The organism is Paenibacillus sp. FSL H7-0442, assembly GCF_038593105.1.
Taxonomy (GTDB): Bacteria; Bacillota; Bacilli; order Paenibacillales; family Paenibacillaceae; genus Paenibacillus; species Paenibacillus polymyxa_D.
Map to the genome: position 1 here is coordinate 5505459 of NZ_CP151963.1, position 57671 is coordinate 5563129.

Sequence of the window (57671 nt, forward strand, 5' to 3'; positions counted from 1 at the left end):
TTTTCCACCCACCCTTCAATTATTTAAAAAACAATGGAGACGTTATGAGAATGGTGGAGGAGAAAGCTTGGAACTTTGACCCTAGCAGCCTGGGGTATGAATGGGATGAGGAAACAAAGCAAGATTATCAGCGGCATTTCCCAGAAGGATACGGATACGCAGTGTTACGTCCAGTAAAAAAAGTGTAGAGAAAAAGAATCCGAAGAAGCCGCTACGATCAGGATGCTGTTCATCGTCTTGCTAAAGTCTGTTGAAAAATAATAACAGTTTATTACTGACGGGTTCCGTTTTGAGGTGCAATACACATCGAATTGACATTGTGGACACAATCCGATGTAAATACAGAATAAACCGATTCACTGAATCATACAGTTGTCGGTTTATTCTTGATCAGCATTTTTAGTTTGCAAGTAACTATCAACGACGTTAACCCATTGTTCCCTTACCACTTCCGTTGTTTCCTGCGAATACAAACATAGTAGCAAACGGCTCACTCATGATAAAATATCCTGTTCTTTAATTCGTTCGACTTGATCATTACTCTACTCTTTAATTAACTTGCCTAGGTTGCGGGTACGATTCATCCAACCATCAACATCCCATCCAAATCATATATCGGGAGTATATCGTAAATCGAAAAGTCTGAAAGAATCCAGCGTCACTCAAATTGTGGAGGTATAGAATATGAGCTCTGTCTCAAAAGTAGCTTGCATATCTATTTTAGGTCTTACTTTAGGTGCGGGAGCAGCACAAGCTTCTTCGACACATATTATCGTTAATAATTCAATTGTATCCTCTGATGAAACTTACCAATCTCATGGGATTACCATGGTCCCATTAAACGCTGTTCAAAGTTTACCTGGTGTATCCATCACATGGAATAATAGCACCAAGACAGTCACAATAGATCGTAACGGTGAAAAAACACTATTAAAAGTTGGGCAGAAAAGTGCAACGCTTGGTTCAAAAAGTATAACCTTGCCTGTTGTCACTACATTGAAAAACGGACGGATTATGGTCCCTCTCCGATTCATTGCTGATTCATCCAATGCGTATGTCTCCTGGAATCCAAAATCACAGACGGCCTATGTAGCGAAAGCAAACAATGAAATAAAAAACAAATATACTTCGGATAAGCTTAATGTATCCAGAGGAGCAGCAATCAAACTTCCCAAAGTTAGCAATTTAAAAGAATATACACCCAAAGGGTATGAAAATCTGAACACAGACTATTATTTTCCTGAAGGCAAATCAAATTCGTTTTTTATTCAGGAGATGGATGTTATTTCATACTATAAAATCAGCAACGATTGTAGTGTATTAATATGGACAGCACGTTTTGACTCAACCAAAAGGGAGAGCAGTGGTCTATCCTTTTTGCCTTATAAATTAGTGGAACAAGACGGCCAGAAACCTACAATTCAAGGGCGAATAACCCATTTTAATTTCATGGCCGCTGTTGGAGAAATCAGTTACAATCTCATTGACAATACTGGGAAAGAGATAAACCCAGGGCAAAAACCAGTTGATCCAACAAATTTCTTTTTTGATATCCCTGATGAACAAAAATGATCGAATTGACTTTGCATGCGTTCTTTTCCTCTTACATTAATAAAGACCAGAATCTAAGCTGGTACGTGGTAATAAATTGATACAATATTGGTTTGGAGGTATAGGCAATGAAATCTTTTCGTTTTTGGCTAGTCCTAATCTCGTGTCTAGTTATTACTGTAAATATTATGGGGAACGACGACTATAATATGCTATTGGCTATCGTTAGCCCGTTGGTTTGGATGTATGAATCATTTCGATTTGTGCGAGAAGCAGACATCCCCATAGCCATTGTTTACTTCACTACACTAGTTTTCTGGTATCTTATTGGATACGTTTTGGATCGTTTGATTAGAAAATTGAAAAACTAAAATCACTTGAAGTTATCTTCTAAATTGTCGTCTACTTTGTCAGGCTCAAACTCGACCGTTCTGTTTCAAAGCGATAATCATCAGACAGTGAAAGCATCTTATTGTAATCGCGACTCATAGAAGCGTTCATATATTCTGAAAATGTCGAGACAGCAGTCTCTTTGGGCTTATCGGGAAGTTTATAAGGCTCCTTATCCCCTCCAAAACCCGTAACAATTACGGTCAAACCCCCTCCTAAGACAACCAAGCAAGCCAACTTATTACGCGATACAATCCTCAATAAACAAAACCCTCTTTGTTGTAAATTTTACCACCTATTTTCAACGTATCTCAACTTAAAAAGATGCTATAAAACGCGGCATAACTTCTTGTAAAGTCCCATTCATTTAAATCCAAGGTCATGCCTTTAATATAATTTTATTTTAACGTAAATACTCACTGAACACCTTTGTTACCTTATGTAATGTCTTCTTCCCATCCTGTAAACTAAGTTCTATCAAGCGGTAACCGCTGGATCATAGAGAGGATGAGATATTTATGAGTTTGGATAATAGAGTTTTTGCGATACAAGCTGGTCTGGACGGACGTGTAAATGCAGTTATAGATCAAACCCTTGCCGAAAAGCGTCTGATCGGCACAGTCGTCATGATATATATGGATGGTTCACCCGTGTATGTCCGAGCGGCAGGGCTGGCTGATCGAGAAGAACAACGTCCTATGCAAGAGGATGCTTTATTTCGGCTTTCTTCTGTATCCAAACCGATTGTATCTACTGCGGCTTTGGTTTTGGCAGCCCAAGGATTGATTAAGCTCGATGAATCTATTGAACGCTGGTTGCCCGATTTTCGCCCCCGATTAATCAGCGGTGAGCAGCCCCCCATTACAGTACGCCAATTGCTGACACATACTGCCGGGTTGACCTATGGCTTTTTAGAGGAAGAAGGCGGGGGTCCCTATCATCGTGCAGGCGTATCAGATGGCATGGATTTTTCAAATCTTACGCTGGAGGAGAACTTGCAACGTTTGGCTTCTGTGCCTCTGTTATATACACCGGGTAAAGCATGGGGATATTCAATTGCCACTGATGTGCTCGGCGCTATCATTAGCCGTGTATGTGGCACAACCCTTGATGCAGCTGTTAAAAAGCTCGTTACCGAACCTCTCGGTATGCACGACACCAGTTTCGCGGTCGCGGATGCCGGACGGCTTGCGGCTCCTTATGTCAACGATATATCAGAACCCCGGCGAATGCGTGAGCTTGAGGTTGCGCAGGTTTTTGAAGGCACCGCAGGACTTCGTTTTCAGCCTGCACGAGCCTTTGATCCCACGGCTTTCCACTCTGGTGGCTCTGGTATGATTGGCAGCGCAAAAGATTTCATGCGACTGCTGGAAACACTGCGAAACGGCGGCAATCCGTTACTTTCAGAGGAATGGGTCCGCGAAATGGGCACCATCCAGACCGGGAGCCTTCCCTTGGCAGGCTGGCCGGGGCGGGGTTTTGGATTAGGATTCACCGTACTCCAAGATCCCGATGAAAGCGGAACAGCAGAATCACCCGGAACGTGGCGTCTCGGAGGAGCTTATGGTCATTCGTGGTTCGTTGATCCCGCACTAAGACTCAGTGTGGTCGCCTTTACCAATACAGCATTTGAAGGGATGTCAGGTCCGTTTACAACCGAGCTTTGCCAAGCCATTTACGGTAGCTCAAATAGGGTCTAATAAAGTAGGGGTTACATGTTTATGGTCTACAGGCGAGGACAGGACAATTAACGTGGTAGAGTGCCCATGCTTTCCACACTCATCCCCGAACTGCTCCAGCTTGAGCATAGACTCAACCATGACTTTCAGTAAGTAATTTTGCTCGCCGCTGATTCTATGGCACTCAATGACTTCAGGTGCAGATTGGCAAAACTCAACAAATGAATTGCATTGATTCGTGTGCACGAGCACGTGAGCCATGATCGGTTTTCCAACTTTCTCATGTGAAACTGTGGCACGATATCCGGTGATAATACCTTTATCCTCCATGCGCCGTACTCTTTCCGTTACGGCAGGCTGGGAAAGTCCAACCTCCTTACCCAGCTCGGTCATGGAGATACGCGCCTGGTTTTGTAGACACAACAAAATTTTATGATCCACTTGGTCCATCAAATCCATCTCCTTAAGTTCAAGGCAATATTGTAAAAATACAATTATTATTGTGTGTTATTTCGAGTATTGACTTATTATTTTATGATTTAATGAAATATTAGCATGCAAAATCAAGGACGTAAAGTAGGAGGACATGGAGAGGGAATGAAACTAATGAAATATAGTAAGCCTCTGCTTTTCATCGCACTTGGCCTATTTGGTGTATACACGATTGAGTTCGGTGTGGTTGGCATTTTGCCGGTCATCATTGAACGTTTTCATATTACGGCAGCTCAGGCCGGGTTTCTTGTCAGTTCATTTGCATTGATCATCGCGCTGTTCGGTCCCTTCATGGTGCTATTGATGTCCAGGTTTAACCGCAAGCGAATCATGACAATATCGTTGTTTGTTTTTGCCATAACAAGCTTGCTGTCAGCCTATACATCCAACTTTTATCTACTAGTGATTTTACGTATCATTCCGGCTCTGTTTCACCCGGTGTACTTCTCGCTTGCCTTTGTCGCCGCTACTGCGTTGTATCCCCCGGAAAAGGCAACGCAAGCTTCCGCCAAAGCCTTTCTCGGCACGAGCATGGGAATGGTACTCGGTATTCCAATTACGGCCTATATCGCCAATCAAATTTCATACGAGGCCTCCTTCTGGTTTACTGCGGTAGCGAATGGGATTGCAGGGATTGGTATTTTATTCATGCTGCCGGATACACCACAAGCCGAAATGTTCTCCTATCGGAAGCAGCTTGGCATTTTGCGTAAAATACCGCTGTGGCTCAATATCGGGGCAGCTACTTTTATTTTTGCAGCCATGTTCTCGGTGTATAGCTATTCTGCCGAATATTTGGGACAAAACACAGGGATGAGCAGCAATGTTATCAGTTTTCTGCTTATTATTTTCGGCATCGGCGGAATGCTCGGCAATCTATTGGCTGGCAAGCTCATGGGCTTGCATAAGGTACGCACCGCTCTTTTTCATCCAGTAGTCTTGGGGGGCACCTATTTGCTGCTGTACGGGATCAGTTCTTCATTCATCCCTACCCTCTTCATCATTATTGTGTGGGGGGCCGCTCATACCAGCGGACTGATTGTCGCCCAGATTTGGGTGATTGATGAGGCCAAAGAAGCTCCCGCGTTTGCCAACAGTCTTTACATCTCGTTTATTAACCTAGGGGTTTCGCTGGGCTCGCTGGCAGGGGGATGGTTTATTGCCAGAGCCGGTATCCAGGGGACGCTGTGGAGCGGTTTGCTGTTCGCCATGCTGGCGATGGTATGTATCGGGACTAAAGTAATTTATCCACGTATTTTTCGAAAATATAAAAGGTTAGATGTGCAAAACTAAAGAGTTGCAAGAGGGCCAAGCCTGTTATCATAAAAAAAACCGGTCAACACTTTGTATGGTGTTGAACCGGTTTTTGTTTAATGATTTATTCCTGCCTGTCGGATTGGATTAGAATGAAACATGCACTTCGTTGCGAATTAAATCAACGTATAACCACCATCCGGGAACAGCACGCTTCCGGTGGTAAGCTTGTTCGCCATCAGATACAACACAGTATGTGCAATTTCCTCATTATACCCCACCCCGGTGTAAACAGATGGTCGAATGCTCCGACTTTTTCAAAAAACGCCTAAACCTCTTCCTCTATTTGATTATTAAGCACGTTGATTATGTAAATTCGTATTATTCTCAGCTACCCTATAGGGATTATATAATAACTATTTTAAAGGAATACTTATTTTTATTCAGATGGGCTTCCCTGCACTGAGCTTTTGCGATAGGATGTCGGCGACTGGCCCGACCAGCGCTTGAACTGTCTGCTAAAATGCGCAATATCCCCATAGCCGAGCATATCGGCAATTTGTTGCACCGACCATTGCGGATCAGCCAACAGCAACTTGGCCTCATGCAGCACAAGCCCGGATAGATATACACGGGGGGAAACGCCGAAAACACTACGGAATACACGATTACAATGGGATACGCTAATACCTAACTCGGAGGAAATCCCCTCGATCCCATCCTGTTTTTCCACCGAGCCAGCCTGCCCATAGGGCTGATTCACTCTGCCCTGAAGACGACTGGCAATCTGATGGGCAAGCTCTGCCTGCACATATCCACGCCCTGGCAGATGAGCGGCTTCGCTGGATACAGCCTCCCACAACGTTGCGAACAGTTCAAACACAGCAGATTGAATCCGCATTCGCTTTGCCACCGAATCACTACCAATTCCTATGTCTTCCGGCGTTGAAAGATCGAGCAACTTGCCCAGCGCTGGTCCCATCTGCCCTGCCACTGTGCCTTCAGCTGGAAACAGCACCTGCTCCAGACGACTCAGCAGCGAGAGAAACAGCTTATCATCAATGTCGAAATGCATACAAAAATACGTAAATCCCTCTCCGTTACTATGACTGGAGTGAACAATCCCCGGACGCAGCAGCACCAGATCACCCTGTCGCTGGGTATAGCTACGACCATCCACAACCATGATCTGTTCTCCCGCAAGCACGATGTTAATTTCATATTGAGGATGCTCGTGTGGCGGATAGCTCCAGTCTCTTCCCACACTTCGTGTATGAATGGCAAACAGATTGACTGTGGTCCGCACATCGGGAAAAAAGAATTCCTCTCCGGCAGCTGTAAGGTCCGGATGATGGGGACGCTTCGGTAAACGTGGTGACGACATGTTTTCCCTCCTGGCTTACTTACATGGATATACCCCAGTATATCGCTTTCAGCGCGATTTGGATAAATAGTTGAGCGATTTGACAATGGTTCCCCACCACATGACATGCTAGGCTCTAAGTGAAGTTAATCAAAGTTGAACTTTATCATGAAAGGGGTTTCATTATATGTCGAAAAATATATTTTATAACACACAGCATGCACCTATCGGTTCTTTTTCCAGCTTTACACTTGGGTTTAAGGGTAATCGCGGCGGACTTGGTTTGGAGCTGGGCAAGCCTGCCGACGAAAATGTATATATCGGGCTGCAATCCAGAGATGGCGAATCATACGAGGCGCTTCCCTTCTTTGCATCCACACAGGATGAAAGTGCCCGCTACGACGTGGAGAAAAAGGGTAAACGAACGGAACCGCAGCTTATGGCCTTTGCTGATTCCGACATTACCCGTGAGCTAAAAGTAGGAACGGATACATGGCAGGCCGGCGATTTGACGTTCCGGCTGTACTCTCCTGTTCGCCCGGTACCCGAGCCGGGAACCGCAGGTATGGATGAGCTGCGAGCAGCGTTGGTTCCGGCGGTATTCGCCGAGCTAACCGTCGATAACACGCAGGGGACTGCAGCGCGAAGAGCTTTTTTCGGCTATCAGGGCAGTGATCCGTATAGCGGCATACGCATTATAGGAGAAGATCCGCGCAGGGACACTACGGATTCTACCCCATTGGAGGAAAGACTCACAGGCATCGGCCAAGGGCGCAGTACAGCCATTGTGACCAACAGCAGCGAAGCAGTACCTGCCAGCGGATTTGCAATGGAGAAGCTGCTTGGGGAGACCATGGCCGAGAATTTATCCTTTGGCCTGGGCACGACGGGTGCGCTCCTGATGGACGTTCCCGCAGGTGAGAAGCGCACATATGCCTTCGCCATATGCTTCTATCGCGGCGGCATTGTGACAACAGGCATCGAAGCGTCGTATTACTATACCCAGCTGTTCAAGGATATTGAGGACGTGGGAAACTATGCGTTGAAGCATTTTACAGACCTGACTGCAGCCTGTGTTCAGGCTAATCGCTGGATGGAGTCGGCAGACCTGAGCCCGGACCAGAAATTTATGCTCGCTCAGGCGATCCACAGCTACTACGGCAGTACTCAACTGCTGAGTCACCAAGCGGACGGAGAACCGATCTGGATTGTGAACGAAGGCGAGTATCGGATGATGAATACCCTCGATCTGACGGCGGATCAGCTTTATTATGAATTGATTTTGAATCCATGGACGGTACGCAACGAGCTGGAGTGGTTTGTCCAAAGGTACAGCTATCGGGATGAGGTACGCTTTCCGGGAGAGGAACAGACCTATCCCGGTGGTATCACGTTTACCCATGATATGGGCGTAGCCAACGTGTTCTCCCGGCAGGGATACTCCTGTTATGAGCTGGCAGGGATTGACGACTGCTTCTCTTACATGAGCCACGAGGAACTGGTGAACTGGCTTTGCTGCGTCACGGTATATATCGAGCAGACACAGGATCAGTCATTTACGACACGTATGCTACCTGTTTTGTGTGACTGCTTCGAAAGCATGCTACGACGGGATCACCCCGACCCGGCACAACGAAACGGCTTGATGGGCTTGGACAGCTCTAGAACCCGGGGAGGCGCGGAAATTACGACCTACGACAGTCTGGACGTATCTCTGGGTCAGTCCCGCAACAACATCTATCTGGGCAGCAAATGCTGGGCTGTATATGTTGCTCTGGAAAAGATATTTGCCTCAAAAGGGCTTAACTCCCTTTCACAGGAGGCTGGCTTACAGGCAGACAAATGCGCAGCAGCGATCACAGCACATATGACAGACAAGGGCTATATTCCAGCAGTTATTCAGGAAGGTAATGACTCGCAGATTATTCCTGCCATTGAGGGACTGATCTTCCCTTACTTTACAGGATGTGAGGCTGCGCTTAAGCCTGATGGACGGTTCGGTGGATATATCCAAGCACTGCGGCGCCATTTGGAAACTGTACTGGTACCGGGAGTTTGTCTGTTTGAAGACGGAGGCTGGAAGCTGTCCTCGACCAGTAACAACTCCTGGCTGAGCAAAATCTATCTGTCACAGTTTATTGCCCGCGAGCTGCTGGAACTGCCTTGGGAAGAAGCTGGGCAGGCCGCAGACGCTGCCCACGTCTCATGGCTTCTTCACCCTGAAGAATCCTATTGGTGCTGGAGCGATCAGATACTCTCCGGTATTGCCCATGGCAGTAAATATTATCCGCGCGGAGTTACCGCTATTTTGTGGCTGTATGAAGGCAACGGCAACCGTCTGACTCTCCCAGAGCATATGAGTCAGGATCAGAAACAGCATGTCTGAGGATCATCTTCACCTGCCCAAAAGGAGGCTCCAATATGAGCAAGCTTATGGATATGCCAAAAGAAAGCGGCTATGCGGCTTGGCTGCATTACAGCCGCAATAGTAAGGTACAAAAGCTGCCCGCTTGGTGCAGGGTCATCGTGGTCCATGAGACAGATGAAGTGCTTCAATCGGCTGCGAGTGAGCTTCAGCACGGATTGACCTCCATGTTTGGACAGCAGCCGAAAATCAGCACCGTTCCTGTAAATGCGCCATTCATTGCGCTGGGTACGTTCCCAACGCATCCTTTGGTCGCAGAACGATTCAGTGCGGCGGAACAGGCAGAAGTGGGCGCGGAAGGCTACCGAATTCGCGGGCTAGAGATGCCAGATCCGGCATATTCAGCTTTGCACAGTAACGATGAGTTCAAAGGACCGTACGTTATAGTCGCGGGGCAGACCTCCAAAGGCGTATTGTATGGAGTCTTTCATCTGCTGCGCTACCTTCAAGGAGGATTAGACGGCAAACTGAAACCCGCCGCCGAGGAATCATTGCATGCTCCCCTTCTAGACCTATTGTCTAATCCAGCTAATCCCATCCGTATGATCAACCACTGGGATAACATGGATGGTAGTATTGAACGCGGGTATGCGGGTGGGTCCATTTTCTACGACAATAATGCCTTTACTGCAAATATGGAGCGCCTGCGAGACTATGCCCGTCTACTCGCTTCTGTAGGCATTCAAGCGCTATCCATTAACAATGTGAATGTCCATCAGGTAGAAACCGAGCTGATTACAGATAAATTCCTACCGGATGTGGCCAAAGTAGCTGCGGTATTCCGCGCCTATGGCATACAGATCTACTTGAGCATTAACTATGCCAGTCCTATTCAGCTCGGCGGGTTAACTACAGCCGATCCCTTGGAACCAGCTGTAGCTGAATGGTGGCAGACCAAAGCCCAGGAAGTTTACGCCGCCGTTCCTGATCTGGGTGGTTTTGTGGTCAAAGCCGATTCCGAAAATCGGCCCGGACCGTTCAGCTACGGGCGCCATCACGCCGATGGAGCCAATATGCTGGCAGATGCGTTGCAGCCCTATGGCGGACGTGTGATTTGGCGCTGCTTTGTCTACAATTGCAAGCAGGACTGGCGCGATCGCAAGACGGATCGGGCCCGCGCAGCCTTTGACCATTTTAAACCACTGGATGGGCTGTTTCGGGAAAATGTCATTTTACAGATCAAAAATGGTCCCATGGATTTTCAGGTGCGGGAGCCTGTCTCCCCCCTGTTCGGTGGGCTGGAAGCCACTCAGGTGCTACTGGAATTTCAGATTGCGCAAGAGTACACCGGCCAACAGAAGCATCTATGTTACCTTGTTCCGCAATGGAAGGAAGTATTGGATTTTGATACTTACGCCCAAGGAAAAGGCTCCACCATCAAGCGTATTGTGAGTGGCGCCCTGCATTCTCCCAAACCTACCAACTATGGAATAGCCGCTGTATCCAATATTGGTGCAGACACCAATTGGACCGGACATTTGCTCGCCCAGTCCAATCTTTATGGCTATGGTCGACTGGCATGGGACCCGGAGCTGTCTGCGGAGGAAATCGCTGATGAGTGGGTTCGGCTGACGTTTGGCAGACAAGGGAATAGCGAAGGCGACACAGATTTAATTTCTACCATTAAGCAGATGCTGCTCGATTCATGGAATATCTACGAATCCTACACCGCCCCTCTGGGGGTCGGCTGGATGGTCAGTCCCGATCACCACTATGGGCCGGATGTAGACGGGTACGAATATTCCAAGTGGGGAACCTACCATTTTGCTGATTGCCGAGGGATTGGAGTAGATCGCACGACCGCAACCGGGACCAGCTATGCAGGACAATATTTTGCTCCCCATGCCGATATCTATGAATCTACGGACACCTGTCCGGATGAGCTGCTCTTATTCTTTCACCATGTTCCTTATACACACTTGCTCCATTCCGGCCAAACTATCATACAGCACATTTATGATACCCATTTTGAAGGTGCAGAACGTGCGGCCCATCTTCGAGACACATGGGTTAGTCTACGAGGGCAACTGAATGATACCATGTATGAACAGGTGCTGGAGCGGCTGGAGCATCAGGCAGAGCATGCCAAAGAATGGCGGGATCGGATCAATACGTATTTCTACCGTAAAAGCGGTATTGCCGACCAGAAGGATCGCCCTATTTATTAAGCAGGCTGTCTCGGCTTCCATGGAAATTAAAATTTTATAGAACAATGATAACTTAAAGATACTGATAACATCCCCACTCCTTGGCAGCATCCGATTTAGAAGTATCAGATAAAAAGTGATTAGCTGTTGGAAATAGGCCGTGTTTTACCTGAACTGAATCTCATATATGGGCGACTGGTTTTTTACCAAGACTCTTCAGATTTCAAAAAGATGGCTTTCATCAGGAGTCATCTTTTTTGTATCCATTGAGCATTATCATAGCAGTTACCCTTACGGGACATCGACTATTTGACTTTGAGTTTTATCAATGAGCACATGTGTTCTGGGGGTGAATGTAATGCATGCCTCAATGTCAGAGCTTCTGTTACACGTTCCTTGAATGACCGACTTTTAATTTTAAAACTTTAGTTGTATTTTTTAATATCACTGACACTTTCTTAATTAACAAAAGAGAATGGATGTGAGATAGAGTGAAAATACAATCGATAGGATTACCAAACTATAATATTAAAACTGCTACAAACAAAGAAAACAAGGGTTTAGAAATAATTCATGCTGAACAGTTTTGGAAGCGGAATATTTTTGGATCTAATGTTGTCATTGCTGTGTTGGATACCGGAATAGATATGAAGCACGAAGATCTACAAAACAACATCATTGGTGGGAGAAATTTCACTTCAAACTATGACAATGATCCGCATAACTATCAGGATGGCAATGGACATGGGACTCATGTTGCAGGAATTATTGCAGCTAACAATAAAAAAGTTAACATTGGAGTTGCCCCTCAAGCCAGCATTCTCATTTTAAAAACGTTAACCAATGACGGAGATGGAGATATTAATAATTTAATTGAGGCTATCTACTACGCAATATTATGGAGAGGGCCCAACGGAGAAAGAGTTAACATTATGACAATGTCTTTGGGTACCAAAAAAGACAATCCTCTTCTGCATGACGCTATTCGCTATGCAGTGGGACACGGTTTGTCTATAGTCGCTGCTTCCGGAAATGATGGGAATGGGGAGAGTGATCGGGAATATAGATATCCCGGTGCTTACAATGAAGTCATAGAAGTTGGGTCTATCGGAGCAACAAAATTAATTTCAAAATTTTCCAACAAAAACGAACAACTTGACATTGTCGCTCCGGGTGAAGACATATATTCCACATTCCTTAATAATAAATATGCTTCTTTTAGTGGTACATCTATGGCAGTCCCCTTCGTTGCTGGTGCATTAGCATTGATCATCGAAGAAGGCAGAATCCTATTCAAAAGGGATCTTACTGAACCAGAAATTTATGCTCAATTAGTTAAAAGCAGTTCGCTGCTCTTTGGAAATCCAGCTATAGAAGGAAACGGAATGCTGAATTTGTTAAAGAGCTTTGGATAAGTTGATCTATAATTAAAAACTTATCGCCTACTAAGAAAAAACGACTCATGACCTGATTAATGTGAAATATAACTATAATTACAATCATACAAGAGAATCAGTTCATGAGTTGCTCTCTCACCGCAAAACTTCTGTAGAATGGTCTTATGAAAGTATTTTTCTCACAACCACCCTATGTCTATAATTGCACGATTTTAGAAAGTCTCTAGGCATGTTTTAAGTTCAAGTTAAACACTTCGGACGTAAGACGTTAGAACACTAGTGGCTTCCAAGAAAAAGCGTCATTACTTATTAGGAACTCCCTCCCTCAAGCAGTAGAACTCCAAGTAAAACTTATATATTCCTCTCTAGTTTTGAAATGCTCCAAATACACGAGTTCCTCTTTCAAAATGCTGTGAAACGATTCAACGCAGACATTGTCATAACAATTCCTTTTTCGGCTCATGCTGCCTTTCATGCCGTATTCCACAAGCTTTTTCTGGTGTTCCTGAGCCGCATACTGACTGTCCGATCCGAATGGTGCAGAACTTCACTGGCAGGACGGTGAGCCTGGTAAGCACGCTCCAATGCTGAAAGGACCGGTTCCTTTGTCATCCAAGATCCCATTTGGAAGCCCACAACCTGTCGGGTATACAGGATCCATGACGCTGGGCAGGTAAAACCATCCTTCATCCATACTTCCCTTGGCGTTTGAGCAGAAAACTGCTGGTTCGGGTGTTTTTCATGGACGGGCATCTGATATTTGGAATTCGTTGTCGCTTGGTATTCTTCACGATCCTGGATTGAAGGAACAGCTGCCTAATTTTCTGCTCGACCTGACTTCTTCGCTTCTTTCGCTCACTGCTCTTTTGGCACCTCGAATGAATTTGGTTTTATTCTCGCTTCTCGTCTCTCGGTGTCCACTTTTTAGTCTAACATCAATATGGGCATTTCATGTATGCAGCTTTAATAAAAGGGGGAGGAAAACGATAAACTTATAAATATTGGGTTGTTATATCTAGTACATAACTCACTTTTATAGTTGTAACAAATTAAATCGAAAGGAGAAATTAAATTATGAATGAGAAGAAAACTACTCAGGCAAATGCTTCCCAGCAAGAGCAAGTGCAGATTCAAGCGGAAATTGGCTGTTACCAACTGCCTAAATGCTGTGGCTTCGGACCTGACTGCCCAGCAACATATCGCGGTGTATTTAAGAACAATCCGGTCTTTTATTCATGTGGCTGTTCACCTTAATGATTAGCTTTTGATAAGATTTGTGCGTTATCCGCCTTTATATTTCAATTTTAGAGGAGTGTATATAGTTATGATGAATATAATTAATGGTCGACCTATGACAATAATCGAAACAACCGATTTTTTAACTGAGCTTACAAATAGCCCTGATTATAAGAAAATTTCAAAATTAATTGATACAGAGTATTCGAAATTTTCTCTTGAAAACCTAAAAATCAAAGCTACTTTTGTGAGTGACTTATATACAACAAACAAAAAATTAAATGTAGGAAAAATGATTTATTTCATTAGTGAAGATAAGAAACTTGTATTTCATGCCTTTGGTTATAATGAAATTGACAGTACAGAAGTTACTTACTCCCTTGGTGTAGATATTTTAGAGGGGAACGAATTGAAACAATTAGATGTGAAAAAAGGAAGAACTCACGTCACTAATTCACCTTATGATGGAGTTGATCTAGACGTAGAGGTGGAAACTCCACCTTTTCATGACGAGACATACACCCCCGGAGAAACTAACAATAAAATTACTACTGCTTGGGATCCTACGGAGTTTTGTGCTCCTGGTGGTTATCAGCATTGTGGTAAAAACTGTGGATACAATATGGCTAGAGGTGGGGGCGCCCCCATTAACGAATTAGATGAATGTTGCGTAGCACACGATCGTTGCTGGGCAAATTTCGGCGAAGGTAACTGCGAGTGCGATGGGATTCTCGAGAACTGCGCTCGCAGATATAGAACTCAATATTATATTATAGCTAATGCCATTATCATTTATTTCGAAGGATGCTAATAGATAATACTTAAAATGTATAAATATCTCCACTTCTTAATATAGTACTATCCCTTTCAAGTAGACACTCAAAAAAACCTTATGTCACATGAGGAAAGAGTAAACTTGAAGGGGATATTTCCATATAGAAAGGGTAATTTCTTTTTCAGAAGAAGCAGAACAAGAAACTGTTCTATAGACCTCTACTATTTGAAAACGATAATATTAAGACGCCTTATGATAAATATGTTTGTACTGATTAGGAACATGTAGCCTTAAGCAGAATAAGAGCAGGTACCTTTCCTTACTATTTATTTTGAGCCTCAGCTGATCTTTGCAATTTTTTAAAAAGATTTCCTTACAGCTTGTCGCGAGACTCCCTGTTCTCTCGCTACTTGAACAATCCGTTTTTCTTTACCTTGAACAATTATCAGTCGGAGGACTTAAAAACTAATTTTTTTACTCATTGGACACACCTCAACTAAGTTTGATTGTGTTCTCCATTCCCCGTGTCTAAACGGAAACCACCGGCAGAGAAACGTGGGAAGTTTGCGGTAGGAAGTCAATTCAAGAGCGCGTCAAAGAAGTATCCTCTTGGGAGCCTTTCGTTCTGGAACTGGATTCGGTAAACCCAGTCGTGGGGAAAGCAAAAACTGTTTAGCTACCTTCATCAAACTGAAGATGCGTCTGTAAACCGCGATAAAAGTGCTGGAGCATGTTCTTCCTCATCAACCACCTCCCCGAAAATGTCTGGACTGGAAAATCACTCACGAACGATTTACAGAGGAGCTGTTGCACTGGCTCTACAATCCGTCATTTAATCATTGTTATCTTTCTTCACTCTTACCGTTTAAGGAATTCAAATTGAGCTATTTCGGTTGTGCTATGATGAAGGAGTTAATAAATTGAGATTCATCTGCACGAATGTATTTTGGTAACTATATTTCACATGATCAGACCATAAGCTGAATATTTACTTCTTTGGGACCGCCACAATAATCGGCATGTAAATAAATTTAAAATTCATCAGTAAATTATTATTTATTGCAACTTTTTCCTGTCTTCATTCGTGGTTGTAGTGAAAGGAGGAAAGAATGAACCTAGAAACTCTTTACTCCAGCTACTTTAACGACTTGTATAGATACCTGCTTTCCCTCTCCTGTAATCATTTCGTTGCAGAGGAACTAGTCCAAGAAACTTTCTTTAAAGCCTTTTTACATCTTGAGGATAATGAAATTGAAAATATTAAGGCTTGGTTGTTTAAAGTTGGATACCATGCATTTATTGATTTCACACGACGAAAAAACAAAAAAAATGCACTTATTGAAGAAATTAAGGGACTAGAATTACTGGATAACAATACTCCGGAAAATCAGTTCATAGAGCGTGATCAATTAAGCCAGTTAATACAATCAATTCATACTCTACCCGAAAAAGAATCCCAAGCCATCCTTTTATGTGATTTACATCAATTCAAAATGCACGAAGCAGCTGAAGTGCTGGGGTTAAATCTTAACACTTTAAAAAGTCATATTTATCGTGGGAGGAAAAAGTTAAAAACGATTCTTGAAAAGAGGGGCATACTACATGAAGAAGGATAACGATAACGAACAATTTCTCGATAAAAAAAGTAATAATAGTAATTTAACATCTAAAGAAGATCAAGAGGCGACTAATAATGAATACAATGAGTTGTTTAAAAAAGCTAATTTAGATTTCGGGACCACTTTACACTTTGAAGAAAAAGCTTCAAAAGGAATTATTAAATTAGCAAAATACCAAGCAAAGATAAGTACAATCCTCATTGTTCTAACCATTTTACTTTTAATTGTACCTGTTCTAACACTTTGTTCCTATTTATATTACGGAACAGAGAACCGAGCTAACGACTTGTTAGACACCACTAGGAATTTAATCTACGTAACTGAACCTAATACAATGTTAGAAGAAGGGTTTGATGCTAGAATCGGTTTTTTTTCTATGGACGCGAATTTTAACACTTTAAAACGTGTTGGGAAGCAAAGTCTTAATTCTGAGGCAATCAAAGTGCATTACACAATGAAACAATTTTCTGCCGTGGAACGGCAATCTAACACAAGTATACCTGTATCTGAGTCAAATAAGAATCATTTCATTTTCCCAAGTAACAACCTGAATCTTGATAAAAATAAGGAGTGGGAGGTTTTAAACGGTTTGCCTTCTGGGTCTGTCGCCGAATTGTACATTTCTTTCGATGATTTGTATTCTCCCCAAGAAGTGGAACATAAGCTCCCCAAAAGTATTGATACTCTGTGGCTTGCAGTAAACTCAGGAGTGGAGAACTCACAAAATAGTGAACAAATAATTCCTTTGGGGTACCCTACGCATTCTGATGCCAATTTATTTTCTCCGTTTTTCGAGGCTGAGGTTGCTAAACAAGGAATTGAACCTATATTTCTTAAAATTGTTGAACAGTTGGCTCAGCGACAAAAGCTAATATCTACTTTTCCATACTACCAGAATACATCTTTCTCTAAACGTTTGGATTATATAAAGAAAAATGGAATCCTCACCTATGGAGTCGTCGTTACTGGGCCATCTGAAGAACTAAAAAAACTTAAAAGTAATAAAATGGTGCGCACAATAAAAGTTGAGGAGGTAGAGTTATGGAATTGGCATTCTTAAAAAATAAAAAGAGAACCCTTTTACACCCCATAATAGGAATGATATCTTTCTTGTGCGGTATTTTTTCATTAGTTGAATTGAATATTAACTATTTATTTCTCTCTTCTTTTTTTCTTCCTCAAGCACTATATAGCATACCAGTACTAGGAATTTTTTTGGGAATGGTAGCACTATTTACAAGGCGATCTAAAATGTATGCATGGTGGGGGATTGGACTGAATATTTTTGTACTCCTCTTCTCTTTCGTGATATTAATACTCTCTTGGTCAATTAATCCTAAGCCATAATACGAAAGATTTGATATATACATCGCACTATTTACTAACTTAATTCGCATTCAAACAAAACCAAATAACCAGTCGCCGATAGATTCCAGGCGACTGGTCGCTTAAATTGCAATATGTTTTGATATCCCACTCAAGACATTCCCGGCTTACAGCACCAGACTTAATTATCTGTCTCTTCATTTTTTTTATTTACAAATTCCCAAAAACCAGGCACTGATTTCAAGTCATATCTATAGATTGCCTCAATTAATTTTAAGCTTACTTCTTGTCTTAAGTCATTACGATCTTGAGGTTTTGTCTGTGTAAGAGATTTTTGAATTTTGGGATTGAATTTTTCAATAATAGTTGCTATTGCTCGTGCGTCTCTTTGTTGTGCTTTCTTAATTAGATTCATAAAAGAGTTCACTGCTTCTCTCCCCTTCACATAACGAATTACTTGCTCTATTTTCCCGAGAGTATTGAGGATTGATGCCATTGATCATAACAGATTGGACTGTACTGTTCTTTTATATAATCCAGTACTATAATTAATCCACTTTACGCCAAAAAATCTCTAAGTTTTTTTAATGCCCTAGTTCTTGTTTTTGAAACGGCCTGCTGTGATACGTTATTATTTTTAGCAATTTCAGTATCCGAACAATTCATGACATATGAAGCACTCAAAATACTCTTTTCTTTTTCCGTTAATAAACTTATCGCTTTATGTAGCTTTGAACTCGTTACCACGTCTTCTATTTTAACTGTTCGCTTATCCTTCAAGAATTCATATTGTGTACATACATCCTTAAAAAGATTGTGTGAATCCTCTTCCGGTATTAACACGTTTCTTTTTCGGATTCTTCTTTGCTTCTTGTCAAAATCTATCGAAGCATAATGTATCAAAGATGATATATAGGTTGTAAAACGAAGTTCTAAAAAGAATTGTTTGAATTTTTCATCTAGTTCCTTATTATTAGCATCAGATGGAAACATAATACTTTCTTTGAATAAAGCATAGTGCTCTGGGTCATTCAAAAACTCATTTATAATTTTTTTTCTTGAAAGAATGCTAACAATTTCAGTAAAATTTAGTATGTAAGAGTTCATAATTTCCCTCCTAAATAAACAGTATGTTTAATCAAAGTGATACAACTTGGCGAAACCACAACCATAAATGTCTAAAAAGATATTTTTTTAAAAAAATTGTTAAAAAACCTTGTGAAAGGCTTTAGTATCGAGATTATTTGTGAGAATTTGAATTCTAATCGTGCTATATTAATTAACTTGGACATTGTATAATATTGGATTTTCTTATTTAAAACCTCTTATAACTAATCACTAAAAAATAATCTTGCCTGAATTAAAGAGTTATTGCTACGAAAACAAAACATTTACATCGCGAAGTGATTACCGGAGTATTACGGCTCTGTATAAACTATTTCACTATGGGGAAGCTCAATGGAAAGTAGGAGAATTTTTTCGTATACTTTGTTGTGATGCCTATTGTTACGATGATTGTTTATATTTATCAGCATGAGCCAGTATAGAGTGGGCAGTGTATCTCAGACCGAAACAACCGATTTTGAGGATCGACCATGTCTCTAAACATGACTTGATTGACTTGAGTTGAAAATACGCCTTAATAAAACAAAAAAATCGTTACAAAACACCAACGACTGATTTTCGAAATTAATGTTATGGTGAAGAAGACAGACTGGAAATGGTTCTGAAAAAAACCTTTTTCGCACACCCCCAATTAATAAAACGACGTAAAAAGTTTAGTTTTCTCTACATAACTGGTAATATCGCAATTTAGGATTGAATGGGTATATATAAAAATTCATGATAAGAACACAGAAAAATAGAAATTTAAAAGCTTTGAATATTTATCACTTAACTAAAAAACAAAACATTTGGTTCAGGTTTTGAATAAAATGTTTATGAGCGTTAGCTCTTTGAGAAATGAAAAAAGCCGCTTCCTAAGAGGAAGCGGCTTTTCGCTATATGATTTAAGTTGAACTTACAAGTACTACTACTCAGTTAGATCATGCCCCTTTTCCTCCTTCCTAATACCGCTTAATTAAACCCTATAATTAGGGCAGGAGGCTCGGTGGTAATATTTTTAAAAGCAGCCGTCTCGCTTCCATAACACTATTATGCCCCATCCGTTTAATCTAAATTTTAAGAGTTCAACTCATATAATTGTAATTCACGGTTTATCAAAGGAAAGGAGCACTAATCCGTACAATGTTCAGGATTAAAGTTACAACCACAAATTGTGACACCTACTTTATCGTAGCACGCGGATTCAATTTTTTTAAGATGATAAGCATATTTCTCACATATCTCCTGGTAAAACAAAATATCACTAGGATTTTCAGTTTCCTCTATTTTTTTACTTAGCTTTAATAGTTCAATTTTAAAATTATGATGTCTTGATCTCCAAGCGTGCAATTCTTCCAACAGGATCGCCTCCAAAATATTTTATGTTTAATAAAGTGGGGCAGCGGACTGATAGAACAACCTAAAAAATAGAAACTATTTTTGGGTTGTACTTTTTAAAACTACTATCACTTTACTTCTCAAACACCAATTAAGTTTGGGGGTATAGCCAAGAGGCTAAGGCAAAGGTCTGCAAAACCTTCATCCCCGGTTCAAATCCGGGTACCCCCTTGCTAATTTAATTCGATGGGAGAGAAAGGTAATGTTAAATGAGGTACTTATCTACACAAAGTCAAATTGTAAATTTTGCCAAAAAATTAAGGAGTGGATGGGGGACAACAAGATCAATTTCACTGACATTGATATTACCAATATAAATGATCTCAAGTTACTTCGCGAAATTAAAGGCGTACCCTACACAATCATAAAGAGATCTGGCAAAGAAACAGTTATCTGCGGATTCAATCCAAACAAGCTTAGGGAGACGCTTCTATAATTTCAAAATCTCTTCTGAAGGGAAGATATCTATGAGTGTAGAGGCAATGATTTCATTAATTACAAATGTTGGATTTCCCGTTTCGCTATGTTTTATTCTTCTTTGGTACATTTTGAAGACTCTAGGAGAAAAATTAGATAAGTTAGACAACTCAATGAATCAGCTTAATACTACGATTAAAAAGATTAGCCTGTTAAGAAACTCTAAAAATGAATTTGATTCAAAAAAAAATTCACTTATGTGATATCAGCATCCTAATGGAAAATCATGCAGACACCTTCCAAGTAAGCTATTTCTGAGAGAAATGTCTGTCAATTATATTCAATTTCACATAATATATATTACTCGTTAGTGAACACACTCCTTCGGATAGGTTTGTGTAAAACGTGGAAACTTCACTCGTCTCAAAGACATCTAGATCAGTTTGTATGAGCAACTGAATGATACCATGTATGAGCAGGTGCTGGAGCGGCTGGAGCATCAGGCAGAGCATGCCAAAGAATGGCGGGATCGGATCAATACGTATTTCTACCGTAAAAGCGGCATTGCCGACCAGAAGGATCGCTCTATTTATTAAGCAGGCTGTCTCGGCAATACTTTCCATACAGACTGGAACAAGACTTTTATACGCTTAGGTTCATTTTCTCCTATACTGGCTTGGCTATCCGCACATCACTAAAGGGCATGCGTCTCCTCAGACCTATGCCTTATTTTTTTGCCTGTAGACTTTTAGGCACACGGTTGCTTACGTAAAATGTCATATTTGTCCACCTTGAGTGCGCAATAAATTCTTCTTTTTATGCAACCGCTTGCTTTATACTATTTTTGTAGACGTTTACAAAATGTTGTCGAATTAGACTATGCTTTGGGGAGGATGATCGGTTTGACCTTGTATCGAAGTCTATGGAAAAAAGGGTGTATGCTTCTACTAAGCCTTGTGCTGTCTCTGACCGCCTTCATTGGCTCACCCTCTAATACGGCGAGCGCAGCGGTTGCAGATGATTTTCAAGCTTCCGTCATGGGACCGCTGGCGAAAATCAATGACTGGGGTTCCTTTAAAAAGCAGCTACAAACGTTGAAAAACAATGGCGTGTATGCCATCACTACCGACGTCTGGTGGGGCTATGTGGAGAGCGCAGGAGATAACCAGTTCGATTGGAGCTACTACAAGACCTATGCAAATGCCGTGAAAGAAGCGGGACTGAAGTGGGTTCCTATTATCTCTACGCATAAGTGTGGAGGAAATGTGGGAGATGACTGTAACATCCCACTGCCAAGCTGGCTGCCGAGCAAGGGCAGTGCAGATGAAATGCAATTCAAGGACGAAAGCGGCTATGCCAATAGTGAAGCCCTCTCCCCATTGTGGAGCGGAACCGGTAAACAATATGACGAGCTGTATGCCTCATTCGCTGAAAACTTTGCCGGATATAAAAGTATCATTCCCAAAATTTATTTGAGCGGCGGTCCTTCTGGGGAATTGCGCTATCCGTCCTACTATCCAGCAGCAGGGTGGAGCTACCCGGGACGAGGCAAGTTCCAAGCTTATACTGAAACAGCCAAAAATGCATTCCGCACAGCTATGAATGACAAGTACGGATCATTGGACAAGATTAATGCTGCTTGGGGCACCAAGCTGAGCAGTCTTAGCCAAATCAATCCACCGACCGATGGGGACGGATTTTACACGAACGGCGGATATAATTCCACATATGGAAAGGATTTTCTGTCGTGGTACCAAAGTGTACTTGAGAAGCATCTGGGCGTCATCGGAGCAGCGGCCCACAAAAACTTCGATTCTGTGTTTGGTGTCCGGATCGGGGCCAAAGTTTCCGGTCTGCACTGGCAAATGAACAATCCTGCTATGCCGCACAGCACAGAACAAGCAGGTGGATATTATGATTACAACCGTCTCATTCAGAAATTCAAGGATGCCGATCTAGACTTGACATTTACTTGCCTGGAGATGAGTGACAGTGGCACAGCACCGAATTATTCCTTGCCGTCCACCCTGGTTGATACCGTCTCCTCCATCGCGAATGCCAAGGGTGTTCGCCTGAATGGTGAAAATGCACTCCCGACAGGCGGCAGCGGCTTCCAAAAAATCGAGGAGAAAATCACGAAGTTCGGTTATCACGGGTTTACGTTATTGCGCATCAACAATCTCGTCAACAATGATGGCTCACCAACCGGTGAGTTGAGTGGATTCAAACAATATATCATCAGCAAAGCCAAGCCTGACAATAATGGCGGTACAGGCAACAAAGTAACGATATACTACAAAAAAGGCTTTAACTCACCTTACATTCACTACCGTCCGGCTGGCGGAAGCTGGACTGCAGCGCCAGGTGTGAAAATGCAGGATGCCGAAATTAGCGGCTATGCTAAAATTACCGTCGATATCGGTTCTGCCTCCCAATTGGAAGCCGCTTTTAATGACGGCAATAACAACTGGGACAGCAACAACACCAAAAACTACTCCTTCAGCACGGGCACTTCTACGTACACGCCCGGTAACAGCGGCAATGCGGGAACGATCACATCTGGCGCTCCAGCGGGTACGATTCCCGGGGATGGCGGCGGTACAACTAACAAGGTAACGGTATACTACAAAAAAGGCTTTAACTCGCCTTATATTCACTACCGCCCAGCTAACGGAAACTGGACTGCCGTACCCGGTGTGAAAATGCAGGATGCCGAGATTAGCGGCTATGCCAAAATTACCGTTGATATCGGTTCTGCCTCCCAATTGGAAGCTGCTTTTAATGACGGCAATAACAGTTGGGACAGCAATAACTCGAAGAACTACCTTTTCAGCACTGGAACTTCTACCTACACACCCGGCTTGAACGGGGCTGCAGGATCTATCCGAACGGGGGCACCTTCGGGGGGCGTCCTCAGCGTAGGGGCTTCTACCTACGCAACCGACCTCAACGAAGTGGCAGGAGCTATCCCAACAGAAAAACTTTCGGGTGTATCCTTAAACGTAAGTACTTCTACCTATGCACCCAACTCTAACGGAGTTGAAGTAACTGCTCAAACGGAGGCGCCTTTAGGCGCCTTCACTCCTATAGATCCGGGTACCCTCTCCAAGCCCACTCCCCTTGGCACAGACTGGAGCAAACAAAGTATTTATTTTATCATGACAGACCGTTTCAGCAACGGAGATCCGTCCAACGATAACTACGGTGGCTTCAATTCCAACAACAGCGATCAACGCAAGTGGCATGGTGGCGATTTTCAAGGTATTATTAACAAACTCGACTACATTAAAAATATGGGGTTTACCGCGATCTGGATTACCCCGGTAACGATGCAAAAGAGTGAATACGCTTACCACGGCTATCATACGTATGATTTTTATGCGGTAGACGGGCATCTCGGTACAATGGACAAGTTCAAAGAGCTGGTTGGTAAGGCACATGACAAAAATATCGCTGTGATGCTGGACGTCGTCGTGAATCACACAGGTGATTTCCAACCGGGGAACGGCATCGCCAAGGCCCCTTTTGATAAAACAGATTGGTATCATCATAATGGTGAAATTACAGAGGGGGACTACAACTCTAACAACCAATGGAAAATTGAAAACGGTGATGTGGCTGGACTGGATGACCTAAATCATGAAAACCCCGCTACTGCAAATGAGCTTAAAAACTGGGTCAAATGGCTGCTGAATGAGACAGGCATCGACGGACTGCGGTTGGATACTGCCAAGCATGTACCGAAGGGTTTTCTAAAGGATTTTGACCAAGCCGCCAATACCTTCACCATGGGTGAAATTTTCCATGGCGACCCTGCTTATGTGGGGGATTACACCCGATATCTCGATGCCGCATTGGATTTTCCGATGTATTATACAATCAAGGATGTGTTCGGACACGATCAATCCATGAGAAAAATCAAGGAACGCTACTCCGATGATCGTTACTATCGCGATGCCCAGACCAACGGTGTATTTATTGACAATCATGATGTAAAACGTTTCCTGAATGACGCCTCCGGCAAGCCGGGTGCTAACTATGACAAATGGCCACAGCTCAAAACTGCTTTGGGCTTTACTCTGACATCACGCGGAATTCCAATCATCTACCAAGGTACTGAGCAAGGCTTTAATGGCGGAGATGATCCCGGCAATCGGGAGAATATGGCTTTCAACTCCAACCATGACCTGTATCAGTACATCGCTAAGCTGAACAATGTGCGCAACAACCACCCTGCTCTGCAAAACGGCAGCCAAAAGGAAAAATGGGTGGACGACTCCTTTTACAGTTTTCAGCGCTCTAAAAATGGCGACGAGGCCATTGTATTTATCAACAACTCCTGGAATAGTCAAACCCGCACGATTGGCAACTTCGATAATCTGTCCAACGGAACTCGCCTGACCAACCAATTAGGCAACGATTCCGTTCAGATTAACAACGGTTCGGTTACCGTGACTCTTGCTCCAAAGGAAGTTAAAATTTTCACCAAGTAACGGTCCCATTCGGTTACATTGGTTATTCAGATGTGCTAAAATGAGTTATAGAAGGATATACTAAAAAAAGAGCAAGGATGCTGGTAACATCCCTACTCTTGGCAACAGCCGCTTTGAAGAGCGGTCGGCTGTTCAAAGGCGATCTACAGAAATAGACCGTTTTCCCCTTGAGCAGGGCGGTCTATTTCTTTTTGTTTTGGTTCAACGCAATAACAATCGTAACGATTAGTCCGATCAACGCTATTAATAGCGTGCCGAACATCATCATTAATGTCAGAGCATCCTTAACCTCCACAGGCATCACCTCCCTTCCGGGAGATTAGCCGACCGCCCACCTAAGCCATTCTGTTGTTACTGGAATTATAGCACGTAAATCCGTCCTTAAGCGACAACATTTTACAGATTCATCCAGCCAATCTTATATGGACACTCATCGTCCTTTGCTGCTTACACATTCTACTGTGTCTCTATATGGGTATAGCTTCTTAACGCCAATAAAAGCCCCAGCACAAAAATGAAGCAAATACTGATGATTCCTCCAGGAACATTCGTAAATGTTCTGCCCAGTGTGCCGTGTGGAGAAAACAATAACGGCACGGTCCATGGATAAAAGGTATTTCCAGGTGTATTAACCAAAACAAAATTTAAACACATAACGGTACACATCCCCATAATGGCGGGCACAAATTTTCTCCAGCGAATGGCGAAGAACGTGATGATCGGGATGAGCATAGCGTGCATAATAATCATTTTAGTGAAGATTCCAAGCTGATATATAACGATTTCAAAGGTTAGCGGTCTGTCCGTAATTAACATACCCAATAGCGCAGATAGCGCAAATGCCAACAAAAGGCTAACAGCGATGTACATATAAATAACAAGCAGCTTGCTGAAGTAAAGACGACTCCGGCGAACCGGGCTTGTAAACAGGGCCATATGGGTCCTCTCTTGATATTCTCTCGCATAGATATAGCAAGTCAAAATATAATAGCTCATATACCCAGTTAGGAAATTAATAAGAGTAACAATACTCATAAAATAGTCATTCCAACCATCACGATCTATCGAATACTTGGGACTACCCGTGTAACTATAAAATTCCACCACAATGGTTAATACTAAAATCATTACACTCAACAAAAGAATCTTAGTTCTTTTCAGCTTCAAGCACTCTGCTTTAAACAGGGCAAACATAACAAACCTCCTTTGAAAAGCTCTCTCCATCTAGCCCCTTCTTTGATATGCCCATAGGGATAAAAACAATCCAAGAAGAAAAGTTACTGATAAACTCAACCACGCTATGAGAATATTGACGAATATAATCGCACTTCCTTCATTGGGCGACAAAAGATAGGGTACAATCCACGGATACCATTCACTTTTATACATAAAATTTAAAAATATAACAGTACAAACTACGAGTACAACCACCATAATGCTCTTCCAGCGTATAGCAAAAAAAGAGGCAATTGGGATTAACATCGCATGCATCACACACATTTTGGCAAACACTTGAATTTGGTATACCCAGATAGCTATCGTTAAAGGTCGATTTGTAATAAGCATGCCTAATACTGCAGACAGAAACAGAACGATAAATAGCGACACAATAATAAATCCATAAATAATGATCAATTTACTAAAATAAAATTTTGCCTTGGTGACAGGCGTAGTAAACATAAAGAGGTGCGTGTTTTCCTGGTACTCTCTCGCAAAAATATGACCCGTTAAAATGTAATAACTGACAAATCCGGCTGCAACATTAACGAAAAGAACTATGCCTTCAAAATAGTAGGTCCAACCCCGTTTATCAATTGAATATCGGTAAAAAACGGCGCTTGTTACGAATTCCAGCAACACAACAGCCAGCAATATTATAAAACTCAACAAGAAGGCTTTAGAGCCTTTAAGCTTAATGAGCTCTGCTCTAATCACGTCGCCCACCCTCTCCTGAAATGAGAGTCAAAAAGTACTCCTCTAGCGTCTGCTTTGTGGTGTGTATCTCATAAACTGAAAACTGATGATCTATTAACTGTTTATTTAACGCAGATGTATTTTCAATCGGACTATGAATTCTTAGTTGTTGTGGGGATATCACATTAGATTGAAGCTGCTTCATGTGCTCTTGCAGAAATGCTTGCACTGCTTCTGCATCGTCTACCTTTACATCTGTATATTGCTCAAAGCCTTCCTCTAACCGGCTCAAACGATCTTCCGCTAACAGTTTTCCATTATGTATAATCCCGATGTGTGTAGCTAACTGCTGAATTTCGCTCAAGATGTGGCTGGAAATAAGAATTGTTTTCCCGTCTTCCTCGCACAACCGCTTCAATAGCTGACGAATTTCCTTAATTCCAGATGGGTCCAGTCCGTTTGTTGGCTCATCCAATATGAGCAACTCAGGGTCATGAACAAGCGCCCTCGCAATCCCCAATCTTTGCTTCATCCCTAGGGAAAAATCTTTGAACTTCTTTTTACCGGTATGCTCTAAACCTACCGTGGTTAAGGTACGTTCTATTCTTCCATCATCCTTCATTCCCATGTACTTACAGCATATTCTCAGATTATCACGCGCACTCAGGTTTTCGTATAAACCTGGTGTTTCAATAATCGTTCCAATTTTGGAAAAGATAGATGGATAATTCGTCTCCAACCGCTCGCCAAATAAAAAAACCTCCCCACTTGTAGGCTCAATCAGCCTCATCAGCATGCGGATGGTCGTTGTTTTGCCAGCCCCATTCTCACCGAGGAAACCGTAGATACTGCCACGCTCCACGTGTAAGGAAATATCGTCTACAGCTACCGACATCCCGAACTGTTTGCGGAGGCCCTTCGTTTCAATAACATACTGCATTTCTTTCATCCTCCTATACACACCAAATATAATTATTATACAGATTGAATCATCCACAAAATGTAAAAACCATCACATTTATTCATTTGCCAATCATTATCCCGATAAAAACAAAACAGGCACCTGACGAAGCGTACACTTCGTTGCAGGTGCCTTGTTTATATATAAACAACGTGGGATTACTTAGGCCTCAGTAGCCACGTTGATATTGTTCAGGTATGGAAGGCTTCTCGCCGCGCAGTGCCACCGCTGCATGAGTAGCCCAATATGGATCACGCAGCAATCCGCGTCCCACAGCGACCAGATCGGCATCCTCATTGCCGATAACAGACTGCGCCAAGGCCGGTTCATCCAGTGCGCCAACGGCGATGACTGGGATGTTCAGCGCCTCGCGGATTTGGCGAGCAAACGGCACTTGATAGCCCGGATAGTTGCCTGGCTTTCTGGCGCCTGCCGGTCCTTCTCCGCCCGAGCTGACATGGATCACGTCTACGCCTGCAGCCTGATATGCTCGGCTCAGCTCAATAGCATGATCCACATCGTATCCACCATCTACATATTCCACCGCGCTGATGCGGAAGATTAACGGCATACCCGCAGGCATTTCCTTGCGCACAGCCTGAATGACTTCAACGCCGAAAAGGGATAGCTCCTGACCATACACGTCATCACGCTTGTTTGTAACCGGCGAATGGAATTGGTGAATCAAGTAACCATGTGCACCGTGAAGCTCAATCGTATCCACGCCCGCTTGAACCGCACGCCGGGCGGCGTCTGCGAATTTTTGTACCATGCCACGGACTTCCTCTGTGGTCAGTGCGCGCGGCTGCTTATAACTCGCATCCGGGTATGCGATGGCCGAGGGAGCGACCGGCTCTGCTGCATCCTCAGCTTTACGGCCCGCGTGAGCAATCTGAATGCCTACCTTGGACCCGTGCGCATGAATACCGTCAACCAGCTTCTTATAAGCCGGAATATGTTCATCTGACCAAAGGCCCAGATCATAATCGGTAATTCGTCCATCCGGTTCCACGTCCGTCATTTCTATAATAATCAGCCCCGTGCCTCCAATTGCTCGGCTTAGGTAGTGAACATGATGCCAATCATTCGGAATCCCATCCTTGGCTGTGACCGAGTATTGGCACATCGGTGCCATGACCACACGATTCTTTAACTCCAAATTTTTGATTGTATACGGTGTAAACAACGAAGTCTTCAAAACGCTCATCTCCTTTTTCATCTCTACCACATAACTAAAAATGCGTTCCAAATTACACGGTCTATTATAAGCACAATCGGCACAGTCCAAACGAAATAAAGAGATTCCCCAACCGGGGCCTCCCTCGTATTTGCACCGTGCAGTCATTATGTATATCGTAAGGTTGTAGATGTATTGCACACAATCTATTATCCACAACCTAATAACTTTTTGCAAGTAAATATTTAAATATTATTAAATATTTTTTTGTTCACACTCTCTCGACCTCCTAACTCTAACACAAAAAGACGCCCTTACGGACGCCTCTGCGAAACCAGTTTTATTGTGCTGAACCTAATTGCACCCATGCCTTCTCAATCTCTGCAACCGCCTGATCCTTGTTCATGTTACCACTGATATAAGCCTGCATCAGCTCGCCAAATTTTTGATGGAATGTATCCAAGGAGTAGTTAACAGACAGATCACCGGACTTCGACGTTTTCAAAATGCTTTCCATTTCCTTAGGCATTTCCAGATCAGGAAGCGGTGCATCCTTAATTGGAGGAATCACCTTCGCTACCTGGGAGAACCAGTTCTTACCGTATTCCGAAGTGTACAGCCAGTTGAAGAATTCAATTGTTTCCTTCGATACTTCGGAATCCTTATTGATACGCAGCGCCTGATCTGCACCGGTAATGATGACCGATTGATCCGCTTTGTCACTCACCGGATATCCCATGATGCCAATCTTGAGATCAGGGTTAATTTTCTTGATCGCTTCCTCATCCCACGCACCTTTACCCGTCATAAATGCAGCTTTTCCAGATGCAAAATCACTTACTCCCGCATTGCTGTCCCGTTCCAGCGGCTTATCTGTGCCATGTTTCACCGTCAAATCAATGAAGCTAAAGAAGTTGTTGTACAGCACTGGGTAGTCCTTGATTTTTGCTTTACCTGCGATAAAATCACTAACGAGCTGCTTCGACTCCACGCCTGCATCCTGTGCAGCAGCATCTACATAGTGCATGAAGATGTGCTTCCATACCCACCACTCTTTATATGCGTTGGCAAATGGAGTAATGCCCTTCGCCTCCAGCTTGGTGACCGCGTCCTGCATTTCTGCAATCGTCTTTGGCGGGGAGGTTATCCCAGCTTTGGTAAGCAAATCTTTGTTGTAAATCAACGAAAACAGGTTCCCCTTCACCGGGAGTCCGAGCACTTTGCCGTCACTGGAACTCATATTCGCTCGAACAGCATCCGTCATGGCTGCTGCTAGCGGCTCATTGGTCAGATCGGCGCTATAATCCGCATACGTGTCGATGTCGCCTCCTGCCGTCGTTTGGAATACATCCGGTGTACTACCTGAAGCTATTTTCGACTTCAGAATCGTGTTGTAGTCTGCCTGCATGATCTCCAAATTGATCTTCACGTTAGGTTTGACCTTCTTATACTCCTCGATATACGCGTTAAAGGCATCGGTATACTCCGGTGAGGCTGTGAACATATTTATTGTAACCGTTTTCAAATCTTTTTTGCCGCCAGCACTTTCTTTCGACGCATCCGTGCCGCCGCTGCTTCCACATCCGCTCAACAAACCGACCGTCAAAAGCAAACTGCCGGATAACGCCATCATCTTCTTTAACATGGATACTCCCCCATTTGTTTGTGATCAACGTCCATGCGATCATTCTAAAAAATATACTCCAATTTAAAAAGGCAGATTAGTGAAGCATTAAGGGTAAAAAAGTGGTTTATTGCAAGCTCACACGATACTCAGACGGTGACACCTGATAATAATTACGAAAAGCCTTACTGAAATAATTTTTATCCTTGTAGCCGAGCATATCCGAAATTTCCTGTATTTTCAGGCTGGAATCGCCCAGCAGCTCCTTCGCCTTGTCCATCCTAACCTTCTGTACATATTCGTGAATACCGTAACCAAACTGCTGCTTAAACAGCTTCATCAAGTATTCCCGACTCAAAAAAAAGGTTTCAGCAAAGAACGAAATTTTAATATCCTCAAAATAATAACGGTCGATGTGCCTTTTGATGTCTGTTATGTCAAAGGGCTGGTTCCCCGCTTGAGCATGTTGGACCCCAGCAATGTAAAGCTCCAGCATCCGATTCAATCTCTGACCGTAGTGAACAAAGCTCGTAAAATCAGCAGACAAATCGCTTTCCCCCATGTGCTCCGGTTCTTCCAAAGCTCCATCTTGATTCAACGCTGATGTAGACGCACCCAACTCAATTGCTGCCTCTTTCAGTAGAAAATGGAACTCCCGCATCAATCGATCAGCATCTTGTAAACGGAAAACAGGACCTGTTGCCAATTGTTTCAGCAGATCACCCAGCAGTACCTTTGCCCGGTTTGCCTGACCTGTCTGAGCATCCTTTTGGATCGACAACAGTTGCTCCGTCCATGACATTTCCTCTGACGCAGCCATTTGCCGGGGCACCGTATGGAGAATAGATTCCCCTTCCAGCTTCAATACATCCGTGCTGTGAATGAGCGTTTTGGCATCCCTATAGGCAGAAGCCAGCTCCACTACGTCTGTACAGAGCTTGCCCACTCCGGCCGCTACTACCATACTGAACAGCCCATGCAGGTTCACAACCGCCTTCTGTGCCACTTGTGCCAGTAGGAGGGACATATGTTCTTCATGTCCTGGGGCCAGGGTACAGATCGAAATGACCTCGCGCTCCCGTCGCGGATGGGGGAAGCTAAAACAACTCAACCGTTCATCTGATGTCTGCGCTAATACATTCGTTACAGCAAAATCCATCAGATCGACATCGCCATGAAAACGTGTCCTGCGGATCACATCCCTGTTGAGCAGCCGCAGCACGATCACCCCAAAGCGATTCCCCGGCTGATCCGCTCCGATTAATGGGAGCAACGCCGTATTGGCCTGCTTTTTAAAGCTACCGTCCAAAATGGACAAATACAGCTTCTCTTTCAGCTTCGGCAGTGACATATTCAGCGTAATGTTCTGGCTAATGGACTTGTTTTTGCTTTGCTCTCGGCTTTCCAGAATGTCCACTGCTTTGCGCAGTGCCTGGTTCAGATCCTGACGATTGATAGGCTTGAGCAGATAATCCACCACCCGGGATTGAATCGCCTGCCGTGTAAATTCAAAGTCGTTGTAGCCGCTAATGACAATCGTCAACAGATGGGGATATGCCTTCTCGATGGCACGGAGAAATTCGATACCGTTCAGCTCAGGCATTTTCATATCGACCATCACCACATCTATAGGGTGCTGACCCAGCAGCTCCAGTCCCAATCTTCCATTCGTCGCTTCATAAATATGTTCGATCCCCAGACGGTCCCAGTCCCCGATAATACGAATGGCTTCGCGCAACGGCTCTTCATCGTCAATAATCAATACGTTATACATGACTACTTCCTCCCCGGGGAATTTGCATTCTCATTTCCGTTCCCGTTTCATCCGTAAGGATGAATAATCCTGCCTGATCTCCATACAAAAGCTTCAACCGTGTGTTCAGATTTTTCAAACCAATATGCTCACTCTCCCGTTCTTCCCATTTTTCATGGAATGAATCCAGCACCAGTCTCAGCTTGTCCTCTGAAAATCCAGGCCCGTTGTCCCTGACTGCAATTGTGGCATTTGCATCTGTAGAACTCGAATTGGCTGAAATGACGATCAGAATATCGCTTGATACTTTTTCCAACGCATGCTTGATAGCGTTTTCCACCAACGTCTGCACAGATAACCTTGGAATCGGCAGCTCCATCAGCATTTCCTCCCATACCACTTCGACCCGCAGTCTCGCCCCGAATCTTGCTTTTTGCAGACCTATATATCGTTCAATATGCTTGAGCTCCTCGCGGGCAGCTACGATATCCTTGCCGTTGATGGAATACCGTAACGTTTGGGCCAACGCATCCACCATATCCGCCATATCGAACATCTCCCGCTTTAATGCCTGTGTGGATATGGCTTGCAGGGCATTGTACAGAAAATGAGGATTAATTTCAGCCTCCAACGCCTTGAGTATGGCGTTCTTTTCGACCAGCTTCATGCGATAGCGCTCATTAATAAGCTCTTCGGTTCTTTGAACCATTTCGTTAAAATGCAGCGACAAATATGCAATCTCGTCATGTCCCTTCACAGGAGCTGTTGCTCCAAAATCTCCGGTGCTAAACCGCTTCATCTGGGTGGACAGCTTATGTAAAGGTCGGGTAATGGCGTTCGAGGTCAGTGTCACTAATATAATAGACACGCCTAAAAATAAAGCCCCGATGGCATAGCTCCAATTCCGTGTTGTCGTAGCTGCTTCATAAATCTGGCGGTATGGGATGGGCTTAATGAGCTGCCACCCATCTTTTTCGCCAGCATCATAGACGACCAAATACTCCTGATTGCCACTGCGATCAGACCACGTTACTCGCCCGCTTCCTCCCTTGCCGATCTGTGCCAACACTCCGGAATCACGCATCCGCTCATATAGCGGAAAGCTGTTCACATAAAAGGGAACCCCTTTAGGGCTCATTAGCATCAATTGGTCCCCTTTGCCCAGTGGAATGTTCTGCATGATTTCATCCACGGTGCTCGTATTGTAATAAAAGGACAGCACCGCCTGCGGGTGACGGGATGCAATCGACCTCAACACTCGATGGTATGCCATAAAGCTGGCTTGTGGCGCCACATAGCCCATATCAGAGCGGGACCCCACAAAGGATTGAAATGATTCGTTCGTGGTACTAGCCATCGCCTCTTTATACCAAGGAAGCTTGGGAATATCCGTGTTTATTCCTTTGCGCACCGTAATGTTATACGTCTCCCTGGTCACCACATAGTATTGATGTCGGTCCGCCACGTACAGATAGATCGCTTCCAGATCGGTACGCGAATAAAACATGCTGCGCAAGTAATTCTCAATGACCATTCTCGAAGCATAGTCCCGGTTCTCATTGGCAATCGCGTTCATGATATCGTTGTAACGTAGCTGCGGAAGAGCCAACTGCTGCATTCCCTCCAAGTAATCCTCCAAATTCTGATTGACCAGCAGCAGATTATTGGTCGTGCTGGCGATGCTATGGTTAACCGACTCCTTTTCAATCATCTGATAGGAAATAATTGTGAGTGAGCCCACCACCAGAATAATCACCGAGGTAAAAAGTAGAATGAGCTTGTTCACTAATTTTTGCGTGATTCTCCTCCACATAGAGCGAAGAAACGTTCTTACACGCTCTGACATCATGATAATCGCCCCTTTTGAAAGCGTACACATTTTTACCCTCAACTGTTTTCTTAAATCCATTGGTCCGGCCCTAGAGCTATCCTATACTTTCATTATATCTTAAACAGCTTGGAACGTAAGAGCGGAAAATGTTGAGAAAAAGAGGTGCGTTATGCTGAAAAAAAGGGGAACCCGGGGCGACAAGGGCAGTAAACTGGAATTCGGTTTATTCACACTGCCCGTAATCTTGTGCATTACGATTGCATTTTATATTCCGTTTTTGATGACGATACGCTATTCCCTGACCAAGTGGAACGGCATATCCAAACATCCGAAATTTGTAGGTCTGGATAACTTCAAGCAAATCTTGCTTGGAGACGCCAATTTTGCACATGCAGCCTGGTTTACCGTCAAGTATGCCATTTTGTACATTGTATTGGTGAATGTGCTGGCCATTTTGCTGGCGCTCGTTCTCGATATGAAGCTGAAAAGCTCGGCTTGGTTGCGAGCGGCCTTCTTTATCCCTTATATCCTCAGTCTTGTAATTGTTGGATTCATATGGAAATTTATCTTCATGCAAGGCTTTGAGTCATTGGGTCACAGTACAGGCTGGGGCATCTTCCAGCTCAGTTGGCTGGGTGAGGAAGGGCTCGCGTTTGTTTCCATTTTGGCGGTATCGATCTGGCAATCCATTGGCTTTTACATGGTCATTTATATTGCAGGCTTGCAATCTGTGCCAGAGGATCTAAAAGAAGCTGCCATTGTCGATGGCGCGGGGCCGATTCGGAGATTTTTCAGTATTATTCTACCGATGCTTGCACCTTCCATTACGATCTCAGTCTTCATGGCACTGACCAACTCAATCAAAGTGTTTGACGTCATTTTATCTCTGACCGGCGGTGGGCCGGGAGGTACGACATACAGCATTGCGTATGATATTTACCGGGACACGTTCCAGAACAATCTGTATGGCTACGGAACAGCCAAAGCATTGATTTTATTCGTTGCAGTCCTGATCATTACGATTATTCAATTGTCTATTTTCAAACGCAGGGAGGTTGAAGCCTGATGCAACGCAGCCGTACAGGACGTATTTTGCTAGAAGCGGGCATGATTGTATTATCACTGTTATTTTTGTACCCGCTGTTTCTCGCCATTAACAATTCGTTCAAAAGCTTCGCTGAGGTCATGACCGACGTCATTGCCCTGCCTAAGCAGCTTTCGCTGGATAATTACGTATATGTATGGAAATTCATTGACTATCCACGCCTATTTCTGAATAACACCATTATTACCGTCGTCGGACTGGCAGGTATCGTACTGATATCTTCCATCGCGGCCTACAAGCTGGCAAGAACCAAGAGCAAATGGAGCTCCGTGATTTACATGCTGTGCATTATGCCGATGCTGATCCCGTTTCAGTCCATCATGCTCACTGTCTTGCGACTAGCGAAAGACTTAAATCTGGCAGACAGCACTTGGGGACTTGGCTTGCTGTATTGGGGCTTCGGCGCTCCGCTGGCCGTGTTTATCTATCACGGCTTTGTGAAGGGCATTCCGGTCGAGATTGACGAAAGCGCCAAAATCGATGGGGCCTCGGGCTTCCGGCTTTTCTTTTCCGTAATTTTCCCCTTGCTGAAATCAGTCACCGCCACCATTGTCATTATCGACGTGATGTGGATTTGGAACGATTTTCTGCTTCCGTTACTCATGGTTAACGGCTCGCCCAGCACTAAGACACTGACGCTGGCCGCCTATACCTTCGTCGGACAGTACACATCCGACTGGCAATACGCCATGACCGCGATGGTAATGGCTGTGCTGCCTTCGATTATCGTATTTATTTTTCTGCAAAAATACATTGTCAAAGGCGTTGTTGCCGGAGCCGTCAAAGGCTGATTCAACTACACCCTTACAGATGACCCAAAGAGGACTTGCGTAAACTTTACGCAAGTCCTCTTGTCTTCGTGATGTCCATGCCTGTACTCTGGCCTTATTTATGCTTAACCCATTGCGCGCTATCCACCGGCCAAAAAATCACATCCGCACGGCCAACAATATCTTTAATAGAAACAAAGCCAATAGCACGACTATCCCTACTATTATTGCGGTGGTCGCCCATCACAAAAATATACCCCTCAGGTACCTTGGAATCGGTTATGGTTCCATTTGGAAAGTCCACATTGTTATATAGTTCTCCCTTGGCGTGCGCATCCTGAATAGCTCCCTGAATGTATGACTCCTCTACTTTCTTACCGTTCACATAAAGATTGTCGCCTTGATACCGAATCGTATCGCCAGCCACCCCAATAACACGCTTAATAAAGTCTCTTTGTTCCTTTCTCACATGGAATACAACAACCTCACTCGGCTTGGGATCACGAAAATCGTAAATCACCTTGTTCACGACTACTCGTTCATCTGTCTTGAAATTCGGTTCCATGGACGCTCCCTCAACAATAAATGGCGCAAATAATAGCCAACGTATAATGAACACGAGCACAATGGCTACAATAATGGCCTTAAGCCAATCGATCATCTCCTTTTTCACTCTTGGCTGCTTTTCCTGCAATTGTTCGACAGTTGAATCTGTCAAATGATTTCCACTCTCCATGCGCTAAAACCACCCTTTCCCACAGTCTTCATTCCTATTATATGTATAATGTTTAAGTATAATCAAATTTTCCCAGTCTGACAAAAGTGCATTTTTAGTTGAAACAAAAGTGTGAACTTTTTTTCACAACATTAAAAAAACAGTAAAAAACTGTTGATGCAAACGTTAACATATATTACACTGTGCATATACTTCATAGAGCGTATTAGACATAGGTTAGATCAATCTGTCACCCCAGGAGGTGTCCTGTTTTTACTGGTAAGACAGCATGAGCCACTTTTATATATGCTATCTTCTTTTAAAATAAGAACTCAAATGAGGAGGAATTTACATGTTTAAACGGAATGATCGTCCAAAAAACGGATTTAACGCTCTAAGACTCAGTGTTTCTTTTGTTTTCGCCTCTTCTTGTATTATTGGAACCGCTTACGCAGATACGTTACCCAACGACACCCCTTCTTCCGCACTCACAGAAGAGGCAGTTAGTACAACTGACTCAACCACCGTCTCCACAACGTTAGCGGCAGGAGATTTGTATGTGGCGCCAAATGGTAACGTGTCCAATCCCGGCACCATATCTAGTCCTACCACACTCGAAGCAGCTCTTACACAAATTGCTCCTGGTAAAACCATTTACCTGCGCGGTGGCAACTACACCTACTCCTCAACGATTACAATTCAGCGTGAAAATAGCGGCAATAACGGCTCACTCAAAGGGTTGGTCGCTTACGGTAGTGAAAAGCCGGTACTTGATTTCTCTGCTCAAGCCTTTGGTTCAGCCAATCGTGGACTTCAGCTTAACGGAGACTTTTGGCTGGTAAAGGGCCTTGAAGTAAAGGGTGCCGGAGATAATGGTATCTATATCGGCGGTAGCAATAACCGAATCGAAAACGTGGAAACCCACCACAACCGGGATACTGGACTTCAGCTTGGGCGTTACTCTCCTAACGCTTCCACTAGTGAGTGGCCTTCGAATAATTTGATTTTGAATTCTTACTCTCATGATAACGCTGATCCCGATAATGGTGAGGATGCCGATGGCTTCGCGGCCAAATTGACTGTAGGATCAGGCAATGTGTTTGATAACTGCTTGGCTGCGTACAACGTAGACGATGGTTGGGATTTGTATAGCAAAACAGAAACAGGCCCTATCGGTGAGGTAACCATCCTGAACAGTGTGGCCCACCACAACGGGCAGACCGCAGATGGAACGTCTACCGCGAACAGCGACGGCAATGGCTTTAAGCTGGGTGGAGACAAAATCAAAGTCAACCATATTGTGAAAAACAGTATTGCTTTCCAGAACAAAAAACACGGCTTCACCTACAATAGCAACCCCGGCAGCATTACGTTGACCAATAATACCTCGTGGGACAATGGACAAAGTAATTTTGCTTTTGACAAGGGTGATCACGTGTTCATTAACAATCTTTCCTTTGAGGGAAGCGCCAGTGACAAAACAAGCGGTACAGATCAAGACAACTCTAGCGTTTGGTGGAAAAACAAAAAATCGACGAATGCCAAAGGTCTGGTAGTCAGTGCAGACGACTTTGTTAGTCTCACGCCTTCTATCACTCGAGGTGCAGACGGTTCCATCCAGCTAGGTGATTTCCTTAAGCTGGCCAAAGGGAGCGATCTGATCGGCTCGGGTACTCCGAGCGGAAAAAATATAGGGGCACGTTAAAAGCCCAGCTTAATCAGGACGCCCTGGCCCATCTACCAACTTAGACAATTCTGCATAATATAGCGACCGGTGATTGTCCTCATAACCAGACAAAATATGAGGTGAACAGATCATGGAACGAAGAATCACACTGAAACATACACTCGCCTATGGAAGCGGTAACATGCTGGGAAGTGGCGCACTTGCGATTAGCGGTGCATGGTTAATGTACTTTTATACAACCTTTTGCGGACTGTCTCCCGTTCAGGCCGCGGCCATTTTCTCTGTTGCTAGCATCATAGATGCAGTCAGCAATCCGGTCATGGGCTTTATCAGCGATAACTTTCACCGGACCCGCTTGGGCCGTAAATTCGGCAGACGACGCTTTTTCATCATGATGGGTATCCCGCTGATGCTCGTGTATCCGATGCTTTGGGTAGATGGGTTGGGCTTCTGGTATTACCTGAGTACGTACGTGCTGTTTGAACTGGTGTATACCTCAGTCATGGTACCGTATGAAGCACTAGCGTCAGAGATGACCCGCGACTTCGGCGCACGCTCCAGATTAACTGGATGGAAGGCCATGTTTGGCAAAATTGCCAATTTTGCCGCCGCTTTTATCCCTGGTCGCTTTATTGCCGAGTATGGCAAAGACTCTCCATTGCCTTTCTTTTATACCGGTCTCGTTTTTGCAGCTATTTTGCTGATTGCGATGGCATTCTTGTATAAAAACTCCTGGGAACGTCCAAGTGAGGAACTGCAAAAGGAACTGGAAGGTGAAGCTCCGCTTTCCTTTATAGATTCGATGAAAAAGTTGTTTATCGACATTTCTTCTACCTTCCGGGTCAAGACGTTCCGTCATCATCTCGGGATGTACCTGGGCGGCTTTTCAGCTGAGTGGCTATTTACTTCTGCTTTTACGTACTTTATTGTTTTCTCCTTGTTCCAAAGCTCGGAGATGGTATCTAATCTGAATAGCTTTAACTCTGTCATTCAATTGATTTCTACCTATTTCTTCATCCAATTCTGTGTGCGTAAAGGATTCCGTATGCCATTCATCGCTGCACTCGTTGTCGTTTGCTTTAGCGTAGCAGGTTATGGCCTGCTCTATATAACGGGAGCCTCTAATACGATGGTATGGCTATATGTCATCACACTGTTCATGGGACTTGGTACAGGGGGCGTCTACTATATCCCTTGGAATCAATATACGTTCCTTGCCGATGTGGATGAAGCGTTGACTGGCCGTCGCCGGGAAGGAATTTATGCAGGTATGATGACTTTTGCCGGAAAAATGGTGCGGGCCGTTGTCGTCTTCATTCTCGGCTGGGTGTTACAGCATTTTGGCTTTGTATCCGGGGCTGATAGTCAGCCCGTCGCTGCTCAGCACGCCATCTTTTATGTACTCGTAGTTGGTACCATCGTTCTTGCGATCATCGGTATGATTGCTTCTGTCGTGATGAAGCTGGATATTGACAGCCACAAGAAGCTAATCGCCGAAATTGACCGCCTCAAAAACGGTGGCTCCATGAAATCAGCTAAACCGCAAGCCCGGAAGGTATTCGAGGAACTGACAGGTTTCCATTACGATCGGTGCTGGGGTAACAATAACGTGGGCTTCAAGAACAAACCCGTTGACCCTAAGACACACACTCCATCTATGTAACAACAATAACAATTACAGATTAAACATTTACTAAAGAGGTGACTGTATCATGGCAAATCCAACATCACAACCAACCACCAGTCCTACAAAAACAGATTCTTGGGCTGTACGTATGAGCGATTCCGTTCTACAACGGAGCCCGGAATTTTACGAAAAATGGGAATATGACCATGGCGTGATTTACAGAGGTCTGGAATGGGTTGGCGAACTGACAGGCGATCCCAAGTACATGGAATTTATAAAAAAACATATGGATCATTTTGTTGACGATAATGGCGTAATTCAGCGCTATAAAGTAGATGAGTACAATATTGACCACGTGAATAACGGCAAGCTGCTCTTCTCGCTGTATCGTGCCACAGGAGATGAACGATACAAAAAGGCAGCCTACCAATTACGCAGTCAGTTGGAAAAACACCCACGCACAAGCGAGGGCGCATTCTGGCATAAGCAAATTTATCCGTATCAAATTTGGCTCGACGGCTTGTACATGGGTGCCCCGTTCTACGCTGAATTTATCCGCGAATTCGGAGATCCGTCAGAGTTTGACGATGTGACCCTACAATTCAAGCTTTGCTACAAGCATACGCGTGATCCTGAAACGGGTCTGCTCTACCATGCTTGGGATGAGAAGGGTGAGCAGCATTGGTGCAACCCGGAAACAGGCTGTTCCAAAAATTTCTGGGGACGCTCGATGGGTTGGTTCGTTATGGCACTCGTTGACGTGCTGGACTATATTCCAGAGGATCATGCAGACCGTCCTGTCCTGATCGATATGCTGACGGAAACACTGGAAGCCCTGCTGAAAGTGCGTGATAAAGAAAGTGGAGTCTTTTATCAAGTGCTCAACCTGGGCCATGTGAAAGGCAACTATCTGGAGGCTTCAGCTTCCTGCATGATTCTCTATGCTATTGCCAAGGGCGTTCGCAAAGGCTATCTGCCAGAGCAATATCGTCAAGAGGCAGAAATCATCCGTAAGGGTATTATCGATGAATTTATCACGATCACTGAAGAAGGACTCGTGAATCTGAACAAAACGGTGCAAGTAAGCGGTTTGGGTGGTAAAGATCGTCGGGACGGTACCTTCGCTTACTATATCAGTGAGCCGATTATAACCAACGACCCCAAAGGTATCGGAGCTTTCATTCAGGCGATGGGTGAAGCAGAACGCATCTAAAATACGCGAACGATATACCTTAATAGCAAAAAGGACGGTGGCCATCAGCCCCGTCCTTTCCTCATTTATGCCTATCTTACTTACTTCATAACTTTAAATTCATATCCCTGTTTCTTCAGATATTCTATGATTTGCGGCAATGCTTTGGCTGTTTCTTCTTTACCATAGGTGTCATGCATGAGTATAATTGCTTTTTCTCGACCTTTGACTGACCTTATAAACTGGTTGATTAGTGCCGGTGCTTTCTTGGATCTTCCCTCTGCATCCTTCGTTAATACATTCCAGTCCACCTGATGGTAATCCTTTTGACGCAAAACCTTATCCAGAGCAGCCATTCCCTGTGGATCTCTTCTGTTCCATGTCATGTGCCCCCCAGGGAAGCGGATCATTCTGGTGGAGAATTCTGGCCCCAGAATACTTTTTAGAACCTGATTGTTCTTCTCGATCTCCTGCATAACATGATCCGTACTTACTCGTCTGTTCGGATATAAATATTTATAATTATGTGAGTACGTATGGTTTCCTATCGCGTGACCCTCTTTGACAATTCTTTTGATAAGATTCCTGGTATGCTCATTTTCATTGGCTTCTTTACCTACAATAAAAAAAGTTGCCTTGACCTTCTGCTTTTTCAGAATATCTAATATCTGAGGTGTGACCGTCACGGATGGTCCGTCATCAAAGGATAAGTAGGCCACTTTTTTACCATCAGCACCATCGGGCATTTGTCCTAGCATTTGCTGATTTAAATATTTTTCAACAAAGGCACCGTCTTCTACATCGGGATCGTTTTTTGGAGAGGCCGCTTTACCCTTTGCCCCTGCGCTGGATTTAACGTTTGATGATCCGGAATCCGTTTTTTTAGCAAGCTCCTGGGTCGGCGCGTGTGGCTTACTATCCGAAACCTTTATCGCAATGAAAGTAATGCAGCCTGCCACAAATAATATAATAGCAATCAGTATCAGCCTTCTTCTGTTCCTCTTCAAGCGGTGCTCACTTGTTCTACTATGTGAATAGCCCTTTTCCATTAGCTTATGTACCTCCACACTAAAATAAGAAAAACCACCGGATCAGGGTGGATGTACACACCTTAGAATGGACATTGGAAAAACCCTTAGGTTTAAGCCGGTGAAAATTTAGGGATGCACTTCAACCAGAGGACAACCTACTCCCGGTGGCTTTCTTGTCTTGCATTTGCATAATTACGAGTATCATTGCAGTTTATTACGATTGTTTCGTTAGGACCTGAGCTAACAAGGACGCATAAGCTTTAGCACCTTTAGGTTTTAAATGTACTCCGTCATGCTCGAAATATGAATTTTTACCAGAGCTTGCTGCATACCAGTCAATCATTGTAATTCGTGGGTCTTGGGATGCAGCTTCGGCAAGATGCTTGTTCACAATACTCTCCCATGGCCGAGGCACACGGGTATTCACGAGTATAATACGCTTCGTATCCTTCAGACTGGCGAGCAAATTCGCCAACTGATCCTTGGTGAAAGCGCCGTTCGTGCCCAGCTCAATGATAACTGTCTTACCTAGCTGTCCGTTCTGTCTTAGCTGCTCCAGTACGGCAGGCGCTTCGGCCATCTGACGACCGATCCGCCCATCTACAACAGCTCCCGGGAAGGATTCCTGAAGGTACGACTGTACATCTAACATGACAGAGTCTCCAATGGCGGTCACACTCGACCCATCACCTGTCATAGGCGTATCTTCTTTGGGTTTGTCCGAAGGTTCCGACGGTTTCGTAACATCATCCGTAGTACCCACCTGGACCGCCGTGTTTTTAGGCGTCTGGGCTTGAGACAGGGCTGGGGTCTGCGCCTTGCTGCCCTCGGATCCTTGCAGCTTGGTGGCTTGGGGCTCCTTGGAAGCCACGGATACCGTTCTGTGAAGTGGCGGCATCGCCTTTGCCTTTGCGACTGGCTTCTCATCACTTGATGCCGCCTGAATCGTTGCATCAGGAGAAGCAACGTACAGGTGGACGGTACCCATGAGAATACCCGCAAAAAGCACAGCCGCTGTAGTTGTAGGCATCCATCTCCACCGCGCCTGTCTACGAACCGCTGAACGGATTTCTGTAATCCAGTGGCGGAATCCTCCATGGCGAATCGGCTCCTCGATATATTTAAACGAGAGAGACGCCAGCAATACGGTAGCTAGCAATTGTAAAATGATACGCGTCACATGTACGCCATCGGTATCTACTTGAGGCGTCGTTAGCGTAATAACCGGAAAATGCCACAGATACAGACCGTAGGAACGGGCTCCAATCCAGCGTAGCGGCTTGATTCCAAGGAGACGACCAAGGTGGCTTACCGGATGAGCCAACGCTGCGACCACAATAGCAGTGACCAAGGCTATGCCCAGCAGGCCGCCCCGGTACAGAGATGGGTCGTATTCATTCGAGGCCCACGCCCAGTGACAAAGCAGTAGCAAGCTTATCGCACCGATGCTGTCCAGAAGCATACGCGCCTTAGCAGAAGCTTGCTCTTTCAGCTTGCCGCTTGGCCACACCAAGGCCAGCGCTGCACCAATTAGTAAAGCAAATCCACGCGTATCCGTGCCGTAATACACCCGGCTCGGGTCGCTTCCCGGTACGTAAATCACGGCCATCAGGAGCGCAGATATTAACGCCAGACAAGTCACCCAGCCTGCAAGCACAATACGCTTGGGCATGAATTTTAGCCCGAGCGCCAGCAGTAAAGGCCACAGGATATAAAACTGCTCCTCCACCGCCAGTGACCACAGATGCCCAAGCGGAGAAGGGGGGCCGAAACTTTCAAAATACGAAACCTGATGGAAAATAAACCACCAATTACTCATATACACCAATGCGGCAGGAACATCTCCGCGCAAGGCCGTTAGCCGTGACGGATCGAAGAGCAACGAGCACAGGACGATGACAGCCACAACCGTCAACATGGCAGGCAGCAACCTTCTGGCACGACGCAGCCAGAAATCTTTCATTTTAAAACTATGATATGTATCCCACTGACTAACCAAAATATCTGTAATCAGATACCCCGACAACGTAAAAAACACGCCTACACCCAACAAACCACCCGGCAACCAATCCGGATTCAGATGATACACAATGACTGCGATGACCGCCAGCGCTCTTAAACCATCCAAACCTGGCATATAACGACGTTGTGACGACAACCGATTAGACTTCATTTCAGCCGCCGTCCTTCTTGCAAATTCAAGCTCCCTGTCTGTTTCAATGCTCTTCTGCCCTTTCCCTCTCCTGCACATCGTCTGTGCGATGCCTTGTAGCCTTTTCATTCATTATATAAAACTTCATAATCGTAATGATTTCATTGAAGTTAAAATTAATGACAATGTTTTTATTATATCATTCCTTTCCACAGTTAGGTAACCACTGATAGATATACAAAAAAAGGCATCTCTTCCCTTAGGAAGAAAATGCCTCTTTATTCGGATTCTATTCTCTTAAAATTTGATGATACCTGAGGTATGAAGGAAGACCAACAACATCAGGATCGGTGCAACATACCGAAGACCGAATAACCAAACATTGAACCAGAAGGGTTTGATGTTCGCATGCTCAGCCGCAGTCTTCCAGTAGTAACCTGTGAATATAACAATCAACAAACCGCCTAACGGTAAGAAGATGTTGGACGCGGTGAAATCTACGAAATCAAAGAATGATTTATCCCCCACTTTTAACTCTGGCACCAGCCCCATGGACAATGCAGAAGGGACGCCCAGCATCAAGCACAGGACCGATACGACGATAACGGAGCGAACCCGGCTCCAACGCATACGCTCCATGACATAGGCTACTGGAACTTCCAGCAAGGATACCATAGAACCTAACGCAGCAACCGCCAGCAGTACGAAGAACAAACCGCCGAAGAATGCACCAAAAGGCATTGCCGAGAATGCAGCCGGTAAAGCAATGAAAACCAGCGATGGTCCTTGAGCTGGATTAATTCCGAAGGAGAAGGTTGTAGGGAAAATAATCATACCTGCGATAAACGCATAGATTAAATCTCCACCACCAACGGCCAGCATGGCTCCACCCAGGGATTGACGGCGATCCACATATGCACCGTACGTGATCATAATCCCCATCCCCAGTGAGAGTGAGAAGAAGGCATGTCCCAAAGCAACCAATGCAGACTCTATACTTAGCTTAGAGAAGTCAGGATTCAGAAAGAAGGATACGCCCGCACCAGAGCCTGGCAGCATAAGAGCGTTAATCATCAACACGAGCAGCAGGATGACCTTGGCAGGAATCAAAATTTTATTAAACTTTTCAATCCCGTTCGATACCCCAAGCGTAACCACGACTGCTGTAAATGCAAAAACAACTAACAGCCAAACCAACGGCGCATAGCCGGAGGAAAAAGAAGCGAACTGTCCAGCAAAATCATTATTTGAAAACAGATTTCCGCTAAATGCCTCTACGGCATAATGCAGTGTCCAGCCTCCTACAATGGCATAGAACGACAAGATAACAAACGGCACGATAACAAACATGATGCTCATCTTGCCCCAAATCGGATGACCGCCTACTTTTACCATTGCAGAAGCAGCACTTCCTCGACCTGCACGACCAAGCGCAAGCTCTGCTAAAAGTACAGGCAAACCAACAAGCAACAGGCAGACAATAAACAATAAGAAAAATGCAGCTCCGCCATATTGTCCTGTAATATACGGAAATTTCCAAATGTTACCTAGTCCTGCCGCACTTCCGATCGCCGCCAATATAAATCCAGCTGACGAGAAGCGTTCATTTTTATCAGACAGGCTATTCTGCCCCTTGCTCAAATTCATTATATCCCCCTCATTCTCTCTACTTACGCATAAACATGAGCATGCGCACATAAATAATTTTTACTCATTATAGCGTAAGTAGGATGTAAGGTCATGCATAATTTTTCACTATTACCGGATTTATTTTCATAATGTTCGGTATCTACACAATACAACAGAAAACTACATTTTTTCTTCAATATCCTTCTTTATTATGGTCTCTCCCATGCGATTGGATACTTTTTGATAAATATACGAAATCGCCAACAGTACAACACCAAAAGAGAAGTAGGCTACAATCGTGCTTCCTGTCGTTAACAGGTGCAGATCATACAACAGCAGCTTACCTGTCGACAGCAAGGTCAAGCCCAATCCAAATCTGCGAATGTAGACCACTCGCTTGAGGAAGCCGTATACAATATACAAAATGGCCAGTAGCAAATACACCAGACTGAACACAAGACCAGCATCCCCCAGACGGAACTGAACTCCGAGAAAGGCGGTTATGATGCCCAGCAAATATACACCCATAATGACCGGATATAACTCATTACTTCTATAATGTCGGGTCATCAGTGCGTTCAAGAAATCCCTGCTACTGAAGAATACCAGCACATTGAAGGCAGCAAGTACCACCAACGCCACATAATCAGCAGCCGTATTTTGCGCATAATTTTCATGCAAAGTTGGAATCGCTACGGTGGCCACCAGTGCCAGCGCATAGCCTATGACGTACAACGCCAAGCTGTAGTATTTAATCACCCGATCGTACAGCAGCTTCACTTTAGGCAGGAAATAAGCCAACACCAGCGATACGCAGGTGTACAACAATACTTTGTACAAGGTGTAATGGGCAAACTCGTCGGATACAACGATGTTATACCAATGCCCGGCTTCATACAAAAGGTAGAAATACACGTTCACCAAAGCTACATATTTAAATCCTTGCATGATATGCATTTCGTACAACCGATTGTTTTTGAAAGCATTCGGACGGCTAAATTCAATCGCATAGAAGACGGTAACGACCAACATTCCCAGTGTAATGAGCGTATATTTGAGTCCAAAATAATCCGTCTCAAATCCTGACAACAGATATATAGGGAAATCGACGAAAAAGAATGCGCCCAGACACAGTAATAAAATGCCCCAGCCAGCTCGTTCCAATTCCTTCAACCGGTAACGGTGGCCATATAATGTAAGAAGAACCGCTTCGATCAACCACCCCATGGATAACCATCTAACTCCAAACTGGAACGGAATCATAAGGATGGCAAAGGTCAACGAAGTCGCATAAAATAATATTTTGGTTTGTTTCTCCTCTGGAATATATCGACGGACCCATTGTCCCAGACCCCCGTACACCAAGCAAAAGACGAGAGCCAACAAGCCTTTATAATCATCCAGGCCTGCATCACCGAACAGAGAATACAGAACGGAACAGCTCACGACTGTATTCAGAGCCAATAGGGAGAAATCCAGCCATGACAGTTTTGTTTTTAAACGGAACGGCACCCACAGTGTCATCCCGAGGTACATCGCAAATGTAATGACTGCATACAGCATGCTCGCTACGGCGCTTTCCGATAACCACGCCAGCACAATCATCAAGGGCGTATTAAGCAAAAAGCTGATATATTGCACGACGACCCACCGTTTGCGGAAGGATACAAGCAGAATCAGCAAGTTTAACAGGAACAAATAGCCCATGGCGATATACACGGCGTTCCCTTCCAGCCCGTTCGCTGCCATATAGGAAAAGAGCGGAAGATATCCCCCTACTAAACCAAAAGAGCATATCGTTCGGGATTCATACCTTAATGACAGTAGCACAGCGGTCACTGTAACGAGTACGGACAAGCCTATGCCTGTATACATTCCTATGATTTCTAACAAAAAGTAGCTGTAAAAAATCGATCCGTACAGTACAGAAATACCGCCGCCCAAAATACCGAGCGCAAAGGTCTGCTTCTGCTTGCGGTACAGCCATTCGCCGCCGCCCAGCATCAGCGCTCCTAGCAGAAAGAAGGCAACGCCCTTCATATTTCCTGTAAACCAGTTCGAGTATGAGTATTTAAATGCGGCTCCCACACCCAATATAATGAGCAAAATCCCCAGCTTGTTGATCCAGTTCAAGCCTAACTTCATTTCAAACTGATTTTGCTTCATGCGCTTCTGCATCGTTTCTTCGCTGATCTCTTCTTCTCCGAACTGCTGGAACTCGCTTGCCGTCTGATGAAGCAATTTGCGCTCGGCCTCCTGAAACCGCCTGCGTTGCTCCATGATTCGGTCTCGTATCTCCTCTGAGAACAGTCGTAATCGGGCGACGATCTCGTCCTGATCTTCTTTAAGCTCATGCGTAGTTTGCTGAATAAGCTGGTCCACTCGGTTTTTAGCCCCATATTCAAAGGATGTCAGCCGATTTTCCCCTTCTGTGGTTCTGGAAGCAAAATAGGTCTCCAGCTTTTCACGCGAAATGCGAATCATATTCGCCTTTTCGCTCAGCATTTGCTCCGTCAGCGCAGTGCGCAATTTTCCATTTTCCTGCTCAATATGTCGTACTCGCTCTTCCAAGTGAATGCAGCGAGCCTGATAATCCTCGAACTTTTTTCGCAGAACCTCATTCTCCAAAATGATATCTGAGGCTTCATAGTCTGCGATTAATGTTTGATACTCCTTGAGCAGCTTGTTCTGTTCTTGGCGGATCGTATGTAAACGATCTTTAAAATCCTCCATGTTCTCCTCCATCGCTGTCCATTTTGGTAATCATTACATTTTACATGAAATTAAAAAGGCATTATAGAGACTATAGCCTATTTTGAGCGTTAAATTGGTGTTTTTACTTAAATTTTCTTCCAGTTTCATCATCACAAAAAAAGCAGGACGAATATACATAAGAAATAAAGCCTACCTTTTCCCTTCGCAAACATGAAACCCGCATGGATGTGTTGCAGAGTCATGCCCTTGATTACCCTGCCGAAAATCAGTATACTAACAAAAAAGCAAACGATATTATGCCTGTGAAGAGCATCCAACTCGGAGGCGTTTACGCCAAGGACCATACGTTAGCGTAGGATATGGCGATATGTACCTAAGTAAACCGGACCCGCCCGTTACAGCGGAGCAAAGTGGATTGGAGAGTCATGACATCTGTCATGCTGTCCGGTCAATTTGGGTGGCACCGCGAGATCAAAGCGCTCCTCGTCCCTTATGGATGAGGGCGCTTTTTGTATTTTTATCCGAAAAGGAGTGCGGTGTCATGTTGGATATCAAATGGATCAGAGAGCATCAAGAACAGGTTCAGACGGCAGCAGACGGCAAAGGAATACAAGTATCGGTCGCAGAGCTGTTGACTCTGGATGAGCGGAGAAAACAGCTGCTTCAGGAAGTGGAACAGCTTCGGCAGAAGCGAAATCAGTGTAGTCAGGATATTGGTGCGCTAATCCATGCTGGTAAGAGTGAGCAGGCCGAAGGAGCAAAGCATCAGGTCAAAGAAATTAACGGACAGCTAGATCTTCTGGAGGCCCCGCAACAGGAAGTAGAAGAACAGTTTCAACAGCTTTTGCTTCTGATGCCTAATATCGTATCGCCAGATACACCACGGGGAAGATCGGATGAGGATAATGTAGAACTGGAGCGGGTCGGGTCGGTTCCGAACTTCGGATTTGAGCCAAAGGATCATATGGCGCTTGGTGAGCTTCACAAGCTTATCGACGTCCCTCGGGGTGTCAAAACAGCCGGTACCCGTAACTACTATCTGACGGGAGCAGGGGTTGCATTGCATCGGGCTGTGCAGCAGCTTGCGGTGGATCTGCTGACTGAACGCGGATTCCAGTTGCTGGACGTTCCACTGATGGTACGTGCAGAGGCGATGCGCAGCACTGGTTTCTTCCCGCTCGGACTGGATCAGACGTACCGCATCACAGGAGAGGATCAGTGGCTTGTAGGCACTTCGGAAGTGCCGCTGGTCTCGTATTACAGCGGTGAGATCGTGGATGTTACGGACCCGATTCGGCTGGCAGCCGTGTCCGTATGCTTCCGCAATGAGGTCGGCTCGGCCGGAAGGGATGTGCACGGACTGTATCGTGTGCACCAGTTTGCCAAGGTCGAGCAGGTCATCATCTGTGAAGCCAGCCTGGACGCTTCAGAGCAGATGTTTCAGGAGATTACGCGCAATGCGGAGGACCTGCTTCAACTGCTGGAACTGCCCTACCGTAAGATGGCTGTCTGTACAGGCGACATGGCGCAAAAAACCTACAAGCAGGTGGACATTGAGACATGGATGCCTAGCCGTCAAGCTTACGGCGAGACACATTCGTCGTCGCAACTGCTTGATTTTCAGGCGCGTCGTTCCAACATCCGCTACCGTAATGCGGACGGCAAGCTGCGATATTGTTACACGCTCAACAACACAGCGGTTGCTTCGCCCCGGATTTTGATTCCGTTGCTGGAGCATCACCAGCAAGAGGACGGTTCGATCCGTATTCCGGAGGCTTTACGTCCATATATGCCGCGAGGTATGGAATTTTTGCGTACTCCCTTGTTATGAAAACAGGAGTGCACTTTGAAAAGTAGTACCCCATGAGCAGGATTTCCCATTGTATCATCGCAAAAAAGACGAAGGACAAATATCCTTCGTCTTTTTTGATGTTTCATTGTGTCATTGTGCTTCTGCTTCCCAAGCGCTGGCAGGGCCAAAGAATTCATAGTGGATATCCGAAGCAGGGATATTCCACTCCTTCAACAGGCCGTATACCGATTGCATGAATCCCTCAGGGCCGCAAAAGTAATATTGTGCGTTACGTTCCGGTATCACGGATTGCAACCAGGCCAGATCCAAACGACCTTCCTTGTGAAAAGCCTGTGCCAGCCGATCTTGCTCCGTTGGTCTGCTGTAACACCAACGAACTGCAGCCTGTGCATGTGTGGCGACCAGCTTTTCCACCTCATTGCGCAGAGCATGGTTATCTCCGTTGACTGCTGCGTGGACAAAGGTGACAGGCCGATGCGGAGCAGATTTCACCAAGGAAGCCAGCATACTGACCATTGGGGTTAGCCCGACCCCGCCGCTGATCAGCACGACAGGTCTGCGATCTGCCCGATCCAGCGTAAAATCACCCGCCGGTGCAGATACCTGAAGCACATCGCCCTCTTGTACCTGCTCATGCAGATATACGGATACTTTACCTGCCGGACGTGACTCTACGGCATCCTCGCGCTTTACAGATATCCGGTAGTGGGATTGGCCCGGTGCATCCGAAAGGCTGTATTGACGAATATGGGTATTATGTTCGCCCGGAATTTCCATTTTTAAGCTGATATATTGCCCAGGCTCGAATTCAGGCAGCACCTGTCCATCCTGCGGCACCAAATAAAAGGACGTAATTTGGTCGCTTTCCTTAACCTTTTTCTGCACAACAAAGCTCTTAAAGTCTGACCAGCCTCCCTGCTGCTGTCCAGCCTCCTTGTACATTTCAGCTTCCATGTCTATAAATACATTAGCGATCACACCATAGGCCTCAGCCCATGCGGCAATGATCTCGTCTGTAGCCGCATCTCCCAGTACGTCTTTGATCGCAGCGAGCAGATATTTTCCGACAATTGGATAATGCTCGGGCTTAATTCCCAAACTGCGATGCTTATGTGCAATCTGACGTACCACCGGAATAATTTCCTCCAGACGGTCAATGTGCTGTGCAGCTGCGTATACAGCATTGGCCAGCGCTCCCTGTTGACGTCCTTGCTTCTGATTCGCGTGATTGAATATATTGAGAAGCTCGGGATGGGCTTCAAACATCATCTGGTAAAAACGCTTGGTGATTGTAGTTCCGTGTACCTCCAAAACAGGTACAGTCGATTTGATCGTTGCAATGGTTTGCTCACTTAGCATCTTTGTATCCCTCTTCTCTCCAAAATAAGATAACAAAGGGTATTTCAACATATGTCCCATTTGTTAATCCTCAATTTAAAACCCAGTATACCCACATAAAGTAACCGTTTATGTGATTCCAGTCACTTTAAATTTGAAATAATGTGAACGTGTCAATGACAAAACGCACAATCACAAACACTTCCCACATAACTGACGAGCTTTCCCCAAAGTTTCAAATATCTATATACCTATTTTGTATGTAATGATCAGATTTGTCCTTTCTCCTAACAACAGTTTCACCATGCTAAAGACTTCAATTTATTCCACTTGTAAACGCTTCCAATTGGGATAAAATCGAAGATGAGGTGCCGGACAAGCCGTTACGGCCCATCCTATTCGTGTTAAAGGAGGCAGATGATATCGTGAAGTGGATCCACAGCAGCAAATGGTTAGCCGCATGGATTTGTATCCTGTTCGCAGTGTCCAGTGCGGGTCTTCAACCCGACGTAGCCCATGCCCATACAACAGGAGTTACGCAAGCAACCTACGGGACCGAAGTGAACCAGGCGCTGAATGGTTTGGACGTCGCCAATGCCGAACTATCCCTGAGCGCAACAGCAAGCACGGCCATTACGAACGGAACGGATTGGAAAGACACCGCAGGTAACCCCATTCAGGCGAACAGCGGTAATATCCTAAAAGTAGGTTCCACTTATTATTGGTACGGCGAGCACGCCGAAAACTGGAAATTTGAAAAAGTGAACGTGTATACCTCAACCGATCTGAAAAATTGGTCCTTCCGCAGCACTATTCTCACCAAAGGTTCCGCCCCTGAGCTAAATTCGAGCAAAATCGAACGTCCCAAAGTCATCTACAACAAAACCACCGGAAAATATGTATTATGGGCGCACTATGAAAATGGCACGGACTACTCCCTAGGTCGTGTAGCCGTCGCTACCAGCGATACACCCGACGGAAATTTTGCCTACCAAGGCAGCTTTCGCCCGCTGAATTACGAATCTCGTGATATGACGGTGTTCACGGATACTGACGGTAGCGGCTACCTTATTACAGCTTCCCGTAAAAATGGCGGCGCCAACGATACGATGGCGATCTTCAAGCTGACAGCTGATTATACGGGCGTGCAGTCGTTTGTTGGCTGGATTTTTGAAAATGGCTATCGCGAAGCTCCTGCTGTTGTGAAAAAGAACAACACCTACTACCTGTTCACCTCGCAGGCATCCGGCTGGTATCCGAATCAGGGCGCTTACGCAACCGCCAGTTCCATGACGGGAAGCTGGTCTGCTCTATCGCCCTTCGGTGATCCGGCGGCTTATGGATCGCAAATCCACTCCATCGCCACGATTACGGGTAGCGCAGGAACCAGCTACATCTATATGGGCGACCGCTGGAATCCGCTCAACCTGAGCGACCACAAATTCATCTGGTTGCCACTAACTCTGAATGACTCCAACAAAACAGCAACCCTGAACTGGTACAGTAGCTGGGATCTGGATGCTGCGACAGGCACAGTAATCCTACCATCCCTTGTGAATCACGCACAGGGCAAAACAGCGACTGCTAGCTCAGCCGCATCCAGTTCTCCAGCTTCACTGGCGAACGATGGCAACGCCCAAACCTCGTGGAAGGCTGCTTCCGCATCCTGGCCCGCTTGGTGGCAGGTCGATTTAGGCAGTACCAAGACCATCAGCGAAGTGGATATTTCATGGTTTATGTACAAAGGATCTGAAGCGTATTACAAATATAAAATTGAATACAGCATGGATGGAGTTAACTACTCCACGATTGATCGCACAGGTAATACCACGTATGGTTTTACCAGTGACAAAGTCAATTTTCAAGCTCGCTACGTGCGAATTAACCTTGTAAATGCAGTGCTATTCAATAATCCAAACAACTGGTATACCCCGACGGTGCATGAAGTAAGATTGCTTGGCAATTAACTTTCACACTTGGAATATTGCCTTAATCCTTAAAAAAATATCGCACAGCTCTTGCGCAATGTTGTACCCATTTGCAGGAGCTGTGCGATTTGTGTTGAACCGCTATGTTCGAGTGCCTCTCTTAGACTCCTGAAGTATCACATGCCGGGCAGTGATAGTGAGTCGCAGATAATCAGATATCAAGCGCTGCATGATATCCTTGATATATTGCAGTCGTGATGGTAGATGCCTTAACGCAATCTCCGATTTGTGCGACATAAGGTGCACAATCAATTAACTCATCTACTACGTTTCTTCTTGGCCGTTGTCCAAGCGCACAAATGACTGAAGTACCTGGAACAAGATGTTCTTCACCATTTTGATCAGCGCAAACAACACCTTCTTGTGTAACATTCAGCCCTTTAAATCCTAAATGAACTTGAATGTTATTCTTTTCGATTTCTTTTAACATAATGGGACGATGTCTAATATTAGCATCCGGAGCCAGCTCTGCTCTCATCTCTACCAGATGAACAGTCTTACCTTCCTGAGCAAGGTGAATGGCTGCTTCACAGCCTGCCAGACCTCCTCCCAATACGACTACGCTATCGCTGACCCTGTCCTGCTCCAGGTAGTAGTTATTAACAATGACTACGTTATCACCATTCAATCCAGGAATTGGAGGAACAATTGCTGCGGAACCAGCTGCTATAATTAACGCATCAACATTTTCTTTCTCTGCATACTCTTTAGTAACAGGTGTATTCAAACGGATCTCAACGCCAGCGTCTTTAGCCAGCTTTCCGAGAGTAACACCTAATTCATACATCTCATATTTAAAAGGAATCGCCTGCTCTCCCCTCAAAATACCGCCTACCTCGTCAGCCTTCTCACATAGAATAACTTTATGTCCGCGTTTGGCTGCAGTAAGAGCTGCATAAAGCCCGCCTGGGCCTCCACCGGCTACTAAAACCTTGCGTGGATTAGGGGAAGGGTAAATTTCTGTTCCATCCATCTCGCGACCAATTAATGGGTTAACCGTACAGCGTCTTGTGGATGTTTCTGCACGTTCTGCCATACAGGTGAAGCATCTCAGACATTTAATAATGTCCTCGTCGCGGTTGCTCATCACCTTTCTTGGAAGCTCTGGATCAGCAAGCAGTGCGCGAGCCATTTCAACAACATCCGCCTGACCGCTAGCAATGATTTCTTCCATTTGAGCCGGGTCATTTAATCCGCCGACCGTTGCAACCGGAACACTTACATGCTTCTTAATCTCTGCTGCAAGATAAACGTTACTTCCATGAGGCAAGAACATCGAAGGATGTGTGATACCAAAGCCTGTCTGATAGGTTCCAGCAGATACATGGAGTAAATCGACTCTTGATTCGATTAATTTAGCAATTTCTATACCTTCTGTCAGGTCATAGCCGCCTTCAAATAACTCCGAACCACTCATTCTAAACTCGATTGGGAAGCCAGAACCCACCGCTTCACGGACACTGTCCAGAACCTCCTGTGCAAAACGCACCCTGTTTTCCAAAGTTCCGCCATACTTGTCTGTTCTGCGGTTGAAATAAGGAGAAAAAAACTGATTAATCAACCATCCATGTCCGCCATGAACCATAATCATTTCATAACCTGCTCTCTTGGCCAGTCCAGCACATCTACCATAAGCTGCTACGATATCATCAATTAGTTCTTGCGAAAGTTCCTTTACTTCTCTGCCATCCGGGCGTACTCCGGGGCTGGGTCCCCACTGAGCAAGTCCTTGTTTCTTATTTTTGTCAGTCAGATAAGTTCCTGCATACTGTCCAGAATGAGACAATTCCACACTGGCAATTGCCCCATGACGGCGAATAGCGTCTGCAGTATAGGTAAAACTAGCAAGAGAATCTACTGTCCCCAGATCCAGATGGTACATATGGGAAGCTTCCGTCTCAGGATGAACCACGACTTCGCTGACCGTAACTGACGCAGCACCGCCTTTTGCTCTTAATTCATAAAAAGCTGTAGATTTCGGTCCAATAGTGCAGTCAGCTGTAATATCTGTACCTCCCATAGGAGAGCCAAACATTCTATTTCTGAAAGTCACATTTCCAATTGTAATTGGTTTACATAGATTGGGATATTTTCTTTGCATGATCTCATGCTCCTTATCTGTATTTATTGCTATGGGTTAATTGATAGCTTTCTGATTCATATCCACAGCCATCTTCTGATTTTTTCGGGTAGTGAACTTATATACAAATGTTAGAACAAGTCCGGTTATGCCAAGTACGGCCGCAATGACAAAGGCTCTCTGATAGCTACTGTCTGTGCTGTAAACATGACTCATAATCGATGGGCCAAAGTATCCTGCTGTTGCAAATCCAATAAACATAATTCCATAATTCACACTATTATTTCTCACACCAAACTGATCGGCAGTAAATCCAGGAAATACCCCCATCAGTGCACCAAAACATAAACCAATAACTGAAATACCAATATAGAATGTCAACACACTACCTTCGCCTGAAAAATAAAGCAATGTGAGTCCTATGACCGAAAAGACAGAAGAAAAAGCCAGGGTATTGATTCGACCGATTTTGTCCGAAATATAGCCTGCAACGATTCGTCCGCCCGTGTTAAACAATGCCAATACGGAAACAACTGTCGTAGCGGCTGCCGCAGACATACCAATCATTTTCTGAGCTATAGGAGAAGCTTGTGATGTACACATGAGTCCGGCAAAAGCACCACACATTAATAACAAGATCATGATATAAAACAGAGGGCTTGAGAGCATGCCTTTCCAGTCTTTGTCGTTCTGAATAGAACGGCCAACATTTACAGTCTTGGGTGTCCATCCTGCAGGAACAAAGTCAGATGGACATTTCTCAATGAAGAAAGAAGCAGCACATACAATAATAAGAAATGCTATACCGATGATAATGAATGCTGATGTCACACCAGACCTACTGATTAAACTATTGGCAATAGGAGGTATAATAACTGAGCTTATTCCATAAGCAGCCGTTGTTATACCGCCAACTAATCCTCTTTTGTCAGGGAAAAACTTAATAGAGTTGCTAATTGTGCATCCGTAAACCATTCCCGTTCCTAGGCCGAGTACGATACCGTACGCCAATACCAGGTAACCTACAGATGTTGCAAATCCTGATAAAATCATACCGCCTCCAAATAGCAAGCCCCCTACAAAGATCACTTTTTTGGGCCCGAATCGATCATTAATCCAGCCACCTGAAATCATCGTGATAGGACCTACCGAATTTGTAATCGTAAATGCAATAGCCAAATTCCCCGGTGTTAAACTAAGTCCTGTGACGCTGCTCAAATATTCTGCCATTGGGGCAGAAAATACACTCCACGCGTAAATTGATCCAATACACAGATTAATAAAACAGCTTGCAATCAGAATAATCCATCTCTTTTTTGTAAGTTCCACTGAGATCTTCTTCTCCCTCGTCGTTGTATTGTGAAATCATTCACATATTTCGAAATAATATTAACACGTGCTTTGCAATATATCAACAGGAACATGTATGTAGTTATATGTTTTATTAAATATGTTTTCAATAATATATCAATCTTATTGTGGACTCGCTAAATATGTTATACT

General features: G+C 44.6%; 45 protein-coding genes, 1 tRNA gene and 1 pseudogene (1 of these 47 only partly in view). 24 read left to right on the forward strand and 23 right to left on the reverse strand.

Features of this window, described 5'->3' with window-relative positions; genetic code table 11:
* Both MHH57_RS24345 and MHH57_RS24350 read left to right on the forward strand, forming a co-directional pair.
* Positions 1 to 188: the end of an AraC family transcriptional regulator gene (locus MHH57_RS24345; RefSeq protein WP_029518728.1), read on the forward strand. Its footprint begins 715 nt before the window's first position; the window shows 188 of its 903 coding nt (coding positions 716-903); the start codon falls outside the window, past its left edge; its stop codon occupies positions 186 to 188.
* Positions 189 to 684: 496 nt separating this feature from the next.
* Positions 685 to 1572 (forward strand): copper amine oxidase N-terminal domain-containing protein, encoded by an 888-nt coding sequence (locus MHH57_RS24350; RefSeq protein WP_342434629.1) that lies wholly within the window; start codon positions 685 to 687, stop codon positions 1570 to 1572.
* Between the two features lie 381 nt (positions 1573 to 1953).
* Here MHH57_RS24350 and MHH57_RS24355 read toward each other — a convergent pair whose 3' ends face one another.
* Positions 1954 to 2148, reverse strand: coding sequence for a hypothetical protein (locus MHH57_RS24355; RefSeq protein ID WP_340957347.1), 195 nt, complete (start codon positions 2146 to 2148; stop codon positions 1954 to 1956).
* Positions 2149 to 2459: 311 nt separating this feature from the next.
* Between MHH57_RS24355 and MHH57_RS24360 the strand changes: the two genes are divergently transcribed.
* Complete coding sequence (locus MHH57_RS24360) at positions 2460 to 3641, forward strand: serine hydrolase domain-containing protein (RefSeq protein ID WP_342434630.1); 1182 nt, start codon at positions 2460 to 2462, stop codon at positions 3639 to 3641.
* On the opposite strand, the gene MHH57_RS24365 is transcribed toward MHH57_RS24360, so the two are convergent.
* Positions 3627 to 4070: an Lrp/AsnC family transcriptional regulator gene (locus MHH57_RS24365; RefSeq protein WP_029518733.1), complete on the reverse strand. Its 444-nt coding sequence runs from the start codon at positions 4068 to 4070 to the stop codon at positions 3627 to 3629. The two genes, MHH57_RS24360 and MHH57_RS24365, sit on opposite strands and share 15 nt — an antisense overlap.
* 156 nt (positions 4071 to 4226) lie before the next feature.
* Between MHH57_RS24365 and MHH57_RS24370 the strand changes: the two genes are divergently transcribed.
* Complete coding sequence (locus tag MHH57_RS24370; RefSeq protein WP_342434631.1) at positions 4227 to 5405, forward strand: MFS transporter; 1179 nt, start codon at positions 4227 to 4229, stop codon at positions 5403 to 5405.
* Positions 5406 to 5542: 137 nt separating this feature from the next.
* On the opposite strand, the pseudogene MHH57_RS24375 reads toward MHH57_RS24370, so the two are convergent.
* Positions 5543 to 5644 (reverse strand): annotated as a pseudogene (locus tag MHH57_RS24375) (dehydrogenase); the annotation flags it as partial.
* Between the two features lie 161 nt (positions 5645 to 5805).
* Complete coding sequence (locus MHH57_RS24380) at positions 5806 to 6750, reverse strand: AraC family transcriptional regulator (RefSeq protein WP_029518735.1); 945 nt, start codon at positions 6748 to 6750, stop codon at positions 5806 to 5808.
* Between the two features lie 166 nt (positions 6751 to 6916).
* Here MHH57_RS24380 and MHH57_RS24385 point away from each other — a divergent pair, with 166 nt between their 5' ends.
* From MHH57_RS24385 to MHH57_RS24420, 8 genes are all read left to right on the forward strand, one after another.
* Positions 6917 to 9115: a glycoside hydrolase family 52 protein gene (locus MHH57_RS24385; protein ID WP_340957352.1), complete on the forward strand. Its 2199-nt coding sequence runs from the start codon at positions 6917 to 6919 to the stop codon at positions 9113 to 9115.
* A gap of 35 nt (positions 9116 to 9150) precedes the next feature.
* Positions 9151 to 11322 (forward strand): alpha-glucuronidase family glycosyl hydrolase, encoded by a 2172-nt coding sequence (locus MHH57_RS24390; RefSeq protein WP_342434632.1) that lies wholly within the window; start codon positions 9151 to 9153, stop codon positions 11320 to 11322.
* A 470-nt stretch (positions 11323 to 11792) separates the two neighbouring features.
* Entirely contained in the window at positions 11793 to 12716 is a 924-nt protein-coding gene (locus MHH57_RS24395; protein WP_342434633.1) for a S8 family peptidase, read from the forward strand.
* Between the two features lie 1056 nt (positions 12717 to 13772).
* Entirely contained in the window at positions 13773 to 13952 is a 180-nt protein-coding gene (locus tag MHH57_RS24400) for a hypothetical protein (RefSeq protein WP_342434634.1), read from the forward strand.
* Between the two features lie 70 nt (positions 13953 to 14022).
* Positions 14023 to 14745 carry a hypothetical protein gene (locus tag MHH57_RS24405; RefSeq protein ID WP_029518741.1) on the forward strand — a complete coding sequence of 241 codons (723 nt, stop codon included), beginning with the start codon at positions 14023 to 14025 and terminating at the stop codon, positions 14743 to 14745.
* Positions 14746 to 15818: 1073 nt separating this feature from the next.
* Positions 15819 to 16325, forward strand: a complete 507-nt coding sequence (locus tag MHH57_RS24410) for a sigma-70 family RNA polymerase sigma factor (RefSeq protein ID WP_342434635.1) — start codon at positions 15819 to 15821, stop codon at positions 16323 to 16325.
* Entirely contained in the window at positions 16312 to 17388 is a 1077-nt protein-coding gene (locus tag MHH57_RS24415) for an anti-sigma factor (RefSeq protein WP_029518743.1), read from the forward strand. The genes MHH57_RS24410 and MHH57_RS24415 overlap by 14 nt, the downstream gene beginning before the upstream one ends.
* Positions 17370 to 17675, forward strand: coding sequence for a hypothetical protein (locus MHH57_RS24420; protein ID WP_029518744.1), 306 nt, complete (start codon positions 17370 to 17372; stop codon positions 17673 to 17675). Before MHH57_RS24415 ends, MHH57_RS24420 begins: the two co-directional genes overlap by 19 nt.
* A gap of 160 nt (positions 17676 to 17835) precedes the next feature.
* On the opposite strand, the gene MHH57_RS24425 is transcribed toward MHH57_RS24420, so the two are convergent.
* From MHH57_RS24425 to MHH57_RS24435, 3 genes are all read right to left on the reverse strand, one after another.
* On the reverse strand, positions 17836 to 18069 hold the full coding sequence (locus MHH57_RS24425; protein WP_049817044.1) for a helix-turn-helix domain-containing protein: 234 nt from the start codon (positions 18067 to 18069) through the stop codon (positions 17836 to 17838).
* 143 nt (positions 18070 to 18212) lie between these two features.
* Positions 18213 to 18761, reverse strand: coding sequence for a sigma-70 family RNA polymerase sigma factor (locus MHH57_RS24430; RefSeq protein WP_029518746.1), 549 nt, complete (start codon positions 18759 to 18761; stop codon positions 18213 to 18215).
* Positions 18762 to 19889: 1128 nt separating this feature from the next.
* Positions 19890 to 20117, reverse strand: a complete 228-nt coding sequence (locus MHH57_RS24435) for a hypothetical protein (RefSeq protein ID WP_025683859.1) — start codon at positions 20115 to 20117, stop codon at positions 19890 to 19892.
* A gap of 138 nt (positions 20118 to 20255) precedes the next feature.
* Between MHH57_RS24435 and MHH57_RS24440 the strand changes: the two genes are divergently transcribed.
* The 4 genes from MHH57_RS24440 to MHH57_RS24455 all read left to right on the forward strand — a co-directional run bounded on the left by MHH57_RS24440 (position 20256) and on the right by MHH57_RS24455 (position 25066).
* Positions 20256 to 20327: transfer RNA gene (locus MHH57_RS24440), tRNA-Cys, on the forward strand.
* Between the two features lie 296 nt (positions 20328 to 20623).
* Positions 20624 to 20836, forward strand: coding sequence for a hypothetical protein (locus tag MHH57_RS24445; RefSeq protein WP_025719390.1), 213 nt, complete (start codon positions 20624 to 20626; stop codon positions 20834 to 20836).
* Between the two features lie 180 nt (positions 20837 to 21016).
* Entirely contained in the window at positions 21017 to 21169 is a 153-nt protein-coding gene (locus MHH57_RS24450; RefSeq protein WP_239645247.1) for a hypothetical protein, read from the forward strand.
* A gap of 306 nt (positions 21170 to 21475) precedes the next feature.
* Positions 21476 to 25066: a family 14 glycosylhydrolase gene (locus MHH57_RS24455; protein WP_342434636.1), complete on the forward strand. Its 3591-nt coding sequence runs from the start codon at positions 21476 to 21478 to the stop codon at positions 25064 to 25066.
* A 181-nt stretch (positions 25067 to 25247) separates the two neighbouring features.
* On the opposite strand, the gene MHH57_RS24460 is transcribed toward MHH57_RS24455, so the two are convergent.
* The 8 genes from MHH57_RS24460 to MHH57_RS24495 all read right to left on the reverse strand — a co-directional run bounded on the left by MHH57_RS24460 (position 25248) and on the right by MHH57_RS24495 (position 34374).
* Positions 25248 to 25361 carry a putative holin-like toxin gene (locus MHH57_RS24460; protein WP_016822651.1) on the reverse strand — a complete coding sequence of 38 codons (114 nt, stop codon included), beginning with the start codon at positions 25359 to 25361 and terminating at the stop codon, positions 25248 to 25250.
* Between the two features lie 161 nt (positions 25362 to 25522).
* Positions 25523 to 26290 (reverse strand): ABC transporter permease, encoded by a 768-nt coding sequence (locus MHH57_RS24465; protein WP_342434637.1) that lies wholly within the window; start codon positions 26288 to 26290, stop codon positions 25523 to 25525.
* Positions 26291 to 27001, reverse strand: coding sequence for an ABC transporter permease (locus tag MHH57_RS24470; protein WP_342434638.1), 711 nt, complete (start codon positions 26999 to 27001; stop codon positions 26291 to 26293).
* Positions 26994 to 27920: an ABC transporter ATP-binding protein gene (locus MHH57_RS24475; RefSeq protein WP_069012244.1), complete on the reverse strand. Its 927-nt coding sequence runs from the start codon at positions 27918 to 27920 to the stop codon at positions 26994 to 26996. The genes MHH57_RS24470 and MHH57_RS24475 overlap by 8 nt, the downstream gene beginning before the upstream one ends.
* Positions 27921 to 28110: 190 nt before the next feature.
* Positions 28111 to 29139, reverse strand: coding sequence for an NADH:flavin oxidoreductase/NADH oxidase (locus MHH57_RS24480; protein WP_029518752.1), 1029 nt, complete (start codon positions 29137 to 29139; stop codon positions 28111 to 28113).
* A 319-nt stretch (positions 29140 to 29458) separates the two neighbouring features.
* Entirely contained in the window at positions 29459 to 30763 is a 1305-nt protein-coding gene (locus MHH57_RS24485) for an extracellular solute-binding protein (RefSeq protein ID WP_029518753.1), read from the reverse strand.
* 106 nt (positions 30764 to 30869) lie between these two features.
* Positions 30870 to 32516: a response regulator gene (locus MHH57_RS24490; RefSeq protein ID WP_342434639.1), complete on the reverse strand. Its 1647-nt coding sequence runs from the start codon at positions 32514 to 32516 to the stop codon at positions 30870 to 30872.
* The gene (locus tag MHH57_RS24495; RefSeq protein WP_342435189.1) at positions 32509 to 34374 is read right to left on the reverse strand and encodes a sensor histidine kinase; all 1866 of its coding nucleotides are present in this window, start codon (positions 34372 to 34374) and stop codon (positions 32509 to 32511) included. Before MHH57_RS24495 ends, MHH57_RS24490 begins: the two co-directional genes overlap by 8 nt.
* A gap of 121 nt (positions 34375 to 34495) precedes the next feature.
* On the opposite strand from MHH57_RS24495, the gene MHH57_RS24500 reads away from it, so the two are divergent.
* Positions 34496 to 35392, forward strand: coding sequence for a sugar ABC transporter permease (locus tag MHH57_RS24500; protein ID WP_029518756.1), 897 nt, complete (start codon positions 34496 to 34498; stop codon positions 35390 to 35392).
* Positions 35392 to 36222: a carbohydrate ABC transporter permease gene (locus tag MHH57_RS24505; protein ID WP_039271872.1), complete on the forward strand. Its 831-nt coding sequence runs from the start codon at positions 35392 to 35394 to the stop codon at positions 36220 to 36222. The genes MHH57_RS24500 and MHH57_RS24505 overlap by 1 nt, the downstream gene beginning before the upstream one ends.
* Before the next feature lie 94 nt (positions 36223 to 36316).
* Here MHH57_RS24505 and lepB read toward each other — a convergent pair whose 3' ends face one another.
* The gene (gene lepB, locus MHH57_RS24510) at positions 36317 to 36937 is read right to left on the reverse strand and encodes a signal peptidase I (protein WP_029518758.1); all 621 of its coding nucleotides are present in this window, start codon (positions 36935 to 36937) and stop codon (positions 36317 to 36319) included.
* Positions 36938 to 37268: 331 nt separating this feature from the next.
* On the opposite strand from lepB, the gene MHH57_RS24515 reads away from it, so the two are divergent.
* The 3 genes from MHH57_RS24515 to MHH57_RS24525 all read left to right on the forward strand — a co-directional run bounded on the left by MHH57_RS24515 (position 37269) and on the right by MHH57_RS24525 (position 41443).
* Positions 37269 to 38621 (forward strand): right-handed parallel beta-helix repeat-containing protein, encoded by a 1353-nt coding sequence (locus MHH57_RS24515; RefSeq protein WP_165145725.1) that lies wholly within the window; start codon positions 37269 to 37271, stop codon positions 38619 to 38621.
* Positions 38622 to 38733: 112 nt separating this feature from the next.
* Entirely contained in the window at positions 38734 to 40266 is a 1533-nt protein-coding gene (locus tag MHH57_RS24520) for an MFS transporter (RefSeq protein ID WP_341040298.1), read from the forward strand.
* A 49-nt stretch (positions 40267 to 40315) separates the two neighbouring features.
* Positions 40316 to 41443, forward strand: a complete 1128-nt coding sequence (locus tag MHH57_RS24525) for a glycoside hydrolase family 88 protein (RefSeq protein ID WP_340886802.1) — start codon at positions 40316 to 40318, stop codon at positions 41441 to 41443.
* A gap of 80 nt (positions 41444 to 41523) precedes the next feature.
* On the opposite strand, the gene MHH57_RS24530 is transcribed toward MHH57_RS24525, so the two are convergent.
* The 4 genes from MHH57_RS24530 to MHH57_RS24545 all read right to left on the reverse strand — a co-directional run bounded on the left by MHH57_RS24530 (position 41524) and on the right by MHH57_RS24545 (position 48967).
* Positions 41524 to 42471: a polysaccharide deacetylase family protein gene (locus MHH57_RS24530; protein WP_318627736.1), complete on the reverse strand. Its 948-nt coding sequence runs from the start codon at positions 42469 to 42471 to the stop codon at positions 41524 to 41526.
* A 196-nt stretch (positions 42472 to 42667) separates the two neighbouring features.
* Entirely contained in the window at positions 42668 to 44734 is a 2067-nt protein-coding gene (locus tag MHH57_RS24535; protein ID WP_342434640.1) for an acyltransferase family protein, read from the reverse strand.
* 168 nt (positions 44735 to 44902) lie between these two features.
* Positions 44903 to 46252 carry a sodium-dependent transporter gene (locus MHH57_RS24540; RefSeq protein WP_013312591.1) on the reverse strand — a complete coding sequence of 450 codons (1350 nt, stop codon included), beginning with the start codon at positions 46250 to 46252 and terminating at the stop codon, positions 44903 to 44905.
* 162 nt (positions 46253 to 46414) lie between these two features.
* Positions 46415 to 48967, reverse strand: a complete 2553-nt coding sequence (locus tag MHH57_RS24545; RefSeq protein WP_069012252.1) for a DUF2339 domain-containing protein — start codon at positions 48965 to 48967, stop codon at positions 46415 to 46417.
* A gap of 203 nt (positions 48968 to 49170) precedes the next feature.
* Between MHH57_RS24545 and MHH57_RS24550 the strand changes: the two genes are divergently transcribed.
* Together MHH57_RS24550 and serS are read left to right on the forward strand one after the other, a co-directional pair.
* Entirely contained in the window at positions 49171 to 49305 is a 135-nt protein-coding gene (locus MHH57_RS24550; protein ID WP_275041151.1) for a hypothetical protein, read from the forward strand.
* Between the two features lie 185 nt (positions 49306 to 49490).
* Positions 49491 to 50780: a serine--tRNA ligase gene (serS, locus tag MHH57_RS24555; protein ID WP_342434641.1), complete on the forward strand. Its 1290-nt coding sequence runs from the start codon at positions 49491 to 49493 to the stop codon at positions 50778 to 50780.
* A gap of 111 nt (positions 50781 to 50891) precedes the next feature.
* Here the strand turns inward: serS and hmpA are convergent, their stop codons facing one another.
* The gene (gene hmpA, locus MHH57_RS24560; RefSeq protein ID WP_069012254.1) at positions 50892 to 52121 is read right to left on the reverse strand and encodes an NO-inducible flavohemoprotein; all 1230 of its coding nucleotides are present in this window, start codon (positions 52119 to 52121) and stop codon (positions 50892 to 50894) included.
* A gap of 404 nt (positions 52122 to 52525) precedes the next feature.
* Between hmpA and MHH57_RS24565 the strand changes: the two genes are divergently transcribed.
* Positions 52526 to 54067: a family 43 glycosylhydrolase gene (locus MHH57_RS24565; protein ID WP_342435190.1), complete on the forward strand. Its 1542-nt coding sequence runs from the start codon at positions 52526 to 52528 to the stop codon at positions 54065 to 54067.
* A 172-nt stretch (positions 54068 to 54239) separates the two neighbouring features.
* Here MHH57_RS24565 and MHH57_RS24570 read toward each other — a convergent pair whose 3' ends face one another.
* Positions 54240 to 56189 (reverse strand): FAD-dependent oxidoreductase, encoded by a 1950-nt coding sequence (locus MHH57_RS24570; protein ID WP_342419074.1) that lies wholly within the window; start codon positions 56187 to 56189, stop codon positions 54240 to 54242.
* A 36-nt stretch (positions 56190 to 56225) separates the two neighbouring features.
* Positions 56226 to 57497, reverse strand: a complete 1272-nt coding sequence (locus tag MHH57_RS24575; RefSeq protein ID WP_023990960.1) for an OFA family MFS transporter — start codon at positions 57495 to 57497, stop codon at positions 56226 to 56228.
* Positions 57498 to 57671: the final 174 nt, after the last annotated feature.

What these genes read in the sequence shown, in the direction of transcription:
- MHH57_RS24350 (WP_342434629.1), top strand. Translation starts at nt 685, where the DNA reads ATGAGCTCTGTCTCAAAAGTAGCTTGCATATCTATTTTAGGTCTTACT.
- MHH57_RS24360 (WP_342434630.1), top strand. Translation starts at nt 2,460, where the DNA reads ATGAGTTTGGATAATAGAGTTTTTGCGATACAAGCTGGTCTGGACGGA.
- MHH57_RS24365 (WP_029518733.1), bottom strand. Translation starts at nt 4,070, where the DNA reads ATGGACCAAGTGGATCATAAAATTTTGTTGTGTCTACAAAACCAGGCG.
- MHH57_RS24370 (WP_342434631.1), top strand. Translation starts at nt 4,227, where the DNA reads ATGAAATATAGTAAGCCTCTGCTTTTCATCGCACTTGGCCTATTTGGT.
- MHH57_RS24380 (WP_029518735.1), bottom strand. Translation starts at nt 6,750, where the DNA reads ATGTCGTCACCACGTTTACCGAAGCGTCCCCATCATCCGGACCTTACA.
- MHH57_RS24385 (WP_340957352.1), top strand. Translation starts at nt 6,917, where the DNA reads ATGTCGAAAAATATATTTTATAACACACAGCATGCACCTATCGGTTCT.
- MHH57_RS24390 (WP_342434632.1), top strand. Translation starts at nt 9,151, where the DNA reads ATGAGCAAGCTTATGGATATGCCAAAAGAAAGCGGCTATGCGGCTTGG.
- MHH57_RS24400 (WP_342434634.1), top strand. Translation starts at nt 13,773, where the DNA reads ATGAATGAGAAGAAAACTACTCAGGCAAATGCTTCCCAGCAAGAGCAA.
- MHH57_RS24405 (WP_029518741.1), top strand. Translation starts at nt 14,023, where the DNA reads ATGATGAATATAATTAATGGTCGACCTATGACAATAATCGAAACAACC.
- MHH57_RS24410 (WP_342434635.1), top strand. Translation starts at nt 15,819, where the DNA reads ATGAACCTAGAAACTCTTTACTCCAGCTACTTTAACGACTTGTATAGA.
- MHH57_RS24415 (WP_029518743.1), top strand. Translation starts at nt 16,312, where the DNA reads ATGAAGAAGGATAACGATAACGAACAATTTCTCGATAAAAAAAGTAAT.
- MHH57_RS24420 (WP_029518744.1), top strand. Translation starts at nt 17,370, where the DNA reads ATGGAATTGGCATTCTTAAAAAATAAAAAGAGAACCCTTTTACACCCC.
- MHH57_RS24425 (WP_049817044.1), bottom strand. Translation starts at nt 18,069, where the DNA reads ATGAATCTAATTAAGAAAGCACAACAAAGAGACGCACGAGCAATAGCA.
- MHH57_RS24430 (WP_029518746.1), bottom strand. Translation starts at nt 18,761, where the DNA reads ATGAACTCTTACATACTAAATTTTACTGAAATTGTTAGCATTCTTTCA.
- MHH57_RS24445 (WP_025719390.1), top strand. Translation starts at nt 20,624, where the DNA reads ATGAGTGTAGAGGCAATGATTTCATTAATTACAAATGTTGGATTTCCC.
- MHH57_RS24465 (WP_342434637.1), bottom strand. Translation starts at nt 26,290, where the DNA reads ATGGAGAGAGCTTTTCAAAGGAGGTTTGTTATGTTTGCCCTGTTTAAA.
- MHH57_RS24475 (WP_069012244.1), bottom strand. Translation starts at nt 27,920, where the DNA reads ATGCAGTATGTTATTGAAACGAAGGGCCTCCGCAAACAGTTCGGGATG.
- MHH57_RS24485 (WP_029518753.1), bottom strand. Translation starts at nt 30,763, where the DNA reads ATGTTAAAGAAGATGATGGCGTTATCCGGCAGTTTGCTTTTGACGGTC.
- MHH57_RS24490 (WP_342434639.1), bottom strand. Translation starts at nt 32,516, where the DNA reads ATGTATAACGTATTGATTATTGACGATGAAGAGCCGTTGCGCGAAGCC.
- MHH57_RS24495 (WP_342435189.1), bottom strand. Translation starts at nt 34,374, where the DNA reads ATGTGTACGCTTTCAAAAGGGGCGATTATCATGATGTCAGAGCGTGTA.
- MHH57_RS24500 (WP_029518756.1), top strand. Translation starts at nt 34,496, where the DNA reads ATGCTGAAAAAAAGGGGAACCCGGGGCGACAAGGGCAGTAAACTGGAA.
- MHH57_RS24505 (WP_039271872.1), top strand. Translation starts at nt 35,392, where the DNA reads ATGCAACGCAGCCGTACAGGACGTATTTTGCTAGAAGCGGGCATGATT.
- lepB (WP_029518758.1), bottom strand. Translation starts at nt 36,937, where the DNA reads ATGGAGAGTGGAAATCATTTGACAGATTCAACTGTCGAACAATTGCAG.
- MHH57_RS24515 (WP_165145725.1), top strand. Translation starts at nt 37,269, where the DNA reads ATGTTTAAACGGAATGATCGTCCAAAAAACGGATTTAACGCTCTAAGA.
- MHH57_RS24520 (WP_341040298.1), top strand. Translation starts at nt 38,734, where the DNA reads ATGGAACGAAGAATCACACTGAAACATACACTCGCCTATGGAAGCGGT.
- MHH57_RS24525 (WP_340886802.1), top strand. Translation starts at nt 40,316, where the DNA reads ATGGCAAATCCAACATCACAACCAACCACCAGTCCTACAAAAACAGAT.
- MHH57_RS24530 (WP_318627736.1), bottom strand. Translation starts at nt 42,471, where the DNA reads ATGGAAAAGGGCTATTCACATAGTAGAACAAGTGAGCACCGCTTGAAG.
- MHH57_RS24535 (WP_342434640.1), bottom strand. Translation starts at nt 44,734, where the DNA reads ATGAAAAGGCTACAAGGCATCGCACAGACGATGTGCAGGAGAGGGAAA.
- MHH57_RS24540 (WP_013312591.1), bottom strand. Translation starts at nt 46,252, where the DNA reads ATGAATTTGAGCAAGGGGCAGAATAGCCTGTCTGATAAAAATGAACGC.
- MHH57_RS24545 (WP_069012252.1), bottom strand. Translation starts at nt 48,967, where the DNA reads ATGGAGGATTTTAAAGATCGTTTACATACGATCCGCCAAGAACAGAAC.
- MHH57_RS24550 (WP_275041151.1), top strand. Translation starts at nt 49,171, where the DNA reads ATGGATGTGTTGCAGAGTCATGCCCTTGATTACCCTGCCGAAAATCAG.
- serS (WP_342434641.1), top strand. Translation starts at nt 49,491, where the DNA reads ATGTTGGATATCAAATGGATCAGAGAGCATCAAGAACAGGTTCAGACG.
- hmpA (WP_069012254.1), bottom strand. Translation starts at nt 52,121, where the DNA reads ATGCTAAGTGAGCAAACCATTGCAACGATCAAATCGACTGTACCTGTT.
- MHH57_RS24570 (WP_342419074.1), bottom strand. Translation starts at nt 56,189, where the DNA reads ATGCAAAGAAAATATCCCAATCTATGTAAACCAATTACAATTGGAAAT.